The organism is Caldicellulosiruptor hydrothermalis 108 (genome assembly GCF_000166355.1).
GTDB lineage: Bacteria > Bacillota > Thermoanaerobacteria > Caldicellulosiruptorales > Caldicellulosiruptoraceae > Caldicellulosiruptor > Caldicellulosiruptor hydrothermalis.
In genome coordinates, this window is the sequence record NC_014652.1 from 1,238,015 (window position 1) to 1,295,685 (window position 57,671).

Here is a 57,671-nt window from a genome sequence, read left to right on the forward strand (position 1 = left end):
CAAGTTTTGCGGCGTTTATGATATCTTCCAAAGAAGCGTTTTCCACGCCGTATGCTATGTTGTTTGCAATAGTATCAGAAAATAAAAATGTCTCTTGAGGGATTACAGAAATTGCACCTCTGAGTTTTTTAAGGTCGTAGTCTTTTACATCTATTTCGTCTATTAGTACTCTTCCGCTTGATACGTCATAAAAACGGGGTATAAGATTTACCACAGAAGATTTTCCTGAACCTGTTGGTCCCATTATAGCAACCTTCATTTTAGGTTTTACTTCAAAATTGATATTTTCTAACACAAGATTTCCAGAGTGTTTGAAATACACATTTTCAAACCTTACATACCCTTCTTTGACCTCAAATGGGGTTGGTTTTCCTTTGATTTTGACAGGTGTACTGAGCAATCCAAATACTCTTTCACAAGAAGCGTTTGCTCTTTCCACCATACTTATAATCCATCCCAATGACCTCAAAGGCCAAATTATAGCCCAAAGATATCCTTGAAAAGCCATAAGTGTTCCAACTGTAATTAAATTTTTAATTACCATAAAACCGCCCAGTGCGAAAATAATCAGAACAAGTAAAGATGTCACTGCTTCAATCATAGGAAAGAATTTGCCCCAGATAAGTCCCACTGTGATATTTTGTTCTTTGTATTCGCTGTTGGCAGACGAAAATTTCTCTATTTCAAAGTTCTCTTGTGAGAAAGCCTTTACAACTCTGATACCTGTAATATTTTCCTGAGTTGCTGTGTTGAGTTTAGAATACTTTTCTCGTATCTTGATAAATTCTGGTCTTATGGTTCTGTCAAAAATATAAACCAAAATTAGCAATATAGGCGTTGAGAGAAGTAGAGCAAATGTGAGCTTTACGTTTAAAATGAACATTATGGTAAGAGATATCGAAAAGTTCAAAATATTTTCGGCAAGCAGAGCTAAGGCAGTGGAGAAAAACATTCTAATTCCTTCCAAGTCACCTGTCATGCGTGCCATGATTTCTCCTGTTCGAGTTTTGTCATAAAATTCATAGGTCTGTCTTTGTAAAAAATTGTAAAGTGTTTCTCTGAGTTCATACAGTATATTCTGGGATACGTTTTCAAATAAGTATGAGTGACTATATCTTATAAGACCCCGCACCAAGCTTACACTGAGCATTGTGATGACAAATGGTAAAAGCAAATGATACTTTTTCTTTGAAATTGCTTCATCAATGATCAGTTTAGAGATATATGGATTTACCATTCCAAGGGTTATAGATATGGAAATGAGAGCAAATCCAAGGATTAAAAATTTTTTATATTTTCGAAAATATGGTGATAATCTTTTTAAGTTGTCCACGTAAGAAGCACCCTTCCGAATTTAAATTTTCATTTGCTGGCTACTTTAATACATTATAAACCTGTTTTATGTGAAAATAAATATAAGAATTTTAATATTTAGCTCACTTTTTTAAGCCTGTATTTGTTCTTCATAAAACATTGAGCTTTTTAATAATATTGTTTATAGATATTCAGGCGAGGATGATAAAACCACGATGCTGAACAATCTTAAAAGCTTTGAAAAAGGGCTTTCTTTCAAAGAAGCTGAAGAGAATATGGAAAGATTTGGTATAAACGAGATTGAAATTGAAAAAAGAAAGAAACCTCTTTCAATATTTTTAGACCAGTTCAAAGACATTCTGGTTCTGATTTTGGCTGTGTCTACGGCTTTATCATTTTTGCTCGGCGAGTTTTTAGATGCTATTGTTATCTTTTTCCTTATAATTTTAAACGGAACGCTGGGGTTTATTCAGGAATACAAAGCCGAAAGAGCTTTGGAATCATTAAAAAACTACATTTCCTACAAAGCAAAAGTCATAAGAGACGGAAAATTAGAAGTAATTGAAGCAAAATATGTAACAGTAGGAGACATTGTAGTAATTGAAGAGGGAGACAGAATTCCAGCAGATGGAGTATTAGTCGAAGGATATTCACTGAAGGTTGATGAGTCTATCTTAACAGGTGAGTCTACAGCAATGGACAAGGATGTTCACAGTGAAAATAGGCTTTATATGGGTACGTACGTAGTCAAAGGAAAGGGTTTGATGAAGGTTACTTCAATAGGGCTTAACACCAAAATGGGACAAATAGCAAAGGTACTGGGAGAAACACAGGAGACTAAAACACCTTTGCAAGTCAGATTAAACCAGCTTGGTAAAATACTTGCTGTAATTTGTATTGCTATATGCAGTGTAATAGTAATACTGGGAATAATTAGAGAACAAAATATCTACGACATGTTTATGATAGGAATAAGTTTAGCAGTTGCAGCAATTCCTGAAGGTCTTCCTGCTGTTGTAACAATTACCTTGGCAATAGGGGTTCAGCGTATGGCAAAGAAAAATGCACTTGTAAGAAAGCTTTCATCTGTTGAGACCTTAGGGTGTGTAAATGTTATTTGTTCAGACAAAACAGGGACTTTGACAGAGAACAAGATGACTGTGAAAAGGATAGAGACAGTTGACATGAGCATAGAGGTTGAAGGGACAGGGTATGATTTAAAAGGAAGGATTCTTTTAAACGGCCGAATTGTAAAAAATCAGCTTCTTGATTACATAATGATGTGTGCTGTTAACTGCAACAATGCAGAGTTAGAAAAAATCAGAAATGACTTAAAAACAAGCGGTGACCCAACTGAAATAGCACTTTTGGTTTTGGCAAAAAAATATAAAGAGTATATAAAAAGAGAAGAAAAAGTAGCAGAAATACCTTTCGATTCTAACAAACGGTATATGGGTGTGACAGTAAAATATGGTGATAGCAGTATTTTATTTGTCAAGGGTGCATATGAAAGCTTGATTGGAAGATGCAAGTTTTATATGTGTCAAGATGGGACAATAAAAGAACTTACCTCCTATGAAAAGAGGATAATTGCCAAGAAAAATGAACTGATGTGCAGTGCAGCATTGAGAGTTTTGCTTATGTGCATGAAATTTAATTCTCAAGATGTAGATGATATGATTTTTTTAGGTCTTGTTGGAATGATAGACCCACCTAAAAGAGGTGTCAAGCTGGCAATTAGCAAGGTAAGAAAAGCTGGAGTTAAAACAGTTATGATAACAGGTGACCATAAACTTACAGCGTTTGCAATAGCAAGGGAACTTGGAATTGCAGAAAGCTTTGAAGAGGTGGTCACAGGCGAAGAACTTGAAAAGGATGAGAAGTTTATTGAAAAGAATATTGACAATATTTCGGTATTTGCAAGGGTAGACCCGCTTTGCAAACTAAAAATTGTAAGACTTTTAAAAAGAAAAGAGAACATTGTTGCCATGACAGGCGATGGAGTAAATGACGCACCAGCAGTCAAAGAAGCGGATATTGGTATTGCCATGGGGATAAGTGGAAGTGATGTTACAAAAGAAGCTGCTTCAATGGTATTACTTGATGATAATTATGTCACGATTGTTCATGCGATTGAAGAGGGAAGAATTATCTATGACAATATAAAAAAGTTTGTTAAATATCTTCTTGCTTGTAATATTGGCGAGGTATTGATAATGTTTTTTACCTCAATATTAAATTTGCCAATTGCACTCTTGCCCATGCAAATTCTATGGGTAAATCTTGTGACAGATGGTCTTCCTGCAGCAGCTCTTTCTCTTTCCAAAGGTGATGAAGACGTAATGAAAAGAAAGCCAAGACCCAAAAAAGAAAGCCTTTTTGCAGGTGGACTGATGCAAGAAATAGTATTAAGAGGGCTTTCAATCGGCATATTTGCAACCTTGTCGTTTTACTTACCTCTTTTTAAAGGCTATGACATCAAAACAGCAAGAACAGTTGCATTTGCCACACTTGTAATATCTCAGCTCATTTTTGCTTTTGAGTGTTCAACAAATAAAAGAAATATACTCTCAATGTTGTTTGGGAACATATACCTTTTGATTGCTGTAATTACATCATTTGTATTATTTTTACTGGTAATATATATACCACAGCTGGGTATAGTATTTGAGGTAAGTTCCTTGAAAAGTCTTGAATGGGGCATCATCATAATCTGTTCATTATTTCCATCTTTGCTTCATAATATATTTGCAAAAAATATCTAAAGTGATAAAATGAAATGAGAAGGTAATTTGATAAAGAAATAACATTTGAAATTTGAAATCATTAATAGAAAGGGGAATGGCAAACAAATGAAAATTGTGATAATCGGTGGAGTTGCAGCTGGAGCATCTGCAGCCACAAAAGCCAGAAGAACAAACGAAAATGCTCAGATTGTACTACTTGAGCAGGGAGAGTATGTATCATTTGCGAACTGCGGTCTTCCGTACTATGTTGGTGGAACAATCCCAAAAAGAGATAGCTTGCTTGTTGTAAGAGAAGAGCTGTTTAGGAAAAGATATAACATTGATGTTCGCACGTTATCCCAAGTTATAAAAATTAACAGAAGTAAGAAATCTGTGACCGTTTTAGACAAAAGAAATAATACAACATATGAAGAAAGCTATGACAAGCTTATCATTGCCACAGGTGCAAGGCCTTTTGTTTTGCCTTTTTTGAAAGATTGCAAAAACTCTTATACATGTTTTACACTCTACGATGTTGATAAAATAAAAGAGGCTTTCTCTGCAGCTCCAGTAAAAAAAGCAGTTGTAATTGGAGCTGGCTATATTGGCATGGAACTTGCTGAGCAGCTAAATCTTCTGGGTGTGGATTGTACCATTGTTGAACTAAAAAGTTCTATTTTGCCTCAGTTTGACAAAGAGATGACAAACCCTGTTGTGTATACGTTAAAAGAAAAAGGTGTCGATGTGAAGACTGGGGTATCTGTGGTTGATGCAGATGTTATTGACGGGATTGCAAAGAGGTTAAAACTTTCAAATGGCGAAGAGATAGAATGTGATGTTGTTTTCCAGACAGCAGGTGTGATACCAAATGTTGAGCTTGCAAGGGAAGCAGGCCTTGAAGTGAACAGGGGAATTGTGGTAAATAACAAGATGCAGACCTCTGACCCTGACATTTATGCAGCCGGCGATGCAGTTGAAGTAAAAAGTATTATCACAGGCAAAAATGTATGGATTCCTTTGGCAGGACCTGCAAACAAGCAGGGAAGAGTTGCTGGGTGCAATGCAGCAGGCGGAAATTTGGAATTCAAAGGTGTTATAGGAAGTTCTATTATCAAGGTATTTGACTGGGCTTTGGCGAAGGTTGGACTTAGCGAAGCTGAGTGTAAAGACCAAGGACTTGATTATAACGTGACCATTGTTCATCCTCTTCATCATGCTGGTTACTATCCTGGAGGAAAACAGCTAACAATAAAACTTATATTTGACAATACAACTGGCAGAATTTATGGTGCACAGGTTGTTGGGAAAGAGGGAGTTGACAAAAGAGCTGATGTTATTGCAACTGCAATATATGCAGGTTTGACAGTATTTGACCTGGAAAATCTTGACCTTGTATATGCGCCGCCATTTTCATCTGCAAAAGACCCTGTTATAATGGCTGGCATGACAGCTTCTAATATAATACGTGGAGAAGTTAAGAATATTTTGCCTGACAGAGTATTTGAACTTCTTGACAGCAAAGGACATCTTATCTTGGACGTAAGAACACCTGAAGAGTACGAGTTTGGACATATAAAGGGAGCGATAAATATTCCTGTAGATGAGCTGAGAAGCAGACTAAACGAACTTCCAAAGGACAAGAAGATTATTGTTTACTGTGGTGTTGGATTCAGGTCATACCATGGATGTTTGATTTTAAAAGCAAACGGTTTAGATTGTTTGAATATGAGCGGTGGCTGGACCTCATGGAGAATGTACTATCCTGATATGGTAGAGTAAGTGGAGGGAAAAGAGTGAAAACATGCGCTATTTTGTGTGCGGCAGGTAAAGGCACGAGGTTTGGGGGGGATACCCCCAAACAATTTTTATTTTTAAAAGGTAAGATGATAATTGAATATTCTCTTGAAGTGTTTGAAAAATCACACTTTATTGATGGAGTTGTGCTGCTTGTACCTCAAGGTTTTGAAGATATTGCAAGAAGTTTGAAAGAAAAATACAGCAAAGTTGTTTATTGGGATTATGGTGGGAAAGAGAGAGCAGACACTGTAAAAAGAGGATTGGAGATTTTAAAAGGTGAATGTGATATTGTTGCAATCCACGATGCTGCAAGACCTTTTATTACTTTAGAGCTTCTGGAAAAGCTAATTGCTGAGGTTGAGACTCATTTTGCAGTTGCGCCTTGCATTTTAGCAATGGATACTGTAAAGTTTGTAGTGGATGGTCACATACAAAATACATTGCCACGGTCTAATATATGTTTGGTACAAACACCTCAAGTTTTTAAATTTGATTTAATATACAGAGGATATGAGATGTTTAAAAATGAGTTATTTACAGATGATCTTCAGTATGTTGAACGATTGGGTATAAAGCCTAAAATAATTGAAAATAGTAGAATAAATTTCAAGATAACAACAAAAGAAGACCTCCTGATTGCAGAGGCTATTGTAGAGAAGGGGTATTGGTAGTAAAATATCTTTTGAAAGGTTTTAAAACTTTTTGAAAAGGTTGTGAGGCTGTGAAAGTGTATGCTTTAGTTGGACCAAGTGGTACAGGTAAAAGCTATAAGGCAATAGTTGTTGCGAAGATGCTGGGAGCAAGTGCTATAATAGACGATGGTATTTTGGTTTACAACTCAAAGCTTGTTGCGGGAAAGTCTGCAAAGAAAGAACCTACATATTTGGCTTCGGTAAGAAGAGCGCTTTTTATGGAAGATGATCATGCAAATGAAGTAAAGAAGGCAATAAAAGATTTGAACATTGATTCAATTTTAATCTTAGCTACATCCAAACAGATGGCACAGATGATAGCAAAAAGATTAGAATTGGGAAGTATTGAAAGGTTTGTTGATATCAAAGAAGTTTCGAGCGACCTTGAGATAAAAAAAGCAATAACCATGCGAAATAAAGAAGGAAAACACGTTGTACCTGTTCCGACTTTTGAAATAAAAAAGGACTTTTCGGGTTTGCTGATATATCCTTTAAAGCTTTTTAAGAGAATTAACCTCAACGATTATATTGTTGCCGAAAAGACTATAGTAAGACCTACCTTTAGCTATTTGGGTGAATATACTATTTCAGAAAATGTCTTGATTGCGTATGTTCGCAGAGTACTCAAAAAAAGCAATGATATTGCTAAGATACTTTCAATTGACCTTGCTATCAAAAATAATCTGTTGTATATAAAGATTGAGGTTATATTAAAATTTGGTTGCAACATAAAATCTGTACTTGAAGGGATACAAAGGGAGATAAAAGAGGAGATAGAATATTATACCTCAATAAATGTAGAGTATATTCACATCATTGCAAAAGGAATACAGGTTTAGAAAATATTTATTTGTATTTTCCCAATTTTTCTGTTGCATTTAAAAGCGAATTTCTTATCTCTTCTGTAATAGTATTATTGGCATTTCTGTAATCAAACTGTTTGTTAAAATCACAGACGTTTGTATAGATTCGAGTAAGATTTTCAAGCTCAATTTTACAAATTTTTTCAACAAAGTTGTTAAATTCTTTTCCGGACAAATGGTCTACGGAGTATTTCAAAAGTTCATTAAAGTGATGTAAGCAAAAGCCTTTTGAAGAGAGAACCTTTTGCTGAAAATCTTTCTGGTTTTTCCACATGAAAAAGAATACTTCAAAATAATTTTTCATTCTTAATTGAATTCTTTCGCAAATAACGCACTTAGAAGAGAGATTTTCTAAGTACTGTATTATATCTGTCAATTTGTTTTTGTTCAAGTTTTGATTGCCAAAAAGTTTTTTTATAAACCCTTCTTTTTGATGCAAGTTTGATTCTGAAAGATTAAAATATATAAGATTTTCAAGATTTGTTTTTATCTCATTGAGGTGAGTTTCCAATATAAGTCCGTAAGGAAGTTTATTTTTTTGTTCAAGCAGCATATGAAAGTGCCTTCTGCAAAACCCTTTTTTGTTGGTTTCTATTCTTGCATCAACCTCCATAACACTTTCCCCAAGTACAATTTCAATACATTGTTTTTCGAAATTATTTTCAAGGTAACAAAAAGCACATTCGCAATTTTTTGAAAAAGCATCATTGACAGGAATCATATATATCTTTTCGTTTCCCATTTGCATTCAACTCCTTATATTTTTTATTTTATTAATTGTTACCAGTTTTAAAATGGTTCATAACATTTATTTTACAGCCTTTTTTTCTTTGTAACAACAACAATGTTGTTTTTATAAAAAAGAATAAATATCGAAAAAATGGGTATAAAATTTTTAAAGCAAAACTACAAAGATGGAGTGAAAAGCTTATGAAACTTACACCAGATAAATTAAAAAAGAAGGTGGATTTATCCAATTTTGAATTTAAAACCACAAACGAGATAGAACCTTTAACCACCATAATTGGACAAGAAAGAGCTAAAAGAGCATTTGAGTTTGGACTGAGCGTTACCACCAAAGGATACAACATTTACATGTGTGGTCCTACAGGTACAGGTAAGACAAGTTTTGCCGAAAATTATTTAAATGAGATAGCTAAAAACAAGCCTGCTCCGAACGACTGGGTTTATGTTTATAATTTTGCCAATCCTGACTCACCTATTGCAATATCTCTGCCGAAGGGAATGGGCAAAGTTTTTAAGAAGGATATGGCAGATTTTCTGGAGTTTGTAATTAATGATTTAAAGAAGGTTTTTAACAGTGAGGAATACGAAAATGACAAAAACAATATCTACAATGAGTACCAGGAAAAAAGGACCCAGCTTTTAGATAGGTTAGCTGAAGAAGCAAGGGAATATGATTTTGAGATAAAATATACTCCAAGCGGTGTGTATTTTATTCCTATTGTAAATGGTAGGGCGATTTCAGAAGAGGAATATCCTGAGTTAGAAAAGACTATTAGAGATGAAATAGAAAGAAAGGTAAAAAAGCTTCAACTTGAAACTCAAGAGGTTTTAAAGAAGATAAAGATTCTTGAAAGAGAGTTGAAAGAGAGAATAAAAGAACTACAAAAGAGGATAGCTGTCTTTACAATAAGTCATTATGTATACGAAATCAGAAGCAAGTATAAAGATAACATAAAAATTTTGGATTATATTGATAGCGTAACAGATGACATTATTGAAAACCTTGATGATTTTTTGGACAAAGAAGAGGAAGATACACAATTTCCTTTGCAATTTGTTCCATATAAAAAGATCTCAAGACTTGATAAATACAAGGTCAATGTAATCGTTGACAATTCAGAATTAGATGGCGCGCCTGTTGTTTATGAAGTAAATCCAACCTATTACAATCTCATAGGCAAAATTGAATATGATAACGAGATGGGCAACATCCTTGTTACAGACTACACAAAAATCAAGGCGGGCGCGATTCACAGGGCAAACGGGGGATATCTCATCCTTCAGGCCAAAGATTTGCTGAGCTATCCACAGGCATGGGAAGCCTTGAAAAGAGTACTAAAAACAGGTCAGATATTCATTGAAAATCTAAAGGATATCTATGGACTTTTTATAACCCCTTCTTTAAAACCAGAACCTATACCAGTTGATTTAAAGGTTATTTTAATTGGCAGTGAGTATATTTATAATATCCTATACACATACGATGAAGATTTTAGAAAGCTTTTCAAGATTAAAGCTGATTTTGACAGCGAAATGGATTACAATCAAGATAATCTCTACAAAATGGTTCAGTTTATTAGTTCATTTTGTAAAAAAGAAAATTCATTGCCATTTTCCAAGGATGCTGTTGAGAAAGTGATTGAATATTCCTGCAGACTTGTTGAGAACCAGGAAAAGCTTTCAACGCGGTTTAATGAAATTGTTGAGATATTGGCAGAAGCTAACACCTGGGCTGAACTAGAAAAAAGTAATGTGGTGAAGAAGGAACATGTGAGCAAAGCAATTTGCGAAAAAGAATTTAGAAGTGCAAAATATGAAGAAAAGATAAACCAGATGATTGAGAAAGGTACTATTTTAGTTGATGTGGATGGCTACAAGGTAGGGCAAATAAATGCTCTTGCAATTCTGGATGTTGGTGACTATGTTTTTGGCAAACCTTCTTTAATAACAGTTACCACAAGTAGCGGAAGAAGTGGTATAATAAATATTGAACGTGAAGTACAAATGTCTGGCAAAACTCATAGCAAAGGTATTTTGATTATCTCAGGGTATATCGCCCAGCTGTTTGCCCAAGATATGCCACTTGCATTAAACGCCACTATATGTTTTGAACAACTATATTCTGGTATTGAAGGTGATTCTGCATCAGCAGCTGAACTTTGTGCTCTGCTTTCAGCCTTGAGTGATGTGCCCATTTATCAGGGGATAGCAATAACAGGTTCTGTAAACCAAAAGGGAGTGATTCAGCCTGTTGGTGGCGTAACAAAAAAGATAGAGGGTTTTTACTATGTTTGTAAAAGAAAAGGATTGAATGGAAATCAGGGTGTTATAATCCCGCATCAAAATATAAAAAATTTGGTATTGTGTGATGAGGTAGTAGAAGAAGTTAGAAAAGAAAATTTTCACATCTGGGCAGTAAAAACAATCGATGAAGCTATTGAGATTTTGACAGGTAAAAGGTTTGAAGAAGTGGTGCTTTTAGCAAGACAAAAGTTGAAAAGATACTTAGAAAATTTAGTAAATCTTAGTGATAAAAAAGATGAATAAGAAAGGGGAGATATTTTGAAATGTCTGCAGATGTATTAGAAGTTTTAAAATCTCGAAGAAGTATCAGAAAGTACAAAAAAAATGTGGTCATAGAGAGGGAAGTTATTGAAAAGATTATTGATGCTGCGAGATTTGCACCTACTGCAAGAGGAAATGAAGGTTGGGAATTTGTTGTAGTAACAGATGAAAACATCAAAAGACAAATTGCTCAAAAAGCCCGATATGGCAGATTCATAGAAGATGCTTCATGCTGTGTTGCTGTGCTTTATGAAAAAGATTTCGAATATATTTTAGAAGATATGTCAGCGGCGACCACATATATTTTATTGGCTGCAAAAGCATTAGGACTTGGCAGTTGTTGGGTTGCAAGCTATAAAAAGGAGCATTCAGAAGATGTCAAGAAGCTGCTAAACGTTCCAGACAATTTAGAACTTTGTGCGCTCATTGCAATAGGTTATGCTGATGAAGAACCTGTAAGAAACAAAAAGCCCCTATCTTCAATACTTCACTGGAATAAGTACCAAAGAAAATAATACGGGAGGGAATTTCTAATTTGTTTAGGGAAATTGAGATAAGAACAAAAGATAGAGTAGATTTTGTTGATATTACAAGTAAATTAAAAGAAATTGTTAGACAGTCTAATATTGAAGAAGGACTCATGACAGTGTTTGTTCCACATACAACTGCAGGTATTACAATCAATGAACATGCTGACCCGTCGGTTGTAAGTGATATAAAAAAACAACTTGAAAAGTTAGTACCGGAAAATAATGGCTATAGCCACAGTGAGGGGAATTCTGATGCGCATATAAAGGCAAGCCTGATAGGTTCATCTGTTAACATTATAATTCGAAATGGTGAGATGATGCTTGGTACATGGCAAGGCGTGTTCTTTTGTGAGTTCGATGGTCCAAGGAGAAGGAAGATATATGTGTATATAAAATAAAGTTTTTATATGCTCCGAACACCTTATGAGTCAATAGCAAGGATTAAGACAGGTGTTCGGAGCAAAAACCTTTACATTTGACAAAGAAGAAAGCTTGTGCTAAAATATAATACGCAAAAACAAGCGGGTATGGCGGAATTGGCAGACGCGCTAGACTTAGGATCTAGTGGCAACAGCCGTGGGGGTTCAAGTCCCTCTACCCGCACCAAGAGAAAAATATCTTGACAAAAGCAAGTGAAATCATTAAAATATATAATTGCGATGCCGGAGTGGCGGAACTGGCAGACGCACAGGACTTAAAATCCTGGGACCTGAATAAGGTCGTACCGGTTCAAGTCCGGTTTCCGGCACCAGATATCGCGGGGTGGAGCAGCTGGTAGCTCGTCGGGCTCATAACCCGAAGGTCGGAGGTTCAAATCCTCCCCCCGCAACCAAATTATAAATATGATAGAAATGGCGGCGTAGCTCAGTTGGCTAGAGCATGCGGTTCATACCCGCAGTGTCAGCGGTTCGAATCCGTTCGCCGCCACCATTTTATGTAATAAGAAGTATGGCCCCGTGGTCAAGTGGTTAAGACACAGGCCTTTCACGCCTGTAACAGGGGTTCGAATCCCCTCGGGGTCACCAAATAAAAAAGGAAAAAAGGGCTTAGAAAAAAAGCCCTTTTATTTATTTTATACAATCTTTTCAATATATTTCTTCTCCCTTTTCACCACAGTTTCGAATGTTAAGTTTCGTTTTTTTGAGATTGACAGTCAAAGTCTTTTAATTTATAATAAAAGTGAGTAAGTACTTACTTAATAAAAGGTGGTGAGAAATTAGTGAAAAAGAGTGAAGTAACAAAAAACAAGATAATCCAAGCAGCTATAAAGCTTATTTCTCAAAATGGTTATGCTGCTACAACTACAGCTCAAATAGCGAAAGAAGCAGGAGTTTCTGAGGCCACACTTTTTAAGTATTTTAAAGACAAAGAAACCCTTCTCAAAGAGGTTATCAAGGCAGGAGTGACACAGATTCTTAGCCAGGTTGCTCTTTTACCATTAAAAGAAAATATTAAAAAGAGTATGGCTTTAAAAACTCCAGATTTTATAAAGTCATTAATACGTGAAAGACTTGAAATGGCAGAAAAAAATATTGATATTTTCAAGGTCGTGTTGATTGAAATACAATACAATGACCTTCTAAAAAAAGAGGTAAGTGAAAAAATGGTACCCAAAACCTGTCAAGCAAAGCAGCTTATTGAAAGAATACTTATGCAAAAAGCTGATGTCAGTTCTGATATGGCAAAGGGTCTTTCAAGGGTAATGATAGGGACGGTATTGACTTTTCTTATTCAAAAATACATTTTGGGAATTGAGACTTCTGAAGATGAACTGGATAGAGAGATTAACAATGTACTTTTGGTATTCAAAAAAGCAATTGGGGAGGAGTAAAAAATGCCAAGTATAAAAATCAAAACAAAATTGGTTTTGTTGTTATCTTTTTGTATAATTTTTTTGTTTTTCTTGACAGGATGTAAAGCAAAAAATGGAGAAGATATTTATTCATCGACAGTTGAGGTAAAAAGCATAGATATAAATAGTGAAATTGCCGGCAGGGTAGAAAAGGTGTATGTTGAGGAAGGTTCTAAAGTAAAAAAAGGAGATGTAATAGTCAAACTAGATAGTGGTATTTTGGAAATTCAAAAAAACTTATCTTTGTACAATCTTGAAATTGCAAAGATTTCTTCTAAAATTGCAAAAGAAAATCTTGAAATTGCAAAGCTAAAATATGCTCTTATGAACAAAAAACCATCTAAATATCAGTTAGAGCAGTTGAAAGAAAGTATTTTTCAACTTCAAACACTTAAGGAAGGAAATGCAAAGAACATTTCTCTGCTTCGCCAAGCTATTGAAGATTTAAAAGCTGTTAGGGTTTCAAACACTGAAATGCTTAAAACTTTGACTGAACTAAAAATTCAACTGAATTCCTTGGAGGCGCAAAATGAAAGTGTGGCACATCAAATTAATTCTCTTGAAGTTCAGCTTCAAATGGTAAAAAACGAGACTGTAATGCCCGAAGACAAGTCAATATATGCGATATCAGTCGAAATTGCTCAAAAGAATTATTCACAAGCTTTAGAATATGTAAAAATAGCAGAAGGGAACTTGAAACTTTGTGAGGAAAATCTAAAAAAAGCCTCCATCATTTCACCAGCAGATGGTATTATTTCGATAAAGGGCGTTGAAGAAGGTCAATTTATTGGACCTGGTAGTTTTGTAGCTCAAATTTCTCTTGACTATTATTACCTTAAAATTTATGTTCCATCAACTGAGCTTGGAAAAGTAAAGATAGGAAAAGAGGTTAGTATTGTTTCTGAAGATGGGCAGAAAGCATATGGAAAGATTGTGTATATTTCTGATAAAGCTGAATTCACTCCGCGGAATGTAGAAACAAAAGAAGAAAAACAGAAGATGGTGTTTATGGTAAAGATAGATGTTACAAAGAATAAAGAGATACTCAAGCCTGGGATGATTGTAAACGTAATCTTGTAAATCATTTTTAGAAAGGTAGGTGAAGGTTGATTTGGACAAAGCTATAAAAATTGAAAGACTTACAAAGAAATTCGGTAGCTTTGTTGCGGTGAATAATATTTCATTTGAGGTTCCAAAGGGTTGTATTTTTGGACTGCTCGGACCTAATGGCTCTGGGAAAACCACAACTATAAAAATAATCTGCGGAGTATTAAGAGCTACAGAGGGTTATGTTGAAGTTCTTGGGAAGGATGCTTCAAAATACCCTGAAGAGGTAAGACAAAATATTGGGTATGTTTCTCAAAAATTTAGTTTGTATGAGGATTTGACGATTGAAGAGAACATCAATTTTTATGGAGCTGTGTATGGTCTTTCAAAAAACGAAATTGAGACAAAAAAGAAACAACTTGTAAAGCTTTTCAAATTTGAAGGTAGAGAAAAGTCTCAAGTCAGTACCTTATCCGGCGGAATGAAACAAAAACTTGCTTTTGCATGTGCCACACTGCACAATCCGCAAATCCTAATTTTGGATGAGCCCACAGCAGGAGTTGACCCCATTTCAAGAAAGGAATATTGGGAAATGATAAAATTTTTTTCAAACAGCGGTGTGACAGTGCTTGTAACAACCCATTATATGGACGAGGCAGAAAGATGTGATGTTGTTGCATTTATGTTCAATGGAATTTTAAAAGAGATTGACACACCTTATAATGTAAAGAAAAAGTATATGTCTGACAGCATAGAGGATGTCTTTGTGAAGGTATTTTCTGAGTAAAAGTGTTCAAAAAGAGGTGTTAGTTTGCTATGAGAGGATTCTCAGCAAGAAGGTTCTTTGCTATTGCTAAAAAAGAATTTATTCAAATAAAAAGAGATAAAGCAAGTTTTGTTTTGGCATTTGTAGCACCGTTTATTATGCTTATGCTTTTTGGATACGCTGTTAAAATGGATATAGAGAATGTTGTAATCGGCGTACTTGATATGTCAAATACACTTGAAAGCAGAGAAATTATAAGGAAACTTCAGAATACCAGGTATTTTAAGCCAAATTTGTTTGCACAGAATCAGAAAGAAATTGATGAGTGGCTTGACAGTGGAAAAATTAAAGCTGCCCTGATTATTCCTTCAGATTTTTCTACAAAGCTAAAGCAAAAAAGAAGTCCACAAATTTTATTCATTGTTGATGGCACAGACCCAACAATAGCAAAGACAGTATTTACAAGTGGTATTTTAACAATACAAAATATGTATAACCAAAGTATTTTAAATAAACCTTTTATTGATTTGAGAACAAGAGTTAAGTACAACCCTTCAATGAAAAGTGAACTTTTTACAATACCCGGTCTTATGGGTTTGATAATGCAGAACATAACAATTATATTAACTGCTTTTGCTATTGTGAGGGAAAGAGAAAAGGGAACTATTGAACAGCTGATTGTAACACCTATAAAATCAATTGAACTGATATTGGGTAAACTTGTACCTTATATATTTCTTGGATTTGGAGATTTTTTGGTGGCGCTACTGTTTGGTGTTGCTTGGTTTAAAGTACCAGTGAGAGGCAGTATATTATTACTTTTGCTCTTTGGTTTGGAATTTGTTCTATGTGCTCTTATGATAGGAATGCTTATCTCTTCTATTTCAAAAACCCAGCTTCAGGCAATGCAGCTTGCTCTTTTGTTCTTACTTCCAAGTGTTCTACTTTCAGGTTTTATGTTTCCGAGAGAAGCAATGCCATCTGTGATAAAGTTTTTAGGTAATTTTGTTCCTCTTACTTATTTTCTTGTAATCTTACGCGGGATTGTTTTAAAAGGAGTAGGAGTTGGGCAACTTTGGGAAGAAGTACTGGTATTAGTGCTTCTTGGAATATTTCTTTTGCTGGTTTCTGTAAAAAAATTTTCAAAAAAGCTTGATTAAATCCCAAATAATGTTATTGACAGACCATGTGGTAATGGCTTAAAATATATTGAAGAAAGAGTGAAGTTTTGCGGATGTGGCGGAATTGGCAGACGCGCAAGACTCAGGATCTTGTGGGGCTCTCCCCATGGGGGTTCAAATCCCCCCATCCGCACCAAGCAAGATGTGAGAAGGTATAAGTTGAATGGGATAAAATGGTAATAGACCCGTTAGATACACACTGTCTAACGGGCTTTTTTATTTTAGAATTGCAAGCTTCACTTTATACAATTATTCCATTGATTCCCTTCAAAGGTTTGTCACTTCTTTTTATAGACAGAGCTTGTGAGATGTAATATAATAAAATAAAAGTATACTTGAGCTGTATTTTTGGTAAATGTAAATATATAACATAAATGCAAAAAAAAAAAAAAAAAAAGTTGTTACTTGAAGACAATGGATTGTTATAAATGGGAGGAAGGCTTGTGAGCACTGAAAAAATAGCAATTGAAAGAGAATACATAAAAATTTCATGGTTTTTAATTTTGGCAATAGCAGTGTACTTACTTTTTGATAAGCTGTTATTTTCACCCACTATAGAAGCTCTTTCTTTTTCACAGTGGCTTGTTCCCCTAATATTTTTGTTTATCTCAGTAGGTTACAATGTATTCAAAACATGGCTTTTTAATAAAGATGGACAGATTAATGAGGAAGTCTTTAGGTATCTGAAATTTTTTGAGGTTGTAAATCTTGTATTCTTTTTCGGATATGAGAGGCTTTTTGATTTGATGTTTGTCATATCGCTTGTATTCCTGTTCTACATTGAAAGAGTAAATATAAAAAGCCTAAGGCAAGTAGCAATAGTCTTAATTTTTTCATATACATTTTTTATATTTCTCGATTTTGTTACCAACAATATCAACAGCGAAGATTTGAGAAACCTATTTTATACCTTATTTTACATATTTTGGTTTTCTTCTTCTAACAAGCTTGAACTATTTAAAAAAGGCCAAACTAATGAAATTAATATAAAGCTAAGACAATTCGAAGAAAATTTGAAAAAACAACAGAAACTTTGTGAGGCAAAAGACGCAAAAATCAAAGAATTGGAAAGAGAAATAAGCTATCTAAAGGAGATTAACAAAAGACTCAATATCTCTCTGGGGGAGTTTTTTAATCTTCAGGAAATTAGTAAAATAATAACACAAATACTTGACACAAATGAGCTTCTAAAGTTTGTTAATGATGTTTTAATTGGCGTCACTGGTGTTGATAAAAGCTCCATATTGTTATTTAATAAAGACAAAACAGAACTTTATGTTGCATTCTCTAATCTTCCAGAAAACGAGCAAAAAGAAAGTTTTAAGCAGGAGAACATAGAGTGGCTCAGAAGTGTTGCGTTAAATTGTGAAAATGGTTATAGAAATAAGGTAAGCAGTGAAGATTGTCCTTTTATAAACGGAAGAGCTACAAAATCGATAATGTATGCTTCATTAGCAACAAAGAATGACAAGTATGGAATAATATTACTTGAACATATCTTTGAAGATGTGTTTACAGAAGACAATCTTAGATTTTTAACATCCATTGCTGCACAAGTTTCAATTGCACTGGAAAACTCCAGTTTGTATCAGCAGATGAGATCAATGGCCATGGTTGATGGGCTGACAGGTGCTTTCAATAGAATATATCTTTATGAAGTCTTGGAAAGAGAGATTCAGGCATCTGCTGGAAGGTATCCGATTAGCATTGCTCTTTTTGATGTTGACAACTTTAAAAAGCTAAATGATACGTATGGTCATTTATTTGGCGACAAGGTATTGCAAACAATAGTTAGAATAGCAAGAGAAAAGGTGCGAAAAGGTGATATTGTTGCACGTTATGGAGGAGAGGAATTTATAATAGTCTTTAATCACCTTGAAAGTAATGAAGCTTACAAGGTAGTTGAGAGAATCAGAAGAGCTATTGAAAGTGAAACAATAGAAGATAATTTGATTCAAACACGGGTAACAGTTAGCTTTGGTATTGCTTCTTATCCTTTGCATGCTGAGAATGTAAAGGATCTGATCAAATGTGCAGATGTTGCCATGTACAGAGCAAAAAGCAGTGGTAAAAATTGTACAGTAGTATATAATCAGGAATTGGAGATGAAAGTATGAGATGTCCATTTTGTGGATATGAAGATAGCAAGGTTGTTGATACTCGACCAACTGATGAGGGAAGAACTATTAAAAGAAGACGTGAATGTTTAAAGTGTCAGAAAAGGTTTACCACATATGAAAAAGTAGAAAGGCAGCCCATTTTAGTTATTAAAAAAGATAATAGGAGAGAAGAGTTTGACAGGAATAAAATCTTAAATGGAATTATAAAAGCGTGCCAGAAAAGACCTGTTTCTATTGAGCAGATGAATAAGATTGTAGATGAAATTGAGAATGAGATTTATAATTCTATGCGCGAAGAAATCTCATCAAGAGAAATTGGTGAGATGGTTATGGAAAAGCTCAAGAAGATTGATGAGATTTCATATGTGAGGTTTGCTTCTGTTTACAGGCAGTTTAAGGATATAAATACCTTTTTAGAAGAGCTTCAGAAGCTTTTAACAGAAAAGATAGAATAATCTTGAGAGAGAGTGAGAAAAATATAGATAGAGTAAGAAAAATCACAGAAAATCGTCGATTTTGAGCAAATTTGAGAATTGAAAGAGAGAGGAAAAGGTATATAATAGTAATTGAAAGTCAAAGATAGTCAAAATCAAAAATCGTACTAAAAATAAAAAATGGAAAAGAGGAGGGTGATGTGAGATGCTCAGAGACATAGTTCCATTTGGCAGAAGACCATTTGACATCATGAGAAAGATTGAAAGAGAGTTTTTTGACATTGATGACTGGTTTGAAGATTTCTTTGCACCTTTTGAAAAAGGTACAAGATTCATGAGGACTGACATTAAGGAGACTGAAAATGAGTATATTATAGAAGCAGAACTTCCGGGGGTCAAAAAAGAGGATATCAAGATAGAGCTTTATGATAACAAACTTACAATAAAGGCAGAGACAAAGAAAGAGGAAAAAGAAGAGAGAGAAAACTTTATAAGACGAGAAAGAAGATATGGTGCATTTTCCCGAACATTCTATCTTGACAATGTAAAAGAGGATGGCATTAAGGCAAAATACGAAGACGGAATCTTGAGAATAGTACTTCCAAAAGAACGACCTTCAAAGCCTAATGTAAAAACAATTGATATAGAATAAGCAAATCCTCAGGGAAGGCCAAAGACCTTCCCTGATTGTTTTATACTGTGCTTTATATACTTTTTCCGCGAGGTGTTGATTCGAGATGAATATGGAAAGATTTACTCAAAGTCTTCAAACAGCTCTTTTAGATGCTCAAAATACAGCTATTGTTTACAAGCATCAGGAAATAGGAGCAGAGCATCTCCATTATGCGCTTGTGAATGAAGATGATAAACTTGTAGCAAAGATTCTTAAAAACATGGGTATTGACATAGAGCTTTATAAAAGAGATATTGAAGAGCAGCTGAAAAAGATTCCAATGGTATACGGACCTGGTGCTTCAACGGTATACGTAAATAGATATGTAAACGAGATTTTAATCAGGGCAGAAGAGGAAGCAAAAAAGTTTAAAGACGAATATATAAGCGTTGAGCATGTTTATTTAGCTATGATAGACTCAGATATCCCTTCTTCTAAGAGTATATTCAGAAAATATGGAATTACACGCGAAAAATTTTTACAGCAGCTTTATAAAATTAGGGGAAATCAAAGAATAACAAATCCTAATCCCGAGGAAGTCTATGAAGTTTTAAAGAAATATGGACGAGACCTTACTGATCTTGCAAGGAAAGGCAAGCTTGATCCTGTAATTGGAAGAGATGAAGAGATAAGAAGGGTTATTCAAATACTTTCGCGCAGAACAAAAAATAACCCTGTTTTGATTGGTGAACCTGGAGTTGGTAAAACTGCTATTGTTGAAGGACTTGCACAAAGAATTGTAAAAGGAGATGTTCCAGAGGGGCTTAAAGACAAGACAATTTTTGCTCTTGATTTGGGTGCCCTCATTGCAGGTGCAAAATACAGAGGAGAGTTTGAAGAAAGGCTGAAAGCTGTTTTAAATGAAATCATTGCTTCTGAAGGAAGAATAATACTTTTTATTGATGAGATACACAACATAGTAGGAGCAGGAAGAGCAGAAGGTGCTATGGATGCAGGAAACCTTTTAAAGCCCATGCTGGCGAGAGGAGAGTTACATTGTATCGGTGCAACAACAATTGACGAGTATAGAAAATATATAGAAAAGGATGCTGCACTTGAGAGGAGATTTCAGCCTGTTTTAGTAAATCCTCCATCTGTTGAAGATACCATTTCCATTTTGAGAGGACTTAAAGAGAGATTCGAAATCCATCACGGAGTACGAATCACAGATAATGCTTTGATTGCAGCAGCAAAGCTTTCGGACAGATATATTTCAGATAGGTTCTTGCCTGACAAAGCAATCGACTTGATTGACGAGGCAGCTTCACTTTTGAGAACTGAGATAGACTCAATGCCCACAGAACTGGATGAAATTACAAGAAAGATTATGCAGCTAAGAATTGAAAAAAATGTCTTGCAAAAAGAAGAAAATACGAGCGCAAAACAGCGCATAGAGGAGATTGAAAAGGAAATTGCGCAGCTTCAAAGCAGGGCAGATGAGCTTTCAGCTCAGTGGGAGTACGAGAAAGAGCTGATTAAAGAGGTAAGAAGAATAAAAGAGGAGATTGAAAATGTTAAGATTCAAATTGAAGAGGCTGAAAGAAGCTATGACCTCAATAGACTTTCTGAACTGAAATATGGCAAGCTCATAGAGCTGCAAAAAGCTTTAGATAGAAAACGTCAGGAGTTAGAAAAGATCCCACCGGAAAAAAGACTTTTAAAAGAGGAAGTAACAGAAGAGGAGATTGCAAAGATTGTATCAAAGTGGACAGGAATTCCTGTTGCAAAGCTTGTAGAGACTGAAAGGCAAAAGATTTTAGAGCTTGACAAAATTTTGCACAGACGTGTTGTTGGTCAGGATGAAGCAATTGAAGCTGTGTGCAATGCAATAATGAGAGCACGAGCTGGGATAAAAGACCCGAGAAAACCAATAGGCACCTTCTTGTTCTTAGGTCCAACTGGTGTTGGTAAAACAGAACTTGCAAGAGCGTTAGCTGAAGCTCTGTTTGACTCTGAAAGCAATATGATAAGAATTGACATGACAGAGTATATGGAAAAACACTCGGTTTCACGTTTGATTGGAGCACCCCCAGGATATGTTGGGTATGAAGAAGGAGGACAGCTTACAGAAGCTGTTAGAACAAAACCTTATTCGGTTGTGCTTTTTGATGAGATAGAGAAAGCTCATCATGATGTTTTTAATCTTCTCCTCCAAATAATGGATGATGGTAGACTTACTGATTCTAAAGGCAGAACAGTGGATTTTAAAAATACTATAATTATAATGACTTCTAACTTGGGAAGCGAATATCTTTTGAATGCTAAGATTTCAAATGGCGAAATAGATGAAGAGACACGGAAACTAATAGATAGAGAATTAAAATTACATTTTAGACCAGAGTTTTTAAACAGGCTTGACGAGGTAATAATCTTCAAACCTCTCACAAAGGAGCAGATTATAAAGATTATCGACCTCCGAGTTGCAGAGATTCAGCAAAAGCTGATAGAAAAAGGAATTTCAATAAGGCTGACACAAAGAGCAAAAGAGTTTGTTATGGAAAATGCCTTTGATGTAAACTTTGGTGCAAGGCCAATAAAAAGGTTCTTGCAGAAAAATGTTGAGACACTTATAGCAAGAGAGATTTTAAAGGGTACCATTGTTGAAGGTGACAGTATTGATATAGATGTTGAAAATGGAAAGTTTGTTATAGTAAGATAAAGCCATGTCAAACATTTTGTGAGGTTTGACATGGTCTTTTTTTTAGCTTTTTTGCTTGAAAAAGATAAGATATTAAAATATAATACTTAATAAGTTTGTGGTTTTTGCATACTTGAATTTATACATAAAAGGTAGGAAGGATGGTAGGTCGGGATGATATGGTCTGAATATGAAAAACTCAATAGAAAGCAGTATGAAGAATTACAACTTGAGAGACTCAAAAGAACGGTAGAAAGGGTTTATGAAAATGTTCCTTTTTACCGCAAAAAATTTGATGAGATAGGAGTAAAGCCACATCATATCAAGACTTTGAAAGATATTCGTATTCTTCCCTTCACAACTAAGGATGACCTGAGAGAAAACTATCCGTATGGTCTTTTTACCGTTCCTCTTTCAAAAATTGTTAGAATTCACGCCTCCTCAGGCACAACAGGTAAGCCCACCGTTGTAGGATATACAAAACATGACATAGAAGTGTGGACAGAGGTTGTTGCAAGAATAGTAACAGCAGCAGGTGTTAGGGAACATGATATTGCTCAGATTGCCTTTGGTTACGGCCTTTTCACTGGTGCGTTTGGGCTTCACCAGGGTTTAGAAAGGGTTGGTGCAACAGTAATTCCAATTTCAAGTGGTAATACTGAAAAGCAGCTTATGGTTATGCAGGATTTTGGAGCTACAGTTTTGGTATGTACACCGTCTTATACACTTTACATGGACGAGGTTGCAAATGAGCTTGGCATTGATAAGTCAAAGATAAAGCTAAGATTGGGTCTTTTTGGTGCAGAGGCTTCAACAGTTGAGATGAGAAGAGAGATTGAAAAGAATTGGGGACTTTTTGCAACAGAAAATTATGGACTTTCTGAAATAATTGGTCCAGGGGTTTCTGGAGAATGTGAGTATAGAGAAGGGTTACATATAAATGAAGACCATTTCTATCCTGAGATAATAAATCCCGACACAGGAGAGGTTCTTGAAGAAGGAGAAACAGGAGAGCTTGTATTGACAACCATTACAAAAGAAGGTATGCCTCTTATAAGATACAGAACAAGAGATATTACATCACTGATATATGAGCCTTGCAAGTGCGGAAGAACAAATGTGAGAATGACATCTGTTAAAGGAAGAACAGATGATATGCTCATAATTCGAGGTGTCAATGTGTTTCCATCTCAGATAGAAAGTGTTCTGATGGGAATTGAAGGTATAGGTCCTCACTATCAACTTGTTGTTACAAAGAAAGGATATTTGGATGATTTAGAAGTTCATGTAGAGCTTGTAGATGGAAAGCTTTTAGAAAGATATGCTGAACTTGAAAAATTAGAAAACAAGATAAAGCACAGGATATTTACTGTATTAGGGTTAAATGTTAAGGTAAAACTTGTTGAACCAAAAACTCTTGAAAGAACTACCGGAAAGGCAAAAAGGGTAGTTGATTTGAGAAATAAAACCAATTAAAAGTAGTGGAGGCTGAGTAAATTGAAAAAGCTTTTGCTAGGGAACTATGCTGTTGCCAGAGGATGTTATGAAGCAGGAGTTAAAGTTGCAACAGCTTACCCTGGAACACCTTCAACAGAGATTACAGAGGCGATAGCACAGTATGATGAAATCTATTGTGAATGGGCACCAAACGAGAAGGTAGCGCTTGAGGTTGCAATTGGTGCAGCTATATATGGTAAACGTGCCATCTGTTCAATGAAACATGTAGGCTTGAATGTAGCAGCAGACCCTCTTTTTACTGCATCTTACACAGGAATAAATGCCGGGCTTTTGATAGCTGTTGCAGACGACCCAGGCATGCATTCGTCCCAAAACGAGCAGGATACCAGAAATATAGCAAAAGCTGCAAAAGTGCCTGTATTAGAACCAGCTGATAGTCAGGAATGTATTGATTTTGTCAAGATTGGTTTTGAGATAAGCGAAAAGTTTGATACTCCTGTAATTTTGCGTCTTACCACAAGAGTTGCTCATTCTCAATCTGTTGTAGAAGAAAGACCTCGAGAAGAAGTATTGTTTAAATACAAAAAAGATATACAAAAGTATGTCATGATGCCTGCAATGGCCCGTTCACGCCATGAATTTGTAGAAAGAAGATTAAAAAGTTTAAAAGAATTTTCAGAGACATTAGGAATAAATAAAATTGAGCAAGGAACCCGGAAAATAGCTTTCATTACCTCTGGGATAGCCTACCAGTATGTAAGAGAAGCTTATCCTGATGCTTGGGTTTTGAAACTTGGCATGGTGTGGCCACTTCCGGAAAGACTTATAAAAGATTTTTGTTCACAATTTGAAAAAGTATATGTGGTAGAAGAGCTTGACCCATTTTTGGAAGAGAACATAAAAGCGATGGGGATAAACAATATTGTAGGAAAAGAAATTTTCAAATTGACAGGAGAATACTCACCATCGTTTATAAAAAGGGCGGTGGAGAACAACGAAATTGAGGTTCCATACAAAGTAAAACAAACACTTCCTCCAAGACTTCCTGTGCTCTGTCCTGGTTGTCCACACAGAGGAATTTTTTATGTTCTAAGCAGGCTAAAAGATGTTATCATCACAGGGGATATTGGATGTTACACCTTAGGGGCACTATCTCCTTTTAATGCAATGGACAGTTGCGTTTGCATGGGTGCAAGTATTGGAATGGCGCACGGAATATCAAATGCATCAGATAAAAAGCAAAAGGTTATCGCAGTGATTGGAGATTCTACCTTTGTTCACTCAGGGATACCAGGTATTATTGATGCTGTATACAATGGTTCTGATATACTTGTTATGATTTTGGACAACTCAACAACTGGAATGACAGGGCATCAAGACCATCCTGCAACAGGATATACAATAAAAGGAGAGCCAACTTACAAACTTGACATAGTGAGCCTTTGCAAAGCCTTAGGCTGCGTTGCAGTAGAGGAAATAAATCCGTATAAAATAAAGGAAAATGTAGAAAAAATAAAGCAATTATTAGACCTCCCAGGTGTTAAGGTTGTGATTGCTAAAGCACCATGCAGGCTGCACCGAAGATATAAATTTACAATTTCAAAAAGATATATTGATTTTGAAAAATGCAAGAATTGCAGATTGTGCTTGAGCTTGGGCTGTCCCGCTATTTCCTTAAAAGATAAACCTACAATTGATGCTAACTTATGTCTTGCATGTGGAATGTGTGAGGATGTTTGTAAATTTGGAGCAATTTCAAGTCAAAAGGAGCAGTGATTGCATGAAAAAGAATATAAATATATTGGTGGTTGGTGTTGGTGGTCAGGGAAATATATTATTTAGCAAAATTTTGGGAGAAGTTTTATTAAATGCTGGATACGATGTAAAAATTTCTGAAGTCCATGGTATGGCTCAAAGAGGTGGAAGTGTAGTTACATATGTAAAGGCAGGTGAAAAAGTATTCTCACCTCTTGTAGACAGAGCAGAAGCGGATTATATTTTGGCGTTCGAAAAATTAGAAGCTTTAAGATGGCTTGAGTATCTGAAAAATAATGGCATTTTGATATATTCAGATTATGAAATTCCTCCTCTGAGTGTAATAACAGGAGCTTATGAATATCCTGATGTAGAAAAAATCTTGCAAACAGTTGGTGTTAAGGCTTGTAGGGTTGAAGTCAAAAAGCTGCTTTCTCAGTTAGGAAATTCAAGGGTTCAAAACACACTGATGTTGGGATTTTTTAGCAGGTTTTTGGATATAGATGAGGCTTTATTTAAAAAGTCTATAGAGAGGAATGTAAAAAAAGAGTTTATTGAAATTAATTTAAAAGCATTTGAACTTGGTAGAAGAATAGAAATGTGTGAGGTGGAAAAGTGAAGATGAGATATTGGGATGAACACATTGAGTGCATGGACAGAAGTACTTTGCAAGAGATTCAGTTCAAAAGACTTGTTGAAACTGTGAAAAGAGTATATACCAGTGTGCCGTATTACAGAAAAAAGATGCAAGAGCGTGGCATTATTCCTGAAGACATAAAGAGCTTGGACGACCTAAAAAAACTTCCATTTACTACAAAACAGGACTTGCGTGAGAACTATCCGTATGGGCTTTTTGCAGTACCTTTGAGCGAAATTGTAAGAATTCATGCTTCTTCTGGAACAACAGGCAAACCTACTGTTGTCGGATACACAAAACATGATATTGGTATTTGGTCTGAGGTCATGGCAAGGACACTTGTGGCAGCTGGAGCTGACAAACACTCGTTTGTCCAGATAGCATATGGTTATGGTCTTTTCACAGGTGGGCTTGGTGTTCACTACGGGGCAGAGCGAATTGGGGCCTCAGTAATACCAATTTCATCTGGCAATACAAGAAGACAGATTCAGCTTATGGTGGATTTTGGAACAACGGTTTTGGCTTGTACACCGTCATACGCTCTTTATCTTGCTGAAACTATGGAAGAGATGGGAATTGACAAATCTCAGCTTAAGTTAAAGTCAGGGGTGTTTGGTGCAGAGCCGTGGTCAGAAAATATGAGGAAAGAGATAGAGTTAAAACTGAATATTAAAGCTTATGACATATATGGTCTTTCTGAAATAATTGGACCCGGGGTTTCGTTTGAATGTGAATATCAGTGTGGAATGCATATAAATGAAGACCATTTCTTACCTGAAATAATTAATCCCGAAACAGGAGAGGTTTTAGGTGAGGGAGAATATGGGGAACTTGTCTTTACAACAATTACAAAAGAAGGACTTCCACTTATAAGATACAGAACACGAGACATAACTACTCTTCACTATGATAGGTGCAAGTGCGGAAGAACCTTAGTGAGGATGGAAAAGGTGATTGGCAGAACAGATGATATGATAATTATTCGTGGTGTCAACGTTTTCCCATCTCAGATAGAAAGTGTCCTTCTTGAGATGGGCGAGGTTGAACCACATTATCAGCTGATTGTTGACAGGGTAAACAATCTTGACGTTCTTGAAGTTTTGGTGGAAGTTTCTGAAAGAATGTTCTCTGATGAGGTCAAAAAACTTGAGCAGCTTGAGAAGAAAATAACAAAGGCTATTGAAGAGACTCTTGGAATTTCTGTAAAGGTTCGACTTGTTGAACCAAAAACACTTGAAAGAAGTGAAGGAAAGGCCAAAAGAGTTATTGACAAGAGAAAAATATAATTAAAAAAATTGGGTATCTATATAATAGGTAAAGTGGCAAGTTTGTTATTGTAGGAGGTAAATTGGAATGTTTGTAAAGCAAATTTCAGTTTTTTTGGAAAACAAATCAGGCAGGCTTGCAGAAGTGACAGGGATATTAGGTAAGCACGATATAGACATCTCAGCTTTGTCAATTGCTGATACAACCGATTTTGGTATCTTGAGGCTGATTGTTAACAAGCCTGATTTGGCCCTGCAGGTTTTGAAAGAAAATGGTTTTACAGTATCGGCAACAGATGTAATTGCGATTGCTGTGGAAGACAAACCAGGAGGGCTTGCAAAGGTTCTTGAGATTCTTTACAGAAGAGACATAGGAATAGAATATATGTACGCTTTTGTTGGTAAAGTGACCGACCAAGCTCTTGTTATACTAAAAGTAGAGAAAGCTGATGAAGCAATTGAAGTACTAAGGGAAAACAATGTAAAAATACTTCCAGCTGAAGAGGTATATGCATTGTAATAATTTTATTCTACTAATTGAAAAGATGGGGAGGAAAGTTTTGGCTTTCCTCCCCGTCTTGTTATTGCTGATTTTTTGCCCTGTTTTGATAGTCCTGTATCATCTTTTTAACCATATATCCACCGACAGTTCCAGCTTGTTTTGCAGTGATGTTAGGATTGTAGTTGTCAAGAGTTACACCAACTTCACTGGCAGTTTCCTGTTTTAATTTGTCAAGTTGGGGTGCTGCCTCTGGAACAAGTCTCTTTCTTCTTGGCATCTTAGTTTTCCTCCCTTTTTGTTGAAGAAGATTTTTATTTGTGCTTTCAATAAAGAAGTGTGCACCAAGTATTAAAGAAATATTAAGAAAAAAATGGGAGACTTTAAGATATTATAATTTGACAAATAAAATGCTATAATAAAGCTTGTCAAATAAAAAAGTTTTGAGGGGGATAAAATTGGAAAGCAAAAACATTTATTATATAGATTTTGGAACACAGGCACGGTTTGTTGAAGAGATTGAAAAAATGAATACAGAGTATTACCTTACAAATGGCAAAAATAAGAAATATCATATTGTGACATATGGTTGTCAGATGAATGTTCATGATTCTGAAAAATTAGCTGGAATGCTAAATGCAATGGGATACATTGAGACTGAAAACATCCAAGAAGCTGACTTGATAATATTTAACACATGCAGCGTGCGAGAACATGCAGAGTCAAGGGTATATGGAAATATTGGACCTTTAAAGAGGCTAAAGGACAAAAAGCCTGATTTGATAATTGGTGTGTGCGGATGTATGCCGCAGCAGGTTGAAGTTGCACAAAAACTTGCAAAATTGTTTCCATTCCTTGATATAATATTTGGCACGAAAAGTCTTCACAAATTTCCGCAACTACTTTATACTGCCATTATGGAGAAAAAAACTGTCATTGACGTTTCGGAAGATGAGGATGTGGTTGTTGAAGGAATTCCAACTGCAAGAAAGCAAGGAGTTAGCGCGTTTGTCAATATAATTTATGGATGCAACAATTTTTGTTCTTATTGCATAGTTCCATATGTCAGAGGGAGAGAAAGAAGCAGGCGACCTGAAGAGATTGTATATGAAATTGAGCAACTTGCTCAAAATGGAGTAAAGGAAGTTACTCTTCTGGGGCAAAATGTTAATTCATATGGAAAAGACTTAGGAGATGGTATCACTTTCCCAAAACTGCTTGAAAAGGTAAATGAAATAAAAGGAATTGAAAGAATTAGATTTGTAACTTCTCATCCAAAGGATTTATCAGACGAACTTATTGTGGCTATGAGGGATTTAGAAAAGGTCTGTGAACATATACATCTACCAGTTCAGTCAGGGTCAACAAGGATATTGAAGGCTATGAACAGACACTATACAAAAGAAGACTATCTTAGACTTATTGAAAAGCTTAAAACAAATATTCCTGATATAGCAATTACAACTGACATTATTGTAGGTTTTCCTGGAGAGACAGATGAAGATTTTGAAGATACTCTTGATGTATGCAGGAAGGTAGAGTTTGACTCTGCATATACATTTATTTATTCGAAAAGAAGAGGGACACCTGCTGAAAAAATGCCCAATCAGGTTCCAGATGATATAAAACGCCAAAGATTTCAACGTCTTGTAAAGCTTGTTGAAGATATAGCTTTAAAAAAGAACAGGCAGATGCTTGGCAAAACGTATGAAGTTCTTATTGACGGTCAGTCTAAAAGAAATAATTTGCTTGTTGGAAGAACAAGAACAAACAAGGTTGTCAATGTGAAGTGTCCTGAGGAGTATATGTTTAAGTTTGTCAATGTAAAGATTTTGGAAGCTGCTGAGCATTGGCTGTACGGCGAGGTGATTTAGATTATGCAAGAGCTAACTCCTATGATGCAGCAGTATATGGAGATAAAACAGAAGGTGAGAGATTGTATTTTATTTTTTAGGCTTGGTGATTTTTATGAGATGTTTTTTGAAGATGCTATTGTGGCATCCAAAGAGCTTGAGATAGCCTTAACCAGCAGAGATTGTGGAAACAATGAAAAAGCTCCTATGTGTGGTGTGCCGTACCATTCTGCGACCAGCTACATTGCAAAGCTTATCGAAAAAGGTTACAAGGTTGCGATCTGCGAACAGGTGGAAGATCCAAAGCTTGCAAAGGGAATTGTAAAAAGGGAAATTACAAGAATAATAACTCCAGGCACATTTATTGACGAGAATCTTTCAACAGCTAATAATTTTATCTGTTGTATATCAAAAGACAGGTCTGAATTTGCATTGACATTTGTAGATGTTTCAACTGGTGAGATGTACTCTTGCCTTCTTGAAGAAGACCTTCAGAAACTGTTAAATGAAATTGGCAAATACAGTCCCAGTGAAATTTTAATTTCACATATAGAAGATGAGCTTTATGAATTTTTGAAGAAAAACTGCGCTTCTTTTGTGCAGATGATAGAGTTTGTGGATTTACAAAAGTGCTATGAGGTCATAGAAAATCAGATAAATGTGGGTAAAATAGATGAAAGGCTGATTTTAAGCGTAGGAAATCTGCTGAAGTACTTAACAGAGACCCAAAAAATTTCCTTTGATTATATAAGAAGATTTGAATTTTACAGAGTCCAAAATTATCTTCAAATTGACATAAATACAAAGCGAAATTTGGAACTCACAGAAAGTATTATTCAGCGCTCTAAAAAGAATAGCCTTCTTGGTATTTTGGACCAAACAAAGACCTCAATGGGTTCAAGACTATTGAAAAAATGGATTGAGAGACCTCTTATTGACGTTATTGAGATTAATAGAAGGCTTGATAGTGTTGAGGAGCTCAAATCAAACTATTCCACTTTAGTGCAGGTAGAAGAGCTTTTGAGTAGAATGTATGATATAGAAAGACTTTCTTCAAAGTTTGCATATAAGAATGTGAATGCCAAAGATTTGCTGAGTCTAAAAAGGTCGATTGAAGTGTTGCCAGCTTTAAAAAAACTTCTTTCTTCATTTTCTGCACAGCTATTAAAAGAGATTTATGAGGGTCTTGATACATTAGAAGATATATATGCGCTTGTTGACAATTCCATAAATGAAGATGCACCTGTAACATTAAAAGAGGGTGGAATAATTAAGGATGGTTTTAACGAAGAAGTGGATAGATTAAGAAATATATCAAAAAATAGTAAGGAGCTTTTAGTACAGTACGAAGAAAAAGAGAGGAACCTCACAGGTATAAAAAATCTCAGAATTGGTTATAATAAGGTTTTTGGATACTATATTGAGGTGACCAAGTCAAACTACTCTCTTGTTCCGGACAGGTACATTCGAAAACAAACTCTTGCAAATGCAGAAAGGTATATAACAGAGGAGCTAAAAAAATTGGAAGATGAAATATTGGGCGCTGATCAGAAACTCATCGAACTTGAATACCAGCTTTTTTGCGAAATAAGGGATAGAATTGAGGCTCAGATTGAAAGGATTCAAAAAACAGCAAGCTATATTGCCATCTTGGATGTTCTGTGTTCATTTGCCCGTATTGCAATTGACAATGAATATGTCAGGCCAAATGTTTACTTAGGGGATAGAATATACATTAAAAACGGTAGACACCCAGTTGTTGAAAAGATGATAGGCAGAGGCAATTTCATTCCAAATGACACTGAACTTGATCAGGCAGAAAACAGGGTTTTGATTATAACAGGTCCAAATATGGCTGGTAAGTCTACATACATGAGACAGGTAGCCTTAATTGTTATAATGGCACAGATGGGGTGTTTTGTACCCGCTGATGAGGCACACATTGGTATAGTGGATAAAATCTTTTCAAGGATAGGTGCATCTGATGATATTTCATCTGGGCAGAGTACCTTCATGGTGGAGATGTCCGAGGTAGCAAATATATTGAAAAATGCAACGCCAAAAAGCCTTATAGTTTTTGATGAGGTTGGGAGAGGAACAAGCACGTATGACGGACTTTCCATAGCATGGGCGGTTTTAGAGTATGTTGCTGATAAATCTAAAATTGGTGCAAAAACCCTTTTTGCAACTCATTACCATGAGCTAACAGAGCTTGAAGAGAGGATTCCAGGTGTAAAAAACTACAGGGTTGATGTCAAGGAGGAGGGCAAAAACATTATATTTTTAAGGAAAATTGTTAGAGGTGGATGTGACTCAAGTTATGGGATTCATGTTGCACGGCTTGCTGGAATTCCAGAAGAGGTATTAAAAAGGGCTGAGGAAATTCTAAAACAGCTTGAAGAAGCTGATATAAATAGAAAAAATATCAGAAAGCTTAGGAAAGAAATTAAAAAGGAATTTACTGAGCAGATGGATTTTTTTTCGTATAAAAAAGAGGAGATAATAGACAAAATCGAAAAGCTTGATATTTTAAATATAACTCCTATCCAGGCTTTAAATATCCTAAGTGAGCTCAAACATGAAATAATTAAAGCCAAAGAGAGGCAATTGATATGAGAGAGCTTTACAAACTTCCTGAACAGTTAACTCACATCTTGGCGGCGGGTGAGGTTGTAGAAAGACCGGCATCGTGCCTCAAAGAACTTTTGGAAAATTCAATAGATGCTGGAGCAAGTTTAATTGATGTTAAAATAGAAAAAGGTGGTATAAAGAGAATTGAGGTATATGATAATGGAAAGGGAATCCACCCTGATGACATTGAATATGTGTTTGAAAGACATACAACCAGCAAGATAAAATCTTTTGAGGATATATTTAGCATCAAAACAATGGGATTTAGAGGGGAAGCGCTCTGTGCAATATCGAGCGTAGCAAAGGTGACACTTGTTTCTAAGCATTTAGAAGAAGAACAGGGGTGCATGGTAAAAGTAGAAGGTGGTAAGGTCATTTCTAAAAGTCTTTGTCCTTTTAAGGAAGGGACAAGAATTGTTGTTGAAGATATTTTTTATAACACTCCTGCAAGGCTAAAATTTTTAAAATCTCCGTCAACTGAACAAAAGTACTGTCTTGAGGTGGTTGAAAAGATTGCAATTGCCTGGCCGGAGATTTCATTTCGGGCAGAGGCAGATGGCAAAAGACAAATTTTTACACCAGGAGATAATAAGATTGAGTCTGTCATTGGCTCTATATTTGGGATAGAGATAGTAAAAAATCTTGTTGAATTTTCTCTTGAGAAAGAATCTCTAAAAGTTTGGGGTTATTTTGTAAACCCCACTGTGAGCAGAGCTACACGCTCAGGTTATCATTTTTATGTCAACAGAAGATATATCAAAAGCAAACTTCTTTCATCGTGCATTGATGAGGCGTTTAAGAATTCGGTCATCACAGGCAGATTTCCAATAGTTTTTCTTTTTATACAAATTCCGCCTTCTGAGATTGATGTCAATGTCCATCCATCAAAACTCGAGATAAAGTTCAGAGATGAAAGATTTGTTTATAACACCATTTATAAAGCTATAGCAGATTCGTTAAAATCGGAAAAAATGATTCCCAAGGCTGATTTAAGTAAAGTTGATGTTGGAAATGATACTGTGCGTGAACGAAAATACACTGAAGTTTTGTCTGCAAACTCAAATGATATATCTTTAGTTATCTCCGAGCAGCCAAATTTCTTTGAAATGTTTTCAAAAAGAGAAGAGGTTGCAATTGAGCAGCAGAGCTTTGAAAACTTTGATGCAGGAAACTACAAGATTGTTGGTTATGCTTTTGATACCTATATCATTGTACAAGGCGATGACAGCTTATACCTTATTGACCAGCACGCGGTGCACGAAAGAAGATTATTTGAAGATTTTAAAAGCCAAGTTTATTCTTCAAATGTTCAAAGCCAAGTGTTGGCTTCTCCTGTTGTTGTTCAGCTTCCATCTTCACAAAAAGAGTTTGTGATTTCAAATGTTTCTGTCTTTCAGAAAATAGGTTTTGAAATAGAGGATTTTGGGAAAAATGAAATAGTGGTGAGAACATGGCCAGTTTTGCTTAGTAGTAATATCGATGCAATATTTTTACTTGATGTGATAGAGATGATATACCAGCAGATGGTGGAAAACAAAAGCCTTGTGGAAATTTCTGAGGACCTTTTAAAAAGAATTGCTTGCAGAGCAGCAGTAAAAGGAAATAGTAAAATTTCAGACTTAGAAAAAAAAGAGATAGTTGAACTTGTGCTAATAAAGAAAGAAATTTTTCACTGTCCACATGGAAGACCGGTTGTAGTAGAGATTTCTAAGAGAGAAATTGAAAAAATGTTCAAAAGGATTGTATAAATATCAGCGCAGGTGAACAAAAGAATGAAAAAAATACCTTTAATTGTTATTGCAGGCCTTACTGCCACGGGGAAAACAGATGTTGCAGTGGAGCTTGCTCAGCTTGTAAATGGCGAGATTGTGTCTGCAGATTCGATGTGTGTGTACAAGCTTATGGATATTGGTACAGCAAAGCCTACAAAGGAGCAAAGAGAAGCTGTCAGGCATCATGTTATTGATGTAGTATTTCCAGATGAGGACTATAATGTGGCGATGTTTCAAAAGGATGCAACTAATGCAATTTTGGATATTTATAAAAGGGGCAAGGTGCCTTTGCTTGTAGGCGGCACTGGCTTTTATATAAAGTCAGTTGTGGACGATATAGAATTTCCTGAGATGGGGGATTCAAAACAAGTTAGAAAAAAACTTTATGATGAGCTTAATAGTAAAGGTAATATTTATCTTTATGAGCTTCTTAAAGAAATAGACAAAGATGCTGCAAATTCTGTTCACCCAAACAATGTAAAAAGGGTTATAAGATATTTAGAAATTTATTTTTTGACTGGCAAAAAGCCAACAGAGTTTTTAGACAAGGTAAGAAGAAAGGGAAGTGAAAAGTATAATGTATTGCCGCTATGTTTTGTAATGGAAAGAGAAGCTCTTTGGCGGAGAATTGACCAGCGGGTTGAAAGAATGTTTGACATGGGACTTGCAGATGAGGTCAAAAAGCTTTTAGAGATGGGATATTCAAAGGATTTAAAATCTATGCAGGGGCTTGGATATAAGCAGGTAATACCGTATGTTGAAGGGAAGATTTCTTTGCAAGAGGCGAAAGAAGAGCTTAAAATAAGGACAAGACAGTTTGCTAAAAGGCAGAGGATTTGGTTTAAATATCAGGGAGAATTTATGTTTTTGGATATTACAGGTATGAGGTTTGAAGAAGTTGTGAAAAAATGTTTTAAACTTTGCAAAAGTGTGGTATAATTTAAGAAAAACATATAAAAATTATAATATAAAAAACTTTTAAGTTTGGGGAGGAATACATAAAGTGGCGAAAGGAAGTTTAAACTTGCAGGACTTATTTTTAAATCAATTAAGGAAAGAAAAAGTAAATGTTACAATTTTCCTGCTCAGCGGTTTTCAGTTAAAAGGTACTATCAAGGGTTTTGACAATTTTACATTGATTGTAGAGACAGACAACAACAAGCAGCAGCTAATTTACAAGCACGCTATATCCTCAATCATGCCCTCAAAGCCAATAAACTATATGGCTCAGGCACAGAATAATCAGCAAGCTTCTCAACAATCAAATAACAATCAAGGTCAGGAGACAAAATAAAACGAACAATTTTATAAAGAAAGCTCATGAACGTGTGTTTCATGAGCTTTCTTTAATTTTTGACAATCAGAATTTAAAAGAGAGGTGCAAATGATATTGAAGATAGATATCGAGGCCTTAAAAAAATTTTATAATTTTTCTCATGATTTGCTAAGCTTAACAGAGCAAGCTTTAAAAGATTTGAAAGAAAATTTCGAATTTATAGAGCAAATAAAGTCATTCAATCAGTTAAAGGTTTTGAATGCTTTTCACCTAAACAAACTTTCATACACACATTTGAATAAGACAGATGGATATGGGTACTCAGATAGCGGGCGAGATGTGATTGAAAAAATCTTTGCACAGGTTTTCGGATGTGAGGATGCACTTGTGCGAATCCAATTTATTTCTGGGACACAGGCAATTTCGACAATGTTATTTGCTCTACTAAGACCAGGTGATATCCTTCTTTCAATCTGCGGAAAACCATATGATACACTTCAAAAGGTAATAGGAATAAAAGAAGGTGGGCATGGAAATCTTATTGAGTACGGAATAAAATACCAAGAAATTGATTTGAAGGGCAATAGCTTTGACTTTGAAAAAATAGAAACTGCTTTAAAAGAAAATTTTGTAAAAGTAGTTTTCATTCAGCGTTCACGTGGATATTCTCTCAGAAGTTCAATTTCAATTGAAAAGTTAGAAAAGGTAATTAAGTTTATAAAATCTATTTCTCCTCAAACATTTGTTGTAGTTGACAACTGTTATGGTGAATTTGTAGAAAAATTAGAACCCACCGAAGTTGGAGCGGACTTGATAGCAGGTTCCCTTATCAAAAATCCTGGTGGGACGATTGCTTCATGTGGCGGTTATATCGTAGGCAAAAAAGAGCTTGTTGAGATGTGTGCAGACAGGCTGAATTCTCCCGGCATGGGGAAAGAAGTTGGACCGTCTCTTGGATTTAACAAAGAGATTTTACAAGGACTTTTATTCTCACCACATCTTGTTGCTGAAAGCTTGAAAGTGGCTGTGTTTACTTCATATATAATGGAAAAGTTAGGATATGAGGTTTTACCAAGATTTAATGAAAAAAGAACAGACATAATTCAGACAATAGTGTTTAAAAACGAATACGAACTTGTAAGATTTTGTCAAGGAGTGCAGAAAGGCTGTCCTGTCGACAGCAATGTTTTGCCCGAGCCTTGGGATATGCCGGGATATTCTCATAAAGTAATAATGGCAGCAGGCGGATTTGTACAGGGTACGTCTTTGGAACTTTCTTGTGATGCGCCAATCAGAGAGCCTTATGCCGCATACCTTCAAGGTAGTTCTTCATTTGAAATTGGGCTTGTTGGGATTTTGCATGCTATAGAAAATATCAGGAGGATGTAATTGCTACATCCTCCTGATAAGTCCTATTACTTTGCCGAGGATTTTTACGTCTTTGACGATAATTGGCTCCATAGCCTTGTTCTCTGGTTGAAGTCTTATATGGTCGTGTTCTTTATAGAATCTTTTTACTGTTGCTTCATCATCAATTAAGGCAACAACAATATCTCCATTTTCAGCTACATTTTGTCTTCTGACAATTATTATATCATTGTCGAAAATTCCTGCCTCAATCATGCTATCTCCCCTAACTCGGAGTAAGAACGCATCTTCTGTTCCCACAAGGTCGTACGGCAGGGTCATAGTTTCTTCTATATTTTCCACTGCTAAGATTGGTTCGCCTGCTGTTACCTTTCCAACAAGAGGCAGTTGCACAACATTTCTGTGCACATAAAACTCGTCGTCTACGATTTCGATAGCTCTTGGTTTTGATGGGTCGCGCCTAATATAACCCTTTTTTTCAAGCCGAGTCAGATGGCCATGAACAGTTGAAGTAGACTTTAGACCTGTTGCCTCGCAAATTTCCCTCACTGCAGGGGGATAGCCTTTTTCTTTAATCCTCTTTTTTATAAACTCTAATATTTCCTCTTGCTTTTTTGTAAGCTGTTTTTTCATGCTACTTATTTCCCCTTCTTTAGCATTATTATTTTGAGATAATTATAACACAAAAACATACATTCTTCAAACTTTTGTTTAGTATTTTAAGGCGGAATTTTATTTTAAAAGTAAAATAATTCTTGTATACAAGATACAATTTGTTTTATAATATATAAGGTGCAATATGTCAAATAATAAACGAAAGGAGTATCAAAAAATGGCATTTATTGATACAATCATCGAAAAAGCAAAATCAGATATTAAGACAATTGTACTTCCCGAAAGCTACGAAGAAAGAAATTTAAAAGCTGCCTCCATAGCTTTGAAAGAAAAGATAGCTAAGATAGTTTTGATTGGCAAAGAAGATGAGATAAAAAAAGAGGCAGCAAAGTTTGGTGCAAATGTAGATGATGCTATTTTTATTGACCCAGACAATTTTGATAGATTTGATGAATTTGTAAATGAATTTTATGAGCTAAGAAAAAACAAGGGTGTAACACTGGAAGATGCAAAAAAGTTTATGAAAGACCCGATGTATTTTGGTGTTATGCTTGTATACAAAGGTTTAGCAGATGGTATGGTCTCTGGCGCTATTCACTCAACAGCAGATACCTTACGCCCAGCACTTCAGATATTAAAAACAGCACCTGGGGTAAAACTTGTTTCAAGCTTCTTTATTATGGTTGTACCAAACTGCGAATATGGTGAAAATGGGGTTTTTGTATATGCTGATGCAGGTTTGAATCCAAATCCAACAGCAGAAGAGCTTGCTGATATAGCTATTACATCCGCAAAGAGCTTTGAAGCTTTAGTTGGTAAAACTCCAAAAGTAGCAATGCTTTCATATTCAACCAAAGGTTCTGCAAAGTCTGAGATGGTTGACAAGGTTGTTGAGGCAACAAGGATTGCAAAAGAGAAAGCACCAGACCTTTTAATAGATGGCGAACTTCAAGCAGACGCAGCAATAGTTCCTTCTGTTGCAAAGCTGAAAGCGCCAGGAAGTCCTGTTGCAGGGCAAGCAAATGTTCTAATCTTCCCTGATTTGGATGCTGGCAATATTGCATACAAACTTACAGAAAGGCTTGCAAAAGCAGAAGCGTACGGACCTATTACCCAGGGAATGGCAAAACCTGTAAATGATTTGTCCCGAGGCTGCAAAGCTGAAGACATTGTGGGGGTTATTGCTATTACTGCTGTGCAGGCTATGATGAAATAAATTATTGATAGAAGGGGAATGAGAAAATGAAGGTTTTGGTATTAAATTCGGGAAGTTCATCTTTAAAGTATCAATTTATTGATACTGATACAGAGATTGCACTTTGCAAGGGTGTTGTTGATAGGATTGGTTTGCCGGGAGCATTTATCAGACATCAGAAAAATGGTCAAGAGATTGTAAAAGAACAGGAAATAAAGGACCACAATGTTGCTATTAAGCTTGTGTTAGAGATGCTCACACATGAAGAAGCCGGTATTATCCATTCTATGGATGAAATTGATGCAATTGGTCACAGGGTTGTGCATGGCGGGGAGTATTTCAGTGATGCGGTGGTTGTCAATGAAGAGGTAAAGAAAGCAATAAGAGAATGTATTGAACTTGCGCCTCTTCACAATCCTGCAAATTTAATGGGAATTGAAGCATGTGAAAAAGAGATTCCTGGGAAACCTAATGTGGCTGTGTTTGATACAGCATTTCATCAAACAATGCCAAGATATGCGTATATGTATTCGCTTCCATATGAGGTGTATGAAAAATATAAAATTAGAAAATATGGATTTCATGGGACATCACACAAATATGTTGCAATTAAAGCTGCAGAGTACTTAAAAAGACCACTTGAGGAGTTAAAACTTATAACTTGTCATCTTGGAAACGGTTCGAGTGTGTGTGCAATAAAGTACGGAAAGTCGGTTGATACAAGTATGGGATTTACTCCTTTGGCTGGTCTTGCAATGGGAACAAGAAGCGGAACAATTGACCCTGCTGTGATACTCTATCTTATGGAAAAAGAAAAAATGGATGTAAAGCAAATGAATGATTTTCTGAATAAAAAGTCGGGTGTGCTTGGCATATCAGGTGTGAGCAGTGACTTTAGAGATTTAGAGAAAGCTGCAATTGAGGGTAATGAAAGAGCACAGCTTGCAATTGACATGTTCTGTTACAGGGTCAAAAAGTATATTGGTGAGTACGCAGCAGTATTAGGTGGAGTGGATGCAATAATATTTACTGCTGGAATAGGTGAAAATAACGCTCTTGTGAGAGATAAATGTTTGACTGATTTAGAGTATATGGGTGTTCTGTATGATAGTGAAAGAAACTTCAATGTAGAAAAAGGCAAGGTTTTTGAAATAAACAAGCCTGAGAGCAAGGTAAAGGTTTTAATAGTTCCTACAAACGAAGAACTTATGATTGCGAGAGAGACAAAAAGACTTCTTTCAAAATAAGCTTTCATGAATAAAATAGGGGGTTGCAAATATAAGAAGAAAAACAAAAGCTTTTTATGCAACCCCCTATTGTTTATTATTCTTTTTTCCACAATCCGTGTAAATTGCAGTATTCATACGCCACTACATTCTCAGCCGAGACCTCAAACAATGCCTTTGGTTCATCACCTGGTTTTAAATATTTTCTGTAGACTTTATCGTCGGCAATGAGTTCTATCCACATGATGTAGTGTTTTTCTTCCATTGGATGAGCAACTTCACCTACTTTGACCAAGATGCCCTCTTCTGTCTTTTCGATAACAGGAACATGCTTTTCTAAACTTGCATCAACTGTGTTAGCTTCAAGCAGCGTCATAGGTTGTCCACAGCATACAAGCTGGCCGCCACCCGCATACAAAACCTCTACTATGTTTCCACAGACTTTACATTTGTATACATTTCCTCTTTTAATCATTGATAAAGACCCTCCCTTGTAAAAATTAATTTTTTAAATTACAATTACTTTATACCCACCAAATTAATATTCCTAACACAAAGTTTGAAACAAAATTAAAATTGAAATAATATAAAAAATGAAGTAAAAACATTTTAAGGGGGATGTGAAAGTGCAAAAAGTATATAACCCTAAAGAGGTAGAAGACAGGCTCTACAAAATGTGGCTTGATAAAAAGTATTTCCATGCAAAGATTGATTATTCAAAAAAACCTTTTACAATTGTTATTCCGCCTCCAAATATAACTGGGCAGCTACATATGGGGCATGCACTGAACAATACCATCCAAGATATTCTTATTAGGTTTAAAAGAATGCAAGGATACTGTACTCTTTGGCTCCCTGGTACTGACCATGCAAGCATTGCAACAGAGGCAAAGATTGTTGAAAAGATGAAAGAAGAAGGCTTGACAAAGGAGATGATAGGGCGAGAAAAGTTTTTAGAGCGTGCCTGGGAGTGGAAAAGAGTATATGGTGGCAGGATTATTGAGCAGCTCAAAAAACTTGGTGCATCTTGCGACTGGGACAGAGAAAGGTTCACAATGGACGAAGGACTTTCAAATGCTGTAAAAGAGGTTTTTGTGAGACTTTATGAAAAAGGACTCATATATAAAGGCGAGAGGATGATAAACTGGTGTCCAACTTGTCATACCACCATTTCTGATGCTGAAGTTGAGTATGAAGAGAAAAAAGGAAAGCTCTATTATATAAAGTATCCAGCAAAGGATAATTCATATCACATAGTTGTTGCTACAACAAGACCTGAAACAATGCTTGGTGATACTGCTGTTGCAGTAAACCCAAATGACCAAAGATACAAGCATTTGATTGGGAAGACAGTTGTGCTTCCACTGGTAAACAGAGAAATACCAGTAATTGCAGACGATTATGTTGATATGGAATTTGGAACAGGTGTTGTAAAGATAACTCCTGCCCATGACCCGAACGACTTTGAGATTGGGCAGAGACACAACCTTCCAATGGTCCAGGTGATAGACACAAAAGGGTATATGAACGAAAATGCAGGAAAATATGCAGGGAAAGAAAGATATGAGGCAAGAAAGAATATTGTAAAAGACTTAAAAGAGCTTGGTTTTCTTGTGAAAGAAGTGGACTATACACACAATGTGGGACACTGTTATAGATGTTCAACTGTAATAGAGCCGCTTGTCTCAAAACAGTGGTTTGTCAAGATGAAACCTTTAGCAGAGCCTGCAATAAGAGTTGTGAAGGAAGGAAAGATTAAATTTATACCTGAAAGATTTGAAAAGATATACTTTAACTGGATGGAGAATATAAAAGACTGGTGTATTTCAAGACAGCTGTGGTGGGGGCACAGAATTCCTGCTTATTACTGCCGTGACTGTGAAAATATGATGGTGAGCAGAGAAGAAGTAAAGGTATGTTCAAAGTGCGGTTCTTCCAACGTGTACCAGGATGAAGATACGCTTGACACCTGGTTTTCGTCTGCTCTGTGGCCATTTTCTACACTTGGCTGGCCTGAGGAAACAGAAGATCTGAAGTATTTCTACCCAACAGATGTTTTAGTAACTGCATATGATATCATTTTCTTCTGGGTTGCAAGGATGATTTTTTCTGGTTTAGAGCATATGGGTAAAGAACCTTTTAAGTATGTTTTGATACACGGTATTGTAAGAGATGCTCAGGGGAGAAAGATGAGCAAATCCTTGGGCAACGGGATAGACCCGCTTGAGGTAATAGAAAAGTATGGTGCTGATGCGCTTAGATTTACCCTTGTCACTGGTATATCACCTGGCAATGATACAAGATTTCATATGGAAAAGGTTGAAGCTAATAGAAACTTTGCAAACAAGATTTGGAATGCTGCAAGGTTTGTGCTCATGAACCTTGACATTGACACAAGTTTTAAACCTGATGCAAGCAAGTTTACATTTACCGAAAGATGGATTTTATCTCGACTTGACACGCTCGTTAGAGAAGTTACAGAAAACCTTGAAAAGTTCGAGATTGGAATTGCTGCTCAAAAACTTTATGATTTTATATGGGACGAATTCTGTGACTGGTATATTGAGATGTCAAAACCTACACTTTATAACAAGGAAGCAAGTAACAACAAAGAGGTACAGTATGTACTTTTGACAGTTCTAACAGATGTATTAAAGCTTTTGCATCCGTTTATGCCATTTGTAACAGAAGAAATTTATTTGAACCTTCCGCACGTTGAAGAGAGTCTTGTGATAGCAACCTGGCCTAAGCCAAGAGGATATCAATTTACTGAAGACATTCAAATGGTTGAAAAGCTTATAGAACTCATAAGAAGTCTGAGAAATTTGAGGTTAGAGAGGAATATCAAGCCTGATATCAAGCCTAAAGTATATATAAAGACTGATGAGCTTTCAATGGCAAATCAATTGAGCTTATGGGAGATATACGTCAAAAGACTTGCAAATTTTGACCAGGTGATAATCTCAAATGAGGTTCCAGAAGATAGCGTAGCTTTGGTACTGTCATGGGGAGTTGCGTATGTGAAATTGAAAGAAATAGTTGATGTTCAAGCAGAGCTTAAAAGGCTGCTTGACGAAAAGGAAAGACTTTTAAAAGAGATTGAGAGGTCTGAAAAACTGTTGAGCAATCAAAACTTTTTACAAAAAGCACCTGAAAAGGTTGTAAATGAAGAAAAGGAAAAGTACGAAAGGTACAAGCAAATGCTACTTTCAGTTGAGCAGCAAATAGAAAGATTAGAAAGTCTCAGGTGATGTTAAAGATGCCCATGACCTATGAACAGGCTTTAGATTTTATTCATTCAACCTATAAATTTGGTACAAAACTTGGTCTTCAGAATATAACAAAACTTCTTGAGTTTATGGGAAATCCCCAAAAAGGGTTAAAGGTTATTCACATTGCGGGCACAAATGGGAAAGGTTCCACGTGTGCTTTTATAAATCAAATGTTAATTGAGGCAGGGTTTGGGGTGGGGCTTTATACCTCACCCTTTCTTGAATCTTTTAATGAGAGGATAAAACTGAATAATCAACCAATAGACAATCAAGAACTTGCCAGTATTACAGAGTTTGTAAAAGAAAAAATTGAAGAGATGTTAAGGCAAGGTTTCTCACATCCCACAGAGTTTGAGGTTGTAACTGCTATTGGCTTTGAGTTTTTTAAAAGAAAAAATGTAGACTTTGTTGTGCTTGAGGTTGGGCTTGGTGGAAGATTTGATGCAACTAATGTAGTAGAAAACCCTGAACTTTGCATAATTACATCCATTGGTTTTGACCATATGGACATTTTAGGTTCCACGATTGAAAAGATTGCCTTCGAGAAGGCAGGAATAATAAAGCAAAATAGCAAAGTAATACTGGCACTTCAGCGATATAAAGAGGTAAAAGAGGTCATTTCAAAAGTGTGTAAGGAGCAAAATGCTCAGCTAATCGAGGTAGAAAGAAATTATTATGTGTTGAAAAATACTCTGGACGGGATTGTTTTTGATTGTGTAACTCCAAAAGGAATTTATAAAAACCTTGAAATTAAGCTACTTGGCACACATCAGATAGAAAATGCTCTCAACTGTGTCTATGCGTATGAATGTTTGAAAGAAAAGTACGATATAAAAATCGAAGCGTTAGTAAGGGGACTTTTGAATGCTCGATGGAACGGTCGGTTTGAGGTTTTGATAGATACACCTTTGGTTGTATTAGATGGTGCGCACAATATTGATGGGATGAAGGTGCTTGTAGAAAACTGCAAAATATACTTGAATGGTAAGAAAATTGTGGCTGTTGTAGGAATTTTAAAGGACAAAGAGTATGAAAAGATGATTTCGTTGATAAAAAGTGTGGTCCAAAGGGTTATATTTACTCTTGTTCCTTCTCAAAAGAGAGCTTTTTCTGAAAAAGAAGCTCTTGAGATTTCGAATAAGTTTGGAGTTGAGTTTATACCAGATTTCAGAGATGCAATTAAATATGCGTTGGGTTTGTGTGATGAAGACGGTGCAGTTATAATTTGTGGTTCTTTATATCTTGTGGGGGCAGCAAGAGGTTTTCTAAAAAGCATGTTAAGTGTGTTGTAATTATACACCAATTAGTATAAAATATAATACGAAGAAAATTAGAGGAAAGAGGTGTTGTCAGAAATGAAACTTTTTATTGATACTGCAAATGTGAATGAGATAAGAGAAGCTCATTCTTGGGGGATAATTTGTGGCGTCACTACAAATCCTTCTTTGATTGCGAAAGAGGGCAGAGACTTTAAGGAAGTGGTCAATGAAATTTGTTCTATTGTGGACGGTCCAATCTCTGCAGAGGTAATTTCTCTTAAAGCAGAAGGTATGATTGAGGAAGCAAGAGATTTAGCAAAGATTCATAAAAATATAGTTATTAAAATTCCAATGACTGCAGAAGGGCTCAAGGCTGTGTCTGTTCTTTCAAAGGAAGGCATTGAGACAAATGTAACCCTTATCTTCTCAGCAGCTCAGGCACTTTTAGCTGCAAAAGCCGGGGCAACTTATGTATCACCATTTGTGGGAAGACTTGACGATATTGGGCAAAATGGCATAGAGCTTATAAAGGAGATTGTACAAATATTCAAGAATTATCCTGATATTAAAACAGAGATAATTGCAGCAAGTATAAGACATCCTATACATGTCATTGAAGCTGCAAAAGCAGGTGCTCATATAGCAACAGTACCATTTAAGGTTTTAGAGCAGATGACAAAACATGCTCTGACTGATGTTGGGATAGAGAGATTCTTAAAAGACTGGGAAAAGGTGCCTAAGAAAAGTTAAAGCAACTCTGAAAGAAGGGTTGCTGTTTTTTTAAATTTTTGACTGGAGGGGAAAGATGGGATTTGTAAAAGAGAATATAAATGGGATAGAGATATTTAGAATAAGTGAATTTGAAGATTATGGTATAGACGGTTTTTTTACAACACGAAAGGGTTGTGGACATGATAGTTTCAATCTGAGCTATAAATGGGCAGAACGAAAAGAGGAGGTAGACAAAAACTTTCGCATTCTTTTTGAGGCTTTACAAATAGACCATAGAAATATTTTCTATGCAAAACAGGTGCATAAAAATGATATAATAATTGCAGAAAGAGGGTTTGACTTTTTTGAATATAATCAAGAAGCAGAGGCAGACGGACTTGTAACAAATATCCCTGGAATTGCACTTATAACAATGCATGCTGATTGTTTTCCTGTTTATATTGTTGATACAGAGAAAAGGGTAATTTCTCTGGTTCATTCTGGTTGGAGAGGGACTTTGCAGCATATAACCGAAAATGCCCTCCAGATTCTAAAGAAGAAATTTTTATCTTCAGCTGAAGATTTACTTGTGGCGATTGGTCCAGGGATATGTAAAAGACATTTTGAGGTGGGTAAAGATGTTTACGAGATGTTTTTGAGAGAGTTTGGAGATGAGGTTTGTTTGGAGTCTAAAAAGAGTCTTTTTGTCGATTTGAAAAAAGCAATATTGCTTGACTTGAAGAAGAATGGTATTGAGAGCTGTCAGATAATATCTTGTGATATGTGCACGTACGAAGATGCAGATATATTCTTTTCGTACAGAAGAGACCACAACAAACCAGAGAAATTGGGAAGTATGGTTGCAATCTTGAGGATGGTGAGAAAGTAAGATGAAAAGCATTTTAATAGTTGATGATGAGCAGCATATTCTTGAACTTCTCAAATTTAATCTTAGGAAAGAAGGATATAATACGTTTGAAGCGGACAGTGGACTACAGGCACTGGAGATTTTGAAGCATAACAAAGTTGACCTTGTCATACTCGATATTATGATGAGTGACAAGGATGGATATGAAGTTTTAAAAGAGATTCGATTCAATAAAGATACAAAAAATCTACCAGTGATTTTGCTGTCTGCAAAATCTGAGGAAATTGATAAGATACTTGGGCTTGAGCTTGGCGCAGATGACTATATAACAAAGCCTTTTAGTGTAAAAGAGCTGGTTGTAAGAGTAAAGGCACTTTTGAGAAGAGTTGAGAGTTTAAAGCCTGAGGTTGAAGATAAGGTCAAGTTTGGAGATGTAGAAGTAGACTTTTCAAAAAGAACTGTCAAGAAAAATAATCAGGATGTATCTCTTTCGTTCAAAGAGTTTGAGCTTTTGAAGCTTCTTATCGAAAATAAAGGCAGGGTGTTGGACAGAGACTTTATTTTGCAAAGGGTATGGGGATACGAGTTTGATGGAGATACACGAACGGTTGATGTACACATAAGGTTTTTGAGGAGAAAACTTGAGGACGATGAGAAAAATCCGCGTTACATAGAAACCGTCAGGGGCGTAGGATACAGGTTTAATGAAAGGTCTGAGTAAAGCATGAGGTCAAAGCTTTTTGGTTATACTATATTAGTTGTGGTAGTTATTACACTTCTTCAAGGAATTCTTTCATATGAGACTTATAAAAACATATATATAGATGAAAACAAAAAATGGCTTGTTGCTAAAATAAATGAAGTGAAAAAATACATTTGTTCTTTTGGTGTTGATAAACTAAAAGATATCTACAACAAAGGCGATTTTAGAGTAACTATTGTTAGTAGCAATGGGGTTGTGATTTACGACTCTGAAGCAGATGCAAAGAAAATGGAAAACCACTTAAGAAGACCGGAGATTGCAAATGCTAACAAAGTTTTTGGAAAAGTAGAGTTTTCAATAAGAAAAAGCAAGACACTGGGACATTACTTTTTGTATGCAGCAAAAAAGGTTAAAATTTACGATACATCAATATTTATAAGAGCTTCAGTCCCTCTTGACAAGGTTGATACAATCTTGAAAAAGGTTTTACTAAATACTCTAAAATTTGCAATTATATGTATATTTTTAGGCATAGCATTAGCAATAGGAATCTCATCTGTTTTGTATCAACCATTAAAAGGGTTGATTTCTCTTATTTCAGAAGGACTTGAAAAGTTCAGCATACATGATGTGAGAAGCACAAAAGATTTCAAATGGCTTAGTCTCAGCTTTTCAAAGATGTATCAGCTTTTAGAGGAAAAGATCAGCGAATCTAATATATTGAGAAAAAGACTCACTTCTCTTTTAGACTCATTAGACATTGGTATAATCTTTTTTGATGTGAATAAAAGAATACTCATGTTCAACAGGGGAGCAGAAAACATTCTTGAAACTAACCTCAAAGTTGGATTTAGTTTGCTTGAGTGCGTCCGAGTATATGAACTTTTCGAGTTTCTTTTCCAACAGGATATAAATGAAAAAGAGCTGGAAGTTAGCATCAATAATAAAACAAAATTTTTAAAAGTAAACAAGAAGAAAATTTCATATGAAGACAATAAAGAAGGGGTACTTTTTATACTAAGTGATATTACCTTTTTAAAAAAGTTAGAAAGAATTCGGTCTGACTTTGTGGCAAATGTGTCGCATGAACTCAAAACACCACTTACTTCAATAAAGGGTTTTGTAGAAACACTTAAAGATGGTGCAATTGATGATAAAGATGTTGCCATTAAGTTTCTCAACATTATTGAGGTTGAGGTAGAAAGGCTTGTGAGACTCATAAATGACCTTCTCTATCTTTCGGAAATAGAGAATGCGGCAATGCCCATTTTAGAAGAAAAAGTGGTGGTTAAAGAAGTTGTGCTTGAGATCATTGAACTTTTAAAGATTAAAGCTGAGAAGAAGAATATTCAACTTGATGTAAAGGTCCAAGAGGGTCTTGAGATGAACATATATCGCGATTGGCTAAAGCAGATTTTTATAAATCTAATAGACAATGCAATTGTTTATAACAAAGAAAATGGGAAAGTATGGGTAACAGTGGAGAAATCAAATAGCATAGTAGTTATAAAAGTTACGGATACAGGAATTGGAATTCCTAAAAAAGAGATTGAGAGAATATTTGAAAGATTTTACAGAGTGGATAAGGGAAGGTCAAGAAAGCTTGGAGGCACAGGTTTAGGTCTTTCTATTGTAAAGCACATAGTAAAGCTTTATGGAGGAAAAGTTTGGGTTGAAAGCCAGGAAGGTATAGGCAGTGAGTTTACGGTAACAATTCCAATTGTAAAAAAGGCTGACCCACATTCGTAGGCCAGCCTTTTTTATAGCTATGCTATCCAATTGATTAAGATAGAAATGATAGCTCCCAAAATAGCACACATTGGGATTGTCAAAACCCATGCAATAACAATATTTCTTGCAACTCCCCATCTAACAGCTGAAAACTTTTTACATGCACCTACCCCCATAATAGAGGACGAGATGACATGAGTGGTGGAAACTGGTGCACCAATATGAGTTGCAAACTGGATTGTTAGTGCTGCACCAGTTTCTGCTGCAAAGCCGTTTATTGGTGCAAGTTTTATTATCTTTATTCCCATTGTTTTAATTATTCGCCAGCCACCTACTGATGTACCCAAAGCCATGGCAAGAGCACAGGCAAATTTAACCCAGTCAGGTACAACAAACTCATTTAAGATTCCACTGCCTACCAGCGCCATGGTTATTATTCCCATGGATTTTTGAGCGTCGTTTGAACCATGACTATATGCCATCCACATTGCAGAGAGTATTTGGAGCTTTGAGAAGTATCTATTCACAATTGTTGGATGTACTTTGGCAAACAATATGTAAAGAATCATCATAAATAGATATCCAAATACAAAACCTAAGATAGGAGAGACAATCAAAGGAAGAACAATCTTTTTGACAAACCCTATCCAATTTATATCGGCAAGTGATTTTGTTGCGGCAATTGCAGCACCCACAAGACCACCAATTATTGCATGTGACGAAGAGGAAGGTATTCCCCACCACCATGTAATCAAGTCCCATACAATTGCTGCAATTACAGCCGCAAGCACAAGGTTTTGTGTAACAAATCTCGGATCAACTATTCCATGGCCAATTGTCTTTGCAACCTCTGTGTTTATCATCGCTCCAAAAAAGTTAAATACTGCTGACATAAATATGGCAGTGCGCGGGGTTAACACTCTTGTTGAAACTGATGTTGCAATAGCATTTGCTGTGTCATGAAAGCCGTTTATAAAGTCAAAAGTCAGCGCTAAAATGATTATTAAAAGTAAATTAAGCGGTATGTTATGCATTTTTTGTCACAACCCCTTCTATTACATTTGCTACATCTTCGCACGCATCAAGCGTGTCTTCCAAAAAGCCAAAAATTTCTTTCCAAATGATTACTTCAATGGGCTTGTCTCTATTTTCGGCAAAAAGTTTTTTGATTGCGTTTCTGTACACAATGTCACCTTCATCTTCAATTCTATTTACTTCTATTATTTTTTCTTTTATGAGTTTGGTATTTTTTAAATCCTTTAAATTTTCCACAACTCCTTTTAATTCTTTTGTGCAGTTTATGATCATCTCCGATAAGATCTTTGCCTCGGGCTTGACGGTGTCTACATTATAGATTTCAAACCTATGGGCAACTGTTTCGAGCGAATCGACAATGTTGTCAATCTCTTTGATTATTGCAAACAAATCTTCTCTGTCAAGAGGTGTAATAAAAGTTTTGTTGAGAAGTTCAATCACTTGGTGGGTAATATCATCCCCTTTGTTTTCAGCTTTTTCAAGCTTTGAGATTAGCTCTTGCATATTTGAGAGGTTATTGAGGAGTTGATTTAACATTACTGCTGATTGATAAGCATTTTCAACGGCATTTTCTAATAAAACGAAAAACTGATTTTCTTTTGGAATTATACTCCACATATTTCACAACCCCTTCTTTGTAGAATTTTTGTCACAAAGACCATTTTAATAAAAGTGATTTTTGTTTATCAATCCTGCGAACCTCATAAAAAGTTTTACATTACACAAAGAATATTATATAATATTTAACACAGTTTTAACATACATTAAACAAGAATTTAATGTTGGAATTATAAAATATATAAGTTGTAGCTATTAAAAAGTAGGGAGAGGTTGCTTCAAGATGGTAATAATAGAAACAAAGGATTTAAATCTACATTATGGTGAAAACCATGCTCTGAAAAATATAAACATAAAGATAAACGAAAAAGCTATAACTGCATTGATAGGACCATCTGGCTGTGGAAAATCTACTTTCTTGAGGACCTTAAATAGAATGAATGACCTTATTGAAAACGTTAAAATAGAAGGAAATGTATATTTTGAAGGCAAAGACATCTACAAAGAGATTGATGTTATCACGCTCAGAAAAAAATTGGAATGGTATTTCAAAAACCAAATCCATTCCCAATGAGTATATATGACAATGTAGCGTATGGGCCAAGAATTCATGGTATTAAAAAGAAAGAAGTACTTGATCAGATTGTAGAAAGCAGTCTTAAAAAAGCCTATCTGTGGGATGAAGTAAAGGATAGGCTGAAAAAAAGTGCATTTTCGCTCTCTGGAGGACAGCAGCAAAGACTCTGCATAGCAAGGGTTTTGGCAGTCGAGCCTGAGGTAATTTTGCTTGATGAGCCAACATCTGCCCTTGATCCTATTTCAACATTAAAAATAGAGGAGCTTTTAGAACAGCTCAAGAAAAACTACACAATAATAATAGTCACTCATAATATGCAACAGGCTGCTCGAATTTCTGATTTCACAGGATTTTTCTTAAATGGAGAGCTTGTAGAGTTTGACAAGACAATCACTATATTTAATACTCCACGGGACAAAAGAACAGAGGACTATATTACCGGCAGGTTCGGATAATTATATGTTGAGAGGTGAATTTTTGATATGACAAGACCGACATTTGAAAATGAGCTCAAAGAAATCCATCTTGATATTCTCAAGATGGGAGCTATGGCAGAAGAGGCTATTGACAAAGCAATTTTGGCACTTAAGACAAAAGATGTTGAACTTGCACAAAGAATAATAGATAACGATGATAAGATTGATGAGCTTACAGAAGAGATAGAGAAAAAATGTGCTATTGTTATTGCCACCCAGCAGCCACTTGCAAGTGATTTAAGACTTATTATAACTGCAATGAGAATTGCAACAGATATTGAGAGGATTGCTGACCATGCAGAGGATATCTCTCAGATAACACTCAAGCTTGCAAAAGAGGATTATGTAAAACCTTTAATTGACATTCCTAAAATGGCTGAAATCACTCGTTCGATGTTGAAAGATGCGTTAGACTCGTATGTAAATTCTGATATAGAACTTGCAAAATCTGTTGTCAAGCGTGATGATTTGGTTGACACAATGTATCAAAACCTTATTGATGAGCTTGAGCAAATAATGAAAGAAAATTCGGCAGCAGTTTCCCAGTGTATCCAGTTTTTGTTGGTTATTAAATACTTAGAGAGAATTGCAGACCATTCTACCAACATAGCCGAATGGGTTGTGTACAAGATAACAGGCATGCATAAACATGAATGGGAAGGCAGGGAAGAGAAAACAAAGTGAAAAAGAAAATTGAGATCGACAGTAAAGTTATTGCAAGGGCTGCCCTGATTGCAGCGCTATATTTTGTTTTAACCGCATTTTTGCCAGCTATATCATATGGACCACTGCAGATAAGAGTATCAGAGGCTCTTACTCTTCTTCCCGCCCTGATGCCAGTTTCAGCCACCATTGGTTTGTTTGTGGGATGTTTTTTAGCAAACCTATATGGTATGGTAATAAGTATAACAGGCATATATGATGTTATTTTTGGTTCTCTTGCAACACTGGTAGCTGCGCTGCTTACAACCAGATTAAAGAAAAAACCTTTTTTACCTCTGCCAACTATTATAGTAAATGCTGTGGTTGTATCAGCTTATATATGGCAGTATTTTATAGGCAGCTTGAAAATTGAGTGGTTGAAAAATCTAAGTCCAATTATCAGGTATCTTTTTACAGTAGTGTCTATTGGAATGGGAGAGGCAATTGCCACATACTTCTTAGGTCTACCTTTATTTTTAGCACTTGAAAAACAGATAAAAGGCAAAAAACTTTTATAAGATTCTAAACGAGTGGGGCCTTGTGTGTAAATAATGGCTCCACTTTTTTGTTGCTTTTTCAGATCTTTTGTAATATAATATAACATGATATCTATTCATCACTTCATTATGATAAAGTAATGAAAGGAAGAAAAAGATGAGCAAAAAGTTTGTGGATTACTATCCTCCAGTGTCTGATACCTTAGAAGAGATAAGAAAAAAGACTATCTTTTTATTTAAAAAATTTGGGTACAAATTGGTTGAACCTTCAACTTTTGAAGATTATGAAAAGTCAAAAAACTTAAATGGCAGCAACACTATAAAGTTTATGGACAGCGATGGAACTGTAATTGCCTTGAGAAATGAATTTACTCCAAAGGTTGCAGAGATTGCAACTAAGTTTCAGACAAATGTTTATCCGCTCAAATTGTGTTACTTTGGCAAGGCATATCAGTTTCTTCAACAGGAAGCTGGGGATTTAAGGGAATTTTTTCAAGCAGGCATAGAAAACTTTCATACATCTGATAGTTTTTATATAGACTTAGAGGTATTAGTGCTTGCAGTAGAGAGTTTACTTGAACTCGGCGTGATTAATTTTACAATAGATGTTGGTGAGGTAAATTTCTTTAAGGGAATTGCTAAGGACTGTGAGATTGACGAGACCTCAGCAGAGGTGCTTTGCAAGCTTGTTGACAAGAAGGACTATATAGGGATTGAAAACTTTTTGATTCGAAAGGGCATTTCCCAAAAAGTGATAGATGTTTTCAGAAGCCTCACAAGACTTTATGGTAGAGAGGATAAGATAAAAGAGGCTAAAAAATTTGCAAACAATGAAATGTCTAAACTGGCGATAGAGAGACTGAGCGAGATATATAATAATATGGTAAAACTGGGTTACCAAAATTATATTACTATTGATTTTGGAATGGTAAAACATCTAAACTATTACACAGGTATAATATTTTCTGGTTATATACAAGAACTTGGCTATCCTGTACTAAATGGTGGTAGATACGATAATTTGTGTGAAATATTTGGTAGAAAATTATATGCCATTGGATTTGCAATTGGTGTAGACAGAATTTTAGAGTGGAAACTAAAAAATACCCCAAGGAATGATAAGTTATACGATAACCTTGTTTTTTATAAGGAAGGGTACTTTGAAATGGCGTTGAAGCTTCTTCTCAACTCTGATAACAAAAACCAGAAAATTTATTTTCATACAGTACCAGCAAATATAGAAGAAGCCTTTCTTATTAGCAAAAGTATGAAAGTCGAAAGATTTATGTATGTAAATGAAGATGGGGCAAAAACGTATGTGTTGGAGGATTTAAAATGATTACCATAGCACTGCCGAAGGGGAGATTAGCTCAGCAAACAGTTGAACTTTTGAAGAAAGTATCGCTTGTAGACATTGATATATCTGATGAAAGTAGAAAGTTAGTGATGGAAGATGTTAAAAATTCTTTACGTTTTCTCATGGTAAAACCTTTTGACGTACCCACTTATGTGGAATATGGAGTTGCAGATATTGGAGTTGTGGGCAAAGATGTTCTGCTTGAAATGAACAAAAAAGTGTACGAACTTTTGGATTTAAAGATTGGAAAATGTTTTGTTGCTTTGGCAGGACCTAAAGGGATGAGCAAAGCTCTTTTGGGAAAGCCTGATAAGACAATCGCAACCAAATTTCCTAACATTGCCAAAGAGTATTTTGAAAATGTTAGAGGTGAGGATGTAAAGATAATAAAACTCAATGGTTCAGTAGAACTTGCTCCGATTTTAGGACTTTCAGACATGATAGTAGACATTGTGGAGAGTGGTAGGACTTTGAAAGAAAATGGACTTGAAGTGTATGAAAAGCTATACGACATCAGTGCTCGGCTTATTGCCAACAGGGCAAGTTTAAAATTAAAAACTCAGATAGAAGATATTATAAATCGTTTAGAAAGGATGATTGAAGAGTGAGAATCTTGTCCAGCAAACAACAGATTGAAAACTACATAGAGACGGCTAAAATAAGAAAATGGGAAAACGAGGAAGAGATTGAACAGAAGGTTCGAAGAATAATCTCTGATGTAAAAGATAAAAAAGATGAGGCTGTGCTTTACTACACCCGACTTTTTGATTGTGATGATATTTGCTTAGATGAACTGCAAGTGGCTCAAGAAGAGATTGAAAGAGCGTATTTCGAATGTAAAAAAGAAGATAGAGATTTCATAGATGCTTTGAATGCTGCGTATGAGAATATCTATGAGTATCACATGAGACAAAAAGAAGAAAGCTGGTTTTATGTAAAAAATGGGTCGCTACTTGGCCAGATTATAAAGCCTCTTGAAAAGGTAGGGATTTATGTTCCAGGAGGAAAAGGAGCTTATCCTTCAACAGTTTTAATGAATTCAATTCCTGCAAAAGTTGCTGGCGTTGAGAAAATAATAATGGTAACTCCACCTGACAAGCACAAGAGTATCAGCAAATACACTTTGGCAGCAGCAAAAATTTGTGGTGTTGATAAGATTTATAAAGTGGGAGGAGCTCAAGCAGTTGCAGCACTTGCATTTGGAACACAGATTATACCCAAGGTAGATAAGATTGTGGGGCCAGGAAATATCTATGTAGCAACTGCTAAAAAATTGTTGTTTGGATATGTGGATATTGACTCAGTAGCAGGACCAAGTGAAGTTATGGTTATTGCAGATGGTTCTGCGAATCCGAAATATATTGCTGCCGACTTGCTATCCCAGGCAGAACACGACCCCATGGCAAGGTGTATTTTAGTTACAACATCTTTACAGGTGGCTCAAGAGGTTTCTGAGAATGTTGAGAAAATGCTTGCAATATTTGAAAACTCTGTTGCTTTAGAATCTATCGAAAAAAACGGTGTGATAATAGTTGTTGATAGTCTTTTTGAAGCTGCCGAGATTGCGAATATAATTGCACCTGAGCACTTAGAGATTTGTTGCAATGATGCAGAAAAAATTTTGTTTAAGATCAGAAGCGCTGGTGCAGTTTTTATAGGTGAATATTCCCCTGAGCCTATTGGCGATTATATCGCAGGACCAAATCATGTACTGCCAACATCTGGCACAGCAAGTTTCTTTTCTCCTCTCGGGGTTTATGATTTTGTTAAGAGAATGAGTTTGATAAAATATTCAAAAGAACAATTTTTGTTAGATGCTCAACATGCAATAAACATAGCGCGAAAAGAAGGTTTCCTCTTTCATGCAAATTCGTTGAAGGTGAGGTTAGAAGATGTTTAGAAAAAGATTAGAAAATTTTTCAAACTATATAACGCCCCAAATAGAATGTTTGGTTAAAGCAGATGCCAACGAAAATCTTCTTGAACTTCCTGAAGAGTTAAAGGATATAATTTTGGATACTTTAAAAAATAGCATACCTAATTTGTGTTTTTATCCCGAAATCAATTCTCAACCACTTAAAGAAGCTTTAGCGAAATTTTACAATTTAAAAAGTGAAAATTTTATTGTAGGAAATGGTTCAGACCAGATAATTCAGCTTATTGTTCAAGCATGCTGTGAGCAGGATGACCAGGTATTTTTTCTATATCCTTCGTTTACGATGTATAGAATAACTGCTGAACTTTTTGACGTAGGGTTTTGTTTTTTTGATATTACTTCCCAATGGGGAATTGATGTTGAAAAGATTATTGACAGAATAAAGACAAATGAAAAAATAAAGGTAATATTTATTGATACTCCAAATAATCCAACTGGGATTGCATGGAGCGCTGAAAATTTAAAGGCTCTTGTAGAAGCATTTCCTTCAAAGCTTGTGGTAATTGACAATGCCTACGGTGAATACAGCGATATTGACTATATAGAGTTTGCAAGAAGATACAATAACACAATAATTCTTAAAACATTTTCTAAAATAGGTTTTGCGGGTATAAGATGTGGCTATGGCATTGCAAATGAAAATGTTATAAAAAACCTTCACAAGGTAAAACCGCCTTATAATATAAACATTTTGACACAGCACATCGCTATCAAGGTTCTTGAAAATTTCGAAAAACTAAAAAATAACATCAGGATCATAAAAAATGAAAGGGATAAGATGATACAAAAACTCAAAGAATACTACTATGTTATTCAGTCTGAAGCAAACTTTGTGACAGTTGTAGATGAGTATGCCGACAGAATATTTGAATACCTTGTTGCGAACAAAATTCTTGTAAAAAAGTTTGAGGTGGGGGACAAAAAACTTTTAAGAATTACATTGGGCAAGCCTCAAGATAATGATATAATAATAGAAAATCTCATTCGATTTAAAAAGGAGAACGCAAAAGATGGGGCAAAGAGTTGCTGAAGTTCAGAGAAAGACAAAAGAGACAGATATTAAGCTAATTCTCAATATTGATGGGAATGGTGATTACAAAATCTCAACGGGCGTTGGTTTTTTTGACCACATGCTTCAACTATTTTCTCATCACGGAAAATTTGACATTCAGCTTGAAGCGAAGGGAGATATATATATTGACGACCATCACACCATAGAAGATGTTGGAATAGTTTTGGGTCAGGCTTTTTTAAAAGCTTTGTCAGATAAAAGAGGTATAAAAAGATATGCGCATGTTATTTTACCTATGGATGAGGCACTTGTAATGGTGGCAGTGGATATCTCAGGAAGGCCTTATTTAGCGTTTGATGTAGACTTTAAACTACCATATCTTGGAAATATGACTTCTCAGATGGTTGTAGAATTTTTCAAGGCTTTTGTTTGGTCTTCTAAAACCACAGTTCATATAAAGAAACTGGCTGGTGAGAATGACCATCATGTTTGCGAAGCCATTTTTAAAGCTGTTGGAAGAACCTTAAAAGAGGCTTGTACAATAATCGATGATAGAATTCCATCGTCAAAAGGAGTGTTATAAGTTGTGAAAAGAATATGTATTGTGGACTATGGAATGGGAAACTTGAGAAGTGTACAGAAAGCATTTGAATACATAGGCTTTGAAGCTTTTGTTACGTCAAGCAAAGACGACATTGAGAGATCAGATGCGATTGTTCTGCCGGGGGTAGGAGCATTTGACATAGCTATTTTAAATCTTAAAAGATTTGGTCTTGTTGATGTCTTGAGAAAAAAAATAAAAGAGTCTTTATTTTTGGGTATTTGCTTGGGTTATCAGCTATTATATGAATTTAGCGAAGAAGGCAGTTGTGAGGGTTTAAGAATTTTCAACGGAGAGGTCAAAAAGTTTCCTCAAAAAGAGAACATCAAAATCCCACACATGGGATGGAACAGGATAAAAGTTAAAGGAAATTCAAAACTTTTAAAGGGTGTGGATGATCAGTTTGTCTATTTTGTTCATTCGTATTATGTGGAAAATAAAGATAAATCAATAGTATCTTCTGTGTGTGAGCATGGTATTGAGTTTGACTCTTCAATAGAAAGTGGCAATATATTTGCTACTCAGTTTCATCCTGAAAAAAGTGGTGAAGTGGGACTGCAAATACTTAAGAACTTTGGGGGATTGCTATGATTGTTATACCTGCAATAGACCTTATAGATGGAAAGTGTGTAAGACTTACTCAGGGAGATTATAACAAGGTTGAGCTGTTCAATTCAGATCCAATTGAGCAGGCAAAACTTTTTAAAAAAAGTGGTGCAAAATACATCCATGTTGTTGATTTGGATGGTGCAAAAGTTGGAAGACCAGTGAATTTTGAAGTTATAAGAAACATAAAAAGATCTACATGCTTGACAGTTGAATGCGGTGGAGGCATTAGAGATAAGGCTACAGTTGAGCTTTATCTCTCTTCAGGAATTGAC

The 57,671-nt window shown here is 35.6% G+C and carries 50 protein-coding genes, 6 tRNA genes and 1 pseudogene (2 of these 57 running past the window's edge); 50 read left to right on the plus strand and 7 right to left on the minus strand.

Features of this window, described 5'->3' with window-relative positions; all coding sequences use genetic code 11:
* Nucleotides 1-1,333, minus strand: partial view of an ABC transporter ATP-binding protein gene (locus CALHY_RS06140; protein ID WP_013403109.1) — the 5' portion only. 413 nt of this gene lie to the left of the window's left edge; only the first 1,333 of its 1,746 coding nucleotides appear in the window; the start codon lies at nt 1,331-1,333; the stop codon falls past the left edge of the window.
* A 196-nt stretch (nt 1,334-1,529) separates the two neighbouring features.
* On the opposite strand from CALHY_RS06140, the gene CALHY_RS06145 reads away from it, so the two are divergent.
* From CALHY_RS06145 to CALHY_RS06160, 4 genes are all read left to right on the plus strand, one after another.
* Nucleotides 1,530-4,079 (plus strand): calcium-translocating P-type ATPase, PMCA-type, encoded by a 2,550-nt coding sequence (locus CALHY_RS06145; protein WP_013403110.1) that lies wholly within the window; start codon nt 1,530-1,532, stop codon nt 4,077-4,079.
* Between the two features lie 87 nt (nt 4,080-4,166).
* Nucleotides 4,167-5,819: an FAD-dependent oxidoreductase gene (locus CALHY_RS06150; RefSeq protein ID WP_013403111.1), complete on the plus strand. Its 1,653-nt coding sequence runs from the start codon at nt 4,167-4,169 to the stop codon at nt 5,817-5,819.
* Between the two features lie 14 nt (nt 5,820-5,833).
* The gene (gene ispD, locus CALHY_RS06155; RefSeq protein ID WP_013403112.1) at nt 5,834-6,508 is read left to right on the plus strand and encodes a 2-C-methyl-D-erythritol 4-phosphate cytidylyltransferase; all 675 of its coding nucleotides are present in this window, start codon (nt 5,834-5,836) and stop codon (nt 6,506-6,508) included.
* A gap of 56 nt (nt 6,509-6,564) precedes the next feature.
* Nucleotides 6,565-7,368: an Asp23/Gls24 family envelope stress response protein gene (locus CALHY_RS06160; protein ID WP_013403113.1), complete on the plus strand. Its 804-nt coding sequence runs from the start codon at nt 6,565-6,567 to the stop codon at nt 7,366-7,368.
* A gap of 7 nt (nt 7,369-7,375) precedes the next feature.
* On the opposite strand, the gene CALHY_RS06165 is transcribed toward CALHY_RS06160, so the two are convergent.
* Nucleotides 7,376-8,134: a DUF6062 family protein gene (locus tag CALHY_RS06165; protein WP_013403114.1), complete on the minus strand. Its 759-nt coding sequence runs from the start codon at nt 8,132-8,134 to the stop codon at nt 7,376-7,378.
* A gap of 188 nt (nt 8,135-8,322) precedes the next feature.
* Between CALHY_RS06165 and CALHY_RS06170 the strand changes: the two genes are divergently transcribed.
* The 22 genes from CALHY_RS06170 to CALHY_RS06275 all read left to right on the plus strand — a co-directional run bounded on the left by CALHY_RS06170 (nt 8,323) and on the right by CALHY_RS06275 (nt 27,580).
* The gene (locus CALHY_RS06170; protein WP_013403115.1) at nt 8,323-10,686 is read left to right on the plus strand and encodes an ATP-binding protein; all 2,364 of its coding nucleotides are present in this window, start codon (nt 8,323-8,325) and stop codon (nt 10,684-10,686) included.
* A gap of 20 nt (nt 10,687-10,706) precedes the next feature.
* Nucleotides 10,707-11,219: a nitroreductase family protein gene (locus CALHY_RS06175; RefSeq protein WP_013403116.1), complete on the plus strand. Its 513-nt coding sequence runs from the start codon at nt 10,707-10,709 to the stop codon at nt 11,217-11,219.
* Between the two features lie 20 nt (nt 11,220-11,239).
* The gene (locus CALHY_RS06180; protein WP_013403117.1) at nt 11,240-11,632 is read left to right on the plus strand and encodes a secondary thiamine-phosphate synthase enzyme YjbQ; all 393 of its coding nucleotides are present in this window, start codon (nt 11,240-11,242) and stop codon (nt 11,630-11,632) included.
* 123 nt (nt 11,633-11,755) lie between these two features.
* Nucleotides 11,756-11,840 (plus strand) — tRNA-Leu (locus tag CALHY_RS06185).
* Between the two features lie 55 nt (nt 11,841-11,895).
* Nucleotides 11,896-11,985: transfer RNA gene (locus CALHY_RS06190), tRNA-Leu, on the plus strand.
* 5 nt (nt 11,986-11,990) lie between these two features.
* Nucleotides 11,991-12,066: transfer RNA gene (locus CALHY_RS06195), tRNA-Met, on the plus strand.
* Between the two features lie 21 nt (nt 12,067-12,087).
* Nucleotides 12,088-12,164: transfer RNA gene (locus tag CALHY_RS06200), tRNA-Met, on the plus strand.
* 20 nt (nt 12,165-12,184) lie between these two features.
* Nucleotides 12,185-12,259: transfer RNA gene (locus tag CALHY_RS06205), tRNA-Glu, on the plus strand.
* 194 nt (nt 12,260-12,453) lie between these two features.
* Nucleotides 12,454-13,065: a TetR/AcrR family transcriptional regulator gene (locus tag CALHY_RS06210; protein WP_013403118.1), complete on the plus strand. Its 612-nt coding sequence runs from the start codon at nt 12,454-12,456 to the stop codon at nt 13,063-13,065.
* Nucleotides 13,066-13,068: 3 nt separating this feature from the next.
* Nucleotides 13,069-14,166 (plus strand): HlyD family secretion protein, encoded by a 1,098-nt coding sequence (locus CALHY_RS06215; protein ID WP_013403119.1) that lies wholly within the window; start codon nt 13,069-13,071, stop codon nt 14,164-14,166.
* A 31-nt stretch (nt 14,167-14,197) separates the two neighbouring features.
* A complete protein-coding gene (locus tag CALHY_RS06220) occupies nt 14,198-14,920 on the plus strand; it encodes an ABC transporter ATP-binding protein (RefSeq protein ID WP_013403120.1) in 723 nt (240 codons plus the stop codon).
* 29 nt (nt 14,921-14,949) lie between these two features.
* Nucleotides 14,950-16,059 carry an ABC transporter permease gene (locus CALHY_RS06225; protein WP_013403121.1) on the plus strand — a complete coding sequence of 370 codons (1,110 nt, stop codon included), beginning with the start codon at nt 14,950-14,952 and terminating at the stop codon, nt 16,057-16,059.
* A 70-nt stretch (nt 16,060-16,129) separates the two neighbouring features.
* Nucleotides 16,130-16,216, plus strand: a tRNA-Leu gene (locus CALHY_RS06230).
* Between the two features lie 307 nt (nt 16,217-16,523).
* Nucleotides 16,524-18,197 carry a sensor domain-containing diguanylate cyclase gene (locus CALHY_RS06235; protein WP_013403122.1) on the plus strand — a complete coding sequence of 558 codons (1,674 nt, stop codon included), beginning with the start codon at nt 16,524-16,526 and terminating at the stop codon, nt 18,195-18,197.
* Entirely contained in the window at nt 18,194-18,655 is a 462-nt protein-coding gene (gene nrdR / locus CALHY_RS06240) for a transcriptional regulator NrdR (RefSeq protein WP_013403123.1), read from the plus strand. Before CALHY_RS06235 ends, nrdR begins: the two co-directional genes overlap by 4 nt.
* 184 nt (nt 18,656-18,839) lie before the next feature.
* On the plus strand, nt 18,840-19,286 hold the full coding sequence (locus tag CALHY_RS06245; protein WP_013403124.1) for an Hsp20/alpha crystallin family protein: 447 nt from the start codon (nt 18,840-18,842) through the stop codon (nt 19,284-19,286).
* A gap of 85 nt (nt 19,287-19,371) precedes the next feature.
* Complete coding sequence (clpB, locus tag CALHY_RS06250) at nt 19,372-21,966, plus strand: ATP-dependent chaperone ClpB (RefSeq protein ID WP_013403125.1); 2,595 nt, start codon at nt 19,372-19,374, stop codon at nt 21,964-21,966.
* A 153-nt stretch (nt 21,967-22,119) separates the two neighbouring features.
* Nucleotides 22,120-23,421 carry a phenylacetate--CoA ligase family protein gene (locus tag CALHY_RS06255; protein ID WP_013403126.1) on the plus strand — a complete coding sequence of 434 codons (1,302 nt, stop codon included), beginning with the start codon at nt 22,120-22,122 and terminating at the stop codon, nt 23,419-23,421.
* 21 nt (nt 23,422-23,442) lie between these two features.
* Complete coding sequence (gene iorA, locus CALHY_RS06260) at nt 23,443-25,179, plus strand: indolepyruvate ferredoxin oxidoreductase subunit alpha (protein ID WP_013403127.1); 1,737 nt, start codon at nt 23,443-23,445, stop codon at nt 25,177-25,179.
* A gap of 4 nt (nt 25,180-25,183) precedes the next feature.
* On the plus strand, nt 25,184-25,777 hold the full coding sequence (locus tag CALHY_RS06265) for an indolepyruvate oxidoreductase subunit beta (protein ID WP_013403128.1): 594 nt from the start codon (nt 25,184-25,186) through the stop codon (nt 25,775-25,777).
* Between the two features lie 2 nt (nt 25,778-25,779).
* A complete protein-coding gene (locus CALHY_RS06270) occupies nt 25,780-27,081 on the plus strand; it encodes a phenylacetate--CoA ligase family protein (protein WP_013403129.1) in 1,302 nt (433 codons plus the stop codon).
* A gap of 67 nt (nt 27,082-27,148) precedes the next feature.
* On the plus strand, nt 27,149-27,580 hold the full coding sequence (locus CALHY_RS06275) for an ACT domain-containing protein (RefSeq protein WP_013403130.1): 432 nt from the start codon (nt 27,149-27,151) through the stop codon (nt 27,578-27,580).
* A gap of 61 nt (nt 27,581-27,641) precedes the next feature.
* On the opposite strand, the gene CALHY_RS06280 is transcribed toward CALHY_RS06275, so the two are convergent.
* Nucleotides 27,642-27,839 carry an alpha/beta-type small acid-soluble spore protein gene (locus tag CALHY_RS06280; protein ID WP_013403131.1) on the minus strand — a complete coding sequence of 66 codons (198 nt, stop codon included), beginning with the start codon at nt 27,837-27,839 and terminating at the stop codon, nt 27,642-27,644.
* Nucleotides 27,840-28,017: 178 nt separating this feature from the next.
* Between CALHY_RS06280 and miaB the strand changes: the two genes are divergently transcribed.
* From miaB to CALHY_RS06310, 6 genes are all read left to right on the plus strand, one after another.
* Entirely contained in the window at nt 28,018-29,433 is a 1,416-nt protein-coding gene (miaB, locus tag CALHY_RS06285; protein WP_013403132.1) for a tRNA (N6-isopentenyl adenosine(37)-C2)-methylthiotransferase MiaB, read from the plus strand.
* 3 nt (nt 29,434-29,436) lie between these two features.
* Complete coding sequence (gene mutS / locus CALHY_RS06290) at nt 29,437-32,028, plus strand: DNA mismatch repair protein MutS (RefSeq protein WP_013403133.1); 2,592 nt, start codon at nt 29,437-29,439, stop codon at nt 32,026-32,028.
* Complete coding sequence (gene mutL, locus CALHY_RS06295; protein ID WP_013403134.1) at nt 32,025-33,791, plus strand: DNA mismatch repair endonuclease MutL; 1,767 nt, start codon at nt 32,025-32,027, stop codon at nt 33,789-33,791. The genes mutS and mutL overlap by 4 nt, the downstream gene beginning before the upstream one ends.
* A 24-nt stretch (nt 33,792-33,815) precedes the next feature.
* Nucleotides 33,816-34,754: a tRNA (adenosine(37)-N6)-dimethylallyltransferase MiaA gene (miaA, locus tag CALHY_RS06300; protein WP_013403135.1), complete on the plus strand. Its 939-nt coding sequence runs from the start codon at nt 33,816-33,818 to the stop codon at nt 34,752-34,754.
* 64 nt (nt 34,755-34,818) lie between these two features.
* Nucleotides 34,819-35,109 carry an RNA chaperone Hfq gene (hfq, locus tag CALHY_RS06305; protein WP_013403136.1) on the plus strand — a complete coding sequence of 97 codons (291 nt, stop codon included), beginning with the start codon at nt 34,819-34,821 and terminating at the stop codon, nt 35,107-35,109.
* A 90-nt stretch (nt 35,110-35,199) separates the two neighbouring features.
* Nucleotides 35,200-36,480, plus strand: coding sequence for a methionine gamma-lyase family protein (locus CALHY_RS06310; protein ID WP_013403137.1), 1,281 nt, complete (start codon nt 35,200-35,202; stop codon nt 36,478-36,480).
* A 3-nt stretch (nt 36,481-36,483) separates the two neighbouring features.
* On the opposite strand, the gene lexA is transcribed toward CALHY_RS06310, so the two are convergent.
* Nucleotides 36,484-37,092, minus strand: a complete 609-nt coding sequence (gene lexA / locus CALHY_RS06315) for a transcriptional repressor LexA (RefSeq protein WP_013403138.1) — start codon at nt 37,090-37,092, stop codon at nt 36,484-36,486.
* Nucleotides 37,093-37,291: 199 nt separating this feature from the next.
* On the opposite strand from lexA, the gene pta reads away from it, so the two are divergent.
* The gene (gene pta, locus CALHY_RS06320; RefSeq protein WP_013403139.1) at nt 37,292-38,290 is read left to right on the plus strand and encodes a phosphate acetyltransferase; all 999 of its coding nucleotides are present in this window, start codon (nt 37,292-37,294) and stop codon (nt 38,288-38,290) included.
* 26 nt (nt 38,291-38,316) lie between these two features.
* The gene (locus tag CALHY_RS06325) at nt 38,317-39,516 is read left to right on the plus strand and encodes an acetate kinase (protein ID WP_013403140.1); all 1,200 of its coding nucleotides are present in this window, start codon (nt 38,317-38,319) and stop codon (nt 39,514-39,516) included.
* Between the two features lie 76 nt (nt 39,517-39,592).
* Here CALHY_RS06325 and CALHY_RS06330 read toward each other — a convergent pair whose 3' ends face one another.
* Complete coding sequence (locus tag CALHY_RS06330) at nt 39,593-39,970, minus strand: desulfoferrodoxin (protein ID WP_013403141.1); 378 nt, start codon at nt 39,968-39,970, stop codon at nt 39,593-39,595.
* A 151-nt stretch (nt 39,971-40,121) separates the two neighbouring features.
* Between CALHY_RS06330 and CALHY_RS06335 the strand changes: the two genes are divergently transcribed.
* The 6 genes from CALHY_RS06335 (at nt 40,122) to CALHY_RS06360 (ending at nt 48,057) form a co-directional block, all read left to right on the plus strand.
* Nucleotides 40,122-42,746, plus strand: a complete 2,625-nt coding sequence (locus tag CALHY_RS06335; protein WP_013403142.1) for a valine--tRNA ligase — start codon at nt 40,122-40,124, stop codon at nt 42,744-42,746.
* Nucleotides 42,746-44,059: a bifunctional folylpolyglutamate synthase/dihydrofolate synthase gene (locus tag CALHY_RS06340; protein ID WP_013403143.1), complete on the plus strand. Its 1,314-nt coding sequence runs from the start codon at nt 42,746-42,748 to the stop codon at nt 44,057-44,059. Before CALHY_RS06335 ends, CALHY_RS06340 begins: the two co-directional genes overlap by 1 nt.
* A gap of 63 nt (nt 44,060-44,122) precedes the next feature.
* Entirely contained in the window at nt 44,123-44,776 is a 654-nt protein-coding gene (gene fsa / locus CALHY_RS06345) for a fructose-6-phosphate aldolase (RefSeq protein ID WP_013403144.1), read from the plus strand.
* A gap of 55 nt (nt 44,777-44,831) precedes the next feature.
* Nucleotides 44,832-45,626, plus strand: a complete 795-nt coding sequence (gene pgeF, locus CALHY_RS06350) for a peptidoglycan editing factor PgeF (RefSeq protein WP_013403145.1) — start codon at nt 44,832-44,834, stop codon at nt 45,624-45,626.
* A gap of 1 nt (nt 45,627) precedes the next feature.
* Entirely contained in the window at nt 45,628-46,326 is a 699-nt protein-coding gene (locus tag CALHY_RS06355) for a response regulator transcription factor (protein WP_013403146.1), read from the plus strand.
* Nucleotides 46,327-46,329: 3 nt separating this feature from the next.
* Nucleotides 46,330-48,057, plus strand: a complete 1,728-nt coding sequence (locus CALHY_RS06360; protein ID WP_013403147.1) for a sensor histidine kinase — start codon at nt 46,330-46,332, stop codon at nt 48,055-48,057.
* 17 nt (nt 48,058-48,074) lie between these two features.
* On the opposite strand, the gene CALHY_RS06365 is transcribed toward CALHY_RS06360, so the two are convergent.
* Both CALHY_RS06365 and CALHY_RS06370 read right to left on the minus strand, forming a co-directional pair.
* A complete protein-coding gene (locus CALHY_RS06365) occupies nt 48,075-49,073 on the minus strand; it encodes an inorganic phosphate transporter (protein ID WP_013403148.1) in 999 nt (332 codons plus the stop codon).
* A complete protein-coding gene (locus tag CALHY_RS06370) occupies nt 49,066-49,692 on the minus strand; it encodes a DUF47 domain-containing protein (RefSeq protein ID WP_013403149.1) in 627 nt (208 codons plus the stop codon). The genes CALHY_RS06365 and CALHY_RS06370 overlap by 8 nt, the downstream gene beginning before the upstream one ends.
* Before the next feature lie 223 nt (nt 49,693-49,915).
* Here CALHY_RS06370 and pstB point away from each other — a divergent pair.
* From pstB to hisA, 10 genes and pseudogenes are all read left to right on the plus strand, one after another.
* A pseudogene (gene pstB / locus CALHY_RS06375) lies at nt 49,916-50,664 on the plus strand (phosphate ABC transporter ATP-binding protein PstB).
* A gap of 27 nt (nt 50,665-50,691) precedes the next feature.
* Nucleotides 50,692-51,369 (plus strand): phosphate signaling complex protein PhoU, encoded by a 678-nt coding sequence (gene phoU, locus CALHY_RS06380; protein ID WP_013403150.1) that lies wholly within the window; start codon nt 50,692-50,694, stop codon nt 51,367-51,369.
* Nucleotides 51,339-51,905, plus strand: a complete 567-nt coding sequence (locus CALHY_RS06385) for a QueT transporter family protein (RefSeq protein WP_013403151.1) — start codon at nt 51,339-51,341, stop codon at nt 51,903-51,905. The genes phoU and CALHY_RS06385 overlap by 31 nt, the downstream gene beginning before the upstream one ends.
* A gap of 136 nt (nt 51,906-52,041) precedes the next feature.
* Nucleotides 52,042-53,223, plus strand: coding sequence for an ATP phosphoribosyltransferase regulatory subunit (locus tag CALHY_RS06390; protein ID WP_013403152.1), 1,182 nt, complete (start codon nt 52,042-52,044; stop codon nt 53,221-53,223).
* Nucleotides 53,220-53,849 (plus strand): ATP phosphoribosyltransferase, encoded by a 630-nt coding sequence (hisG, locus tag CALHY_RS06395; RefSeq protein WP_013403153.1) that lies wholly within the window; start codon nt 53,220-53,222, stop codon nt 53,847-53,849. The genes CALHY_RS06390 and hisG overlap by 4 nt, the downstream gene beginning before the upstream one ends.
* The gene (hisD, locus tag CALHY_RS06400) at nt 53,846-55,141 is read left to right on the plus strand and encodes a histidinol dehydrogenase (RefSeq protein WP_013403154.1); all 1,296 of its coding nucleotides are present in this window, start codon (nt 53,846-53,848) and stop codon (nt 55,139-55,141) included. The genes hisG and hisD overlap by 4 nt, the downstream gene beginning before the upstream one ends.
* Nucleotides 55,134-56,207 (plus strand): histidinol-phosphate transaminase, encoded by a 1,074-nt coding sequence (gene hisC, locus CALHY_RS06405; protein ID WP_013403155.1) that lies wholly within the window; start codon nt 55,134-55,136, stop codon nt 56,205-56,207. The genes hisD and hisC overlap by 8 nt, the downstream gene beginning before the upstream one ends.
* Nucleotides 56,188-56,772, plus strand: coding sequence for an imidazoleglycerol-phosphate dehydratase HisB (hisB, locus tag CALHY_RS06410; RefSeq protein ID WP_013403156.1), 585 nt, complete (start codon nt 56,188-56,190; stop codon nt 56,770-56,772). The genes hisC and hisB overlap by 20 nt, the downstream gene beginning before the upstream one ends.
* Before the next feature lie 3 nt (nt 56,773-56,775).
* Complete coding sequence (gene hisH / locus CALHY_RS06415) at nt 56,776-57,381, plus strand: imidazole glycerol phosphate synthase subunit HisH (RefSeq protein ID WP_013403157.1); 606 nt, start codon at nt 56,776-56,778, stop codon at nt 57,379-57,381.
* A protein-coding gene (hisA, locus tag CALHY_RS06420) for a 1-(5-phosphoribosyl)-5-[(5-phosphoribosylamino)methylideneamino]imidazole-4-carboxamide isomerase (RefSeq protein ID WP_013403158.1) crosses the window boundary here: on the plus strand, nt 57,378-57,671 show its start. The gene runs 420 nt beyond the window's last position; 294 of the gene's 714 nt are visible here — the first part of the coding sequence; it begins with the start codon at nt 57,378-57,380; its stop codon lies off the right edge, out of view. Before hisH ends, hisA begins: the two co-directional genes overlap by 4 nt.

Excerpts from the sequence above, each read along its gene's own strand:
- CALHY_RS06145 (WP_013403110.1), top strand. The coding sequence starts at position 1,530 with ATGCTGAACAATCTTAAAAGCTTTGAAAAAGGGCTTTCTTTCAAAGAA.
- CALHY_RS06150 (WP_013403111.1), top strand. The coding sequence starts at position 4,167 with ATGAAAATTGTGATAATCGGTGGAGTTGCAGCTGGAGCATCTGCAGCC.
- CALHY_RS06165 (WP_013403114.1), bottom strand. The coding sequence starts at position 8,134 with ATGGGAAACGAAAAGATATATATGATTCCTGTCAATGATGCTTTTTCA.
- CALHY_RS06170 (WP_013403115.1), top strand. The coding sequence starts at position 8,323 with ATGAAACTTACACCAGATAAATTAAAAAAGAAGGTGGATTTATCCAAT.
- CALHY_RS06175 (WP_013403116.1), top strand. The coding sequence starts at position 10,707 with ATGTCTGCAGATGTATTAGAAGTTTTAAAATCTCGAAGAAGTATCAGA.
- CALHY_RS06215 (WP_013403119.1), top strand. The coding sequence starts at position 13,069 with ATGCCAAGTATAAAAATCAAAACAAAATTGGTTTTGTTGTTATCTTTT.
- CALHY_RS06225 (WP_013403121.1), top strand. The coding sequence starts at position 14,950 with ATGAGAGGATTCTCAGCAAGAAGGTTCTTTGCTATTGCTAAAAAAGAA.
- nrdR (WP_013403123.1), top strand. The coding sequence starts at position 18,194 with ATGAGATGTCCATTTTGTGGATATGAAGATAGCAAGGTTGTTGATACT.
- CALHY_RS06245 (WP_013403124.1), top strand. The coding sequence starts at position 18,840 with ATGCTCAGAGACATAGTTCCATTTGGCAGAAGACCATTTGACATCATG.
- clpB (WP_013403125.1), top strand. The coding sequence starts at position 19,372 with ATGAATATGGAAAGATTTACTCAAAGTCTTCAAACAGCTCTTTTAGAT.
- CALHY_RS06255 (WP_013403126.1), top strand. The coding sequence starts at position 22,120 with ATGATATGGTCTGAATATGAAAAACTCAATAGAAAGCAGTATGAAGAA.
- CALHY_RS06265 (WP_013403128.1), top strand. The coding sequence starts at position 25,184 with ATGAAAAAGAATATAAATATATTGGTGGTTGGTGTTGGTGGTCAGGGA.
- CALHY_RS06270 (WP_013403129.1), top strand. The coding sequence starts at position 25,780 with ATGAGATATTGGGATGAACACATTGAGTGCATGGACAGAAGTACTTTG.
- CALHY_RS06275 (WP_013403130.1), top strand. The coding sequence starts at position 27,149 with ATGTTTGTAAAGCAAATTTCAGTTTTTTTGGAAAACAAATCAGGCAGG.
- CALHY_RS06280 (WP_013403131.1), bottom strand. The coding sequence starts at position 27,839 with ATGCCAAGAAGAAAGAGACTTGTTCCAGAGGCAGCACCCCAACTTGAC.
- mutS (WP_013403133.1), top strand. The coding sequence starts at position 29,437 with ATGCAAGAGCTAACTCCTATGATGCAGCAGTATATGGAGATAAAACAG.
- mutL (WP_013403134.1), top strand. The coding sequence starts at position 32,025 with ATGAGAGAGCTTTACAAACTTCCTGAACAGTTAACTCACATCTTGGCG.
- miaA (WP_013403135.1), top strand. The coding sequence starts at position 33,816 with ATGAAAAAAATACCTTTAATTGTTATTGCAGGCCTTACTGCCACGGGG.
- CALHY_RS06310 (WP_013403137.1), top strand. The coding sequence starts at position 35,200 with ATGATATTGAAGATAGATATCGAGGCCTTAAAAAAATTTTATAATTTT.
- lexA (WP_013403138.1), bottom strand. The coding sequence starts at position 37,092 with ATGAAAAAACAGCTTACAAAAAAGCAAGAGGAAATATTAGAGTTTATA.
- pta (WP_013403139.1), top strand. The coding sequence starts at position 37,292 with ATGGCATTTATTGATACAATCATCGAAAAAGCAAAATCAGATATTAAG.
- CALHY_RS06325 (WP_013403140.1), top strand. The coding sequence starts at position 38,317 with ATGAAGGTTTTGGTATTAAATTCGGGAAGTTCATCTTTAAAGTATCAA.
- CALHY_RS06330 (WP_013403141.1), bottom strand. The coding sequence starts at position 39,970 with ATGATTAAAAGAGGAAATGTATACAAATGTAAAGTCTGTGGAAACATA.
- CALHY_RS06340 (WP_013403143.1), top strand. The coding sequence starts at position 42,746 with ATGTTAAAGATGCCCATGACCTATGAACAGGCTTTAGATTTTATTCAT.
- fsa (WP_013403144.1), top strand. The coding sequence starts at position 44,123 with ATGAAACTTTTTATTGATACTGCAAATGTGAATGAGATAAGAGAAGCT.
- pgeF (WP_013403145.1), top strand. The coding sequence starts at position 44,832 with ATGGGATTTGTAAAAGAGAATATAAATGGGATAGAGATATTTAGAATA.
- CALHY_RS06355 (WP_013403146.1), top strand. The coding sequence starts at position 45,628 with ATGAAAAGCATTTTAATAGTTGATGATGAGCAGCATATTCTTGAACTT.
- CALHY_RS06360 (WP_013403147.1), top strand. The coding sequence starts at position 46,330 with ATGAGGTCAAAGCTTTTTGGTTATACTATATTAGTTGTGGTAGTTATT.
- CALHY_RS06365 (WP_013403148.1), bottom strand. The coding sequence starts at position 49,073 with ATGCATAACATACCGCTTAATTTACTTTTAATAATCATTTTAGCGCTG.
- CALHY_RS06370 (WP_013403149.1), bottom strand. The coding sequence starts at position 49,692 with ATGTGGAGTATAATTCCAAAAGAAAATCAGTTTTTCGTTTTATTAGAA.
- phoU (WP_013403150.1), top strand. The coding sequence starts at position 50,692 with ATGACAAGACCGACATTTGAAAATGAGCTCAAAGAAATCCATCTTGAT.
- CALHY_RS06385 (WP_013403151.1), top strand. The coding sequence starts at position 51,339 with ATGGGAAGGCAGGGAAGAGAAAACAAAGTGAAAAAGAAAATTGAGATC.
- CALHY_RS06390 (WP_013403152.1), top strand. The coding sequence starts at position 52,042 with ATGAGCAAAAAGTTTGTGGATTACTATCCTCCAGTGTCTGATACCTTA.
- hisG (WP_013403153.1), top strand. The coding sequence starts at position 53,220 with ATGATTACCATAGCACTGCCGAAGGGGAGATTAGCTCAGCAAACAGTT.
- hisC (WP_013403155.1), top strand. The coding sequence starts at position 55,134 with ATGTTTAGAAAAAGATTAGAAAATTTTTCAAACTATATAACGCCCCAA.
- hisB (WP_013403156.1), top strand. The coding sequence starts at position 56,188 with ATGGGGCAAAGAGTTGCTGAAGTTCAGAGAAAGACAAAAGAGACAGAT.